Raw genomic sequence first — 57,671 nt, forward strand, 5'->3', positions numbered from 1 at the left:
TCCGCGAATTGACGGTCGCAGCCAGAGAAGGTGGTTCAGATCCTGATTCAAATCCTAGACTTCGCGCCGCAATAGATAAAGCGCTGTCCAATAACATGACTCGCGATACCGTGGAGCGTGCGATTAAACGCGGGGCGGGAGAGCTCGACGGTCAAGTACTCGAAACTATCATGTATGAAGGGTATGGGCCTGGCGGAACTGCTGTTATGGTTGAAACCATGACTGATAATCGTAATCGTACGGTATCGGGTGTGCGTAATGCTTTTAGTAAATCAGGCGGCAATTTAGGGACTGATGGTTCGGTCGCTTATTTGTTTGATAAACGCGGCGTGATCTCCTTCGACGAAGGTGCAGATGAAGATGTGATTATGGATGCAGCGCTTGAAGCGGGGGCTGACGATGTTGTCGTTAACGATGACACATCAATTGATGTCTACACCACGCCGGAAGATTTTGGCGCCGTAAAAGATGCGTTAGATGCGGCAGGTATTGAAGCGATTAACGCTGAAGTGACCATGGTACCATCGACTAAAGCAGACTTGGATGCAGACACTGCTCCTAAATTTTTACGTTTGATTGATAACCTTGAAGATCACGATGATGTCCAAGAGGTTTATCATAACGCCGAGATCTCAGATGAGATCATGCAGGAGCTAGAGTAACTTGTTGGATATTACATGCCAATTATATTAGGTGTTGACCCTGGTTCTCGGATCACTGGATATGGGGTGATCAAGTGTCAAGGTCGGCACCAAATCTACCTTGGAAGTGGCTGTATACGCACCCAAGCCGATGATTTACCTTCTCGTTTGAAGATTATCTTCGATGGAATAAGCGAGATAATCCGCCAATACCAACCCGACGAATTTGCTATTGAGCGTGTTTTTATGGCAAAGAATGCCGATTCTGCGCTCAAATTGGGTCAAGCTCGGGGGGCGGCGATTGTTGCCGCGACTAATGCCGATTTGCCTGTGGCAGAATATTCAGCAACCCAGATTAAGAGCGCAGTGGTAGGGACTGGCCGAGCACAGAAATCCCAAGTGCAGCATATGATCCAGCAGATATTAAAGTTGCCTGCGGCGCCTCAAGCTGATGCTGCCGATGCATTAGGGGTTGCAGTATGTCATTTCCATACTTATCAAAGTCTGATAGCACTAGGTGGTAAAGCAAGTTCAAGAACATATGGAAGGTACAGATGATCGGTCGTCTACGTGGATTATTGGTTGAGAAACAAGCGCCTGAGATACTCATTGAAGTAAGTGGTGTCGGCTATGAGTTACAGATGCCATTAACTAGCTTTTATGAATTGCCAGATTTGAACCATGAAGCGGTGATTTATACTCATTTTGTGGTTCGCGAAGATGCCCAGTTACTCTATGGGTTCGTGACGAAACAAGAGCGAGCGCTATTTCGTTTATTGATTAAAGCCAACGGCGTAGGGCCCAAACTCGCGTTGACTATACTCTCGGGGATGACTGCCGCCGAATTTGTTAAGTGCGTTGAGCATGATGATATCGCGACTTTGGTGAAACTGCCTGGCGTTGGAAAGAAAACCGCAGAACGTTTGCTTGTCGAAATGCGCGACAAACTGAAAAGTTTAATGGAAGCCTCTCATGGTTCAGAGCGAGAATTTGTCTTGCAATCCAATTACACGCCAGCCGTTCAAGTTAACAGTGCAGAAGAAGATGCGATAGCGGCACTGTTGACCTTAGGGTACAAACCTGCACAAGCAAGCAAAGCGGTATCTGGGGTTTACCAAGATGGCATGGACTCAGAAACCTTGATTAAAGCAGCACTAAAGTCGATGTTATAGCGCAAAAAATGAGGATCAGATGATAGAAGCCGATCGGTTAATTCACGCGCAGCCTCAAGGCATTGAGGAGCGTGATGAACAGGTAGACAGAGCAATGAGACCTAAGTTACTCGACGAGTATACTGGTCAAGATGATACTCGCGCCCAACTTAAGGTATTTATCGAAGCTGCGCAGAAGCGCGGTGAAGCATTAGATCATATGTTGATTTATGGTCCGCCAGGTTTAGGTAAAACCACCCTTGCGATGATTGTTGCAAATGAAATGGGCGTTAATATTAAGTCGACTTCGGGGCCTGTGCTGGAAAAGGCGGGGGATTTAGCGGCATTGCTGACTAACCTTGAAGAGGGTGATGTACTGTTTATCGATGAGATACACAGACTTAGCCCTGTGGTAGAGGAAATTCTTTACCCAGCGATGGAAGATTATCAACTCGATATCATGATTGGTGAAGGTCCTGCAGCCCGCTCTATTAAATTAGAACTACCGCCATTTACGCTAATTGGCGCGACGACCAGAGCTGGCGCTTTAACCTCGCCATTAAGGGCTCGATTTGGCATCCCGCTGCGCCTCGAGTTTTATAACGTGACCGATCTCAGCACCATTGTGACACGTTCGGCAAACGTCTTAGGATTGCCTATCGACGATGTTGGCGCTATAGAAGTTGCACGGCGCTCAAGAGGCACTCCACGTATCGCTAATCGGTTACTGCGCCGAGTTCGAGATTACGCAGAAGTCAAACATGATGGTGAGATCACTAAGGCGGTAGCTGAAAGTGCACTCGATCTACTTGACGTTGATGTTGAAGGTTTCGATTACATGGATCGTAAGCTCTTACTAGCGATTATCGATAAGTTTATGGGTGGCCCTGTAGGACTCGATAACTTAGCGGCGGCGATAGGTGAAGAGCGCGAAACCATTGAAGATGTATTGGAGCCATTTTTGATCCAGCAGGGCTTTATACAGCGTACGCCCAGAGGACGAATAGCAACGCCAAGAGCCTATCAACATTTTAACTTAATCAAACCTGAGCTGTAGTAGCCCAGACTTGATAGGACACTTTCACCATAGCTCAAGCTGATAGCCTCAGTTTGAGCTATAAAATTCTGCGATGAGACGTTGATGCTTTTTTTCTCTTCTATTATCCATCCCATTTTATCTTTCATTAGTTAATACAGTTCAATATTATCCCAATCTGTATAAAGGTTTGATCGCTCAGCAAGAATTTAGCGCTTATGAGATGCCGCCCTTAATTGCGCCTAGGCTCTAGTATCTTCGGTAACCGCTCCATGCGTTAGCCTATCTCTTATATCCATATAGTCGTGCATTAAGGATCTGACCTCCAGGGATGGAGTGAATGTCTTAAGTATGTCGGGAACATACAAGCCCTTGTTGATTGTAACGAATAAAGCCCATAATTGAACTAGGGGCAAACTCGTTAAACAGCATCGAAAGCGCTAAAACTGGCCTGTTAGGCGTGTTTTGGCTTCACAAGGGTAACCATTATATTGTCCATTTGCCTTGAATGAGTTGCCAAAAACACGCGGAGCAGATCACTTTCTTATACTGACAGGTATTACACCTGATAGCGCCTAGTGCTTTAGTTATGGTTGCGGGTGAATTGTCTGTGTCAAATTACTCTAAAAGCGTCACTATCTATCACCTATTTTCCATAATACCTTAATGTTAATTATGTGGTGCTTAGAGTAGGGATGAATCGATTTATTTCAGTAATAATTATGATTACTAATCGGTCTTCAGAGTTGAATTCTACGACACTGATTGGGTCACTTCTTTATTAATGTTATTGGAAATATATAAACAGATTCATTTATGACATTTGATAAGATTAATAATAGTATTTTTAGTAGAGTAATTGTTTAGTCGTGAATGCAAAATGTTTTTATATCATTTATTTAAATAGCATTATTAGTTAGCTTAAATATGAGTTAAGCAGTTAAAACCGGTAAGTGATGAGTTGTTTTTACTTGCATAACCAATAGTCATAGCATGATACATATGTTGGTTTTATGTATTTTAACGGTTACTAACCTAACGGTTCGTGCATAATTAAATCATTGTTAATAAGATATTTTAAGTTCCACTGTTGGCTGGGCGTGTTGTTTTTATCTAAATAAATATGCATTTTAATTGTTTTGCTATGCTTAATATTTTTAAGTGTTATGTGATCCGTGTCACATAAATTGACATTGTGCGTGTTGCGCCTATGTTTAAATTGATGCCGTCATAATCACTGAAAAAATCATATTTTGTTAGCGAAATAATCTGAATTTAAATATACAACGTTTCTTATTCGCTCCGGTTATTAATCTGTAATACATGAATTAAACATTAAATTTACACTGTAAAGCTATTCGTTAAATATTTGGTGGATTGACGAGGTGCAGGTGAAACTACAGTATCGAATGTAACGCATAAAATCAGGCGTGTAATAATAATTAGATAACTAGGGAGTTTCACTAGAATGATAAGAACAACTAAATTGGCCTCTGCGATTAAACTGGGATTAATTGCTTCAGTGTCTACAAGTAGCTTTGTTATGGTAAACAGTGCCGTTGCTGCAGAAGATAACAATGCCGCTGTAGAACGTATCGCGGTAACGGGTTCTCGCATCCAGCGTCAAGATATGGAAACCGCTTCTCCAGTAACAGTGATCGATGCTGCAACGATTAAAGCTGAAGGTTTTACTTCGGTTGATCAAATGTTGCAAGTACAAACCTCTATGGCTGGTGCCGCTGTAGGTTCGAGCACTAACAATGGTGCCGATGGTGTTGCCCAGGTTGATCTACGTGGTATGGGATCGCAACGTACATTGGTACTGCTTAACGGCCGCCGTATGGTTAACTCTGGTTCTGGTGCCGATAGTGCTGTCGATTTGAACTCTATTCCTGTGGCTATGATTGCGCGGGTAGAGATTTTAAAAGATGGTGCATCGGCTGTTTATGGGTCAGATGCCATTGCTGGCGTAGTTAACATCATCACTAAGAAAGATTTTGAAGGCTTTCAAATTGATGTCACTGGTGGCATGACTGATAAGAGTGACGGTGAGAATGGTGAAATAAGCGCACTATATGGCTTTAACACTGAAAAAGGTAACTATACTATCGGCGCGGCATATTCTGAGCGTAGAGGTGTTATTCAATCGGACCGTGATTTTACCGATCCAGGTAATAGCTCATTTATTCCTAAAGGTTCACTAGGTGGATTAATTAAGGATGAAAACGGTAATTGGATTGCGCGTGATTCTGGCTACGATTACACCCAAGACAGCTACTATCAAACGCCAAGTAAGCGTTATAGCTTATTTGCCAATATGACCCAGGAATTAAGCTCTGCTCTCGTTTTTACTGGCGACATTTTATATACCAAGCGTAAATCAAATCAGCAGATGGCGGCGCAGCCAGCCGATATCATGTTAGATGTTTGCCAAGCGGGTGATGATCCTGTTACCTGTATGGAACTTGATCAAGATATGATTGATGCAGGTATTAAGGCTGATGACAAGGGCCAAGTTAATTACAGAAAACGGATGAATGACGTTGGCCCACGTATCAATAAGCAAGATACCGATACGCTTCGTGTTTCTGCTGCTCTCGAAGGTTCGTTAGATATCAATAACGGTATGAATTGGGATCTGTCATATGCCTATGGCAAGAACAAGGCTGACACATCAGTCGAAAACTCAATTAATGCTAAGCTAATGACTAACGCAATATATGCCGATCAAGATGCTTGGTTCACGGGCAAACCGATGACAGATCAAGCCTTGCTCGACAGTGTCGCTTACACTGAGCAAGCTGATGGTGGTAACGAGCAGCATGTGTTATCAGCAGGTATAAATGGTGAGCTTTTTGACCTTGATGCTGGCGCTGTAGCCTTTGCGGTCGGAGCAGAATACCGTTATGAGAGCGGTTATTATAATCCAGATCCTATCGTCGTTGCCGGTGACAGTACTGCAGCTCAGCAAGATCCGACTGATGGTAACTACAATGTTATCTCGGTATTCCAGGAGGTGAGTGTACCGTTCAGTGATAAACTGACGGGTGAATTTGCACTACGTTTTGATGACTATTCAACATTTGGTAATGCATCAACTTGGAAAATAGGCTTAACCTATGAAGCCACTGATGACCTAATGCTTCGTGCCGTTGCTGCAACTGGTTTCCGTGCACCAAGTGTTAGTGAACTATATGGCGGTAATTCAGGTTCATTCGATTACCTAACGGATCCGTGGAAGAATGAGCAAGATCCACAGATCTTAGTGATCCGCACATCAGATGAAGATCTTAAGCCTGAAGAGTCTGAGTCGTACACTGCTGGTTTAGTGTACTCACCAAGTTATGTTGATGGAATGTCTCTAACGCTCGATTATTGGCGCTTTAAAGTGAAAAATGCCATTGCTCGTATGGATACGCAGGCTGGTTTAGATAACTGTTTTGCTGGCGATGTGAGTGCGTGTGAAGCATTTAATATTGGTCCAAATGGTGACTTGTCTAAGCTTACTAATTCGCTGACTAACGTTGGTTATCAAGATACCAGTGGTATCGATTTCAACCTAGCATACAGATTTGAAGCCTTAAGCCTAGATTGGACCGTGAGTAACGACACCACTTATTTGCTTAACTTCGAACAAGATGGCCTTGATTATACCAATACCATCGATGGAAATTTTGGTGCTTACGCTAAAGTACGTAACAACTTCAGTATCAAAGCGGGCCAAGGTGATTGGAACGTGATGTACTTTAACCGTTACATCGGTGAGATGGACGACCTAGGTGAAGGTACAAAAGTCGATGCGGTTCTGTATCATAATATCTCAGCAAGCTACTTTTTCAACGACAGTTGGATGATGAGTGCTGGTGTTAAGAACTTAACCGATGAGTTACCATCACGTGTATCTAACGGTAGTGACGGTGGTACAGTACCAGAAGTATACGATACGGTTGGCCGTCAATACTTTGCAGGTGTTACCTTCAAGTTTTAAGCTAGGAGTTGGCACTTAAGTTTACGCTTTTAAATCTAAGTTTTAAGTGTAGGCTCTTAGGCAAAGCGAGATAACCCGAGTTCAGGTTAGATAATAAAAAAGCGCCAATTTGGCGCTTTTTTTAAATCGAAAGTACCCTGTTAGCCTAATCCGTGTTGTGCTGATTTAAGTTGAATAAACTCAATCTTATAGCCATCAGGATCTTCAACGAAAGCTATTTCTGTCGTTCCGCCAGCAACGGGACCGGGTTGACGGGTCACTTTGCCTCCTGCCGCTTCAATGGCCGCGCAACGGCTGTAGATATCGGCTTCTCCGATAGCGAGATGACCAAAGCCTGTGCCTAAGTCATAGTTTTCAGTATCCCAGTTATAGGTCAGTTCAACGACGGCAGCGCCACTGGCTTCTTCGTCAAATCCAACAAAGGCTAAGGTATAACGATATTCAGGGTTTTCTGATTTCCTGAGCAGCTTCATACCAAGAATTTCAGTATAAAAATGGATACTACGCTCTAGGTTGCCGACTCTGAGCATGGTATGTAGAAGTTGTGCCATGAAGACCTCTAGTTTAGTGTTAGGAGATTGACTATTATAACAATAATCTAAGCGTAATGAGCATACATGCTTTACAGCAATAAATCAGGACTCGCCTTGTCCTCTGCCTCCTAAATATGCAGAGTTAAAGATAACGATTAGGGTTAAAGCTTGGCGATTGAGCTCCCATTGTTTCATTGGTTAACGGGAATTTACCTTGGATCTCCAGCTCCTCTCATATTGGTTAGCAATAGCCTATGACTGGCGTCACATATTTAGGCTAAATCCTTGGTATAAAGAGTGAGGGTCAGGATAATGGGATTAAATAATTAAGGAGTATAACTATGGCTAGTGAATTAAAAATGGCACTTGGGATCACTGTGATTGTTGCTTTAGCTCTATCAGTATTCTTTGTTTGTATGTTCTAAATGTAAAATAAACAAAAAGCCGCAATTGCGGCTTTTTGTTTATTGTTTCTGAGCAATGGCTACTCGTCGGGATAAACCTTTTCTTTGTATTCACATAGCTCTTCGATTAAACAGCTACCACATCTAGGTTTACGGGCTAAGCAGGTGTAGCGTCCGTGTAAAATAAACCAATGATGCACATCAACTTTAAATTCTGCAGGCACCACTTTTAACATCTTTTGTTCTACTTGATCTACATTTTTACCCATGGCGAATTTTGTGCGGTTAGCTACGCGAAAGATATGGGTATCTACTGCGATTGTCGGCCAACCAAACGCGGTATTGAGTACAACATTGGCGGTCTTTCTGCCCACTCCAGGCAGGGCTTCTAGCGCCTCTCTGTTTTCAGGGACTTCACCGTTATACTTTTCAATTAAGATCTCACATGCCTTGATGACATTAATCGCTTTATTGTTATATAACCCAATGGTTTTGATGTATTGCTTTAAGCCTTCGACACCTAAGTCAAAGATAGCTTGCGCCGTGTTAGCCACAGGAAAAAGCTTGTCAGTGGCCTTATTCACACTGACATCGGTGGCCTGCGCCGACAGGGTCACAGCGACGAGTAATTCGAACGGTGAGGAGAAATTAAGCTCTGTTTCCGGTTTAGGGTTGTTGTCTCGTAAGATATTAAGGATCTGATGGCGCTTATCTGAATTCATCCGTTAACTCACCTTGGTTATTCTGACACGGGTAACAGCTTGCTCAGTCTCTGGAGCTGGTCGCTGCTCGGCAACCTTTTTATCTATTACATTTTTTGCAGCGATCAAAAAGCCCATCGCGATAAAGGCACCAGGAGGCAACATAGCCAATAGAAAGTTGGTATCTACTTGCCACAGGTGGATCGTTAATCCTTTGGCCCAATCGCCGAGCAGCAGATCGGCACCATCAAATAGAGTGCCTTGGCCCAAAATCTCTCTGCACGCGCCGAGTACCATTAACACAAGGGTAAACCCACATCCCATCATTAATCCGTCGAAAGCAGCCTTAGCAACGGTATTACGTGAGGCAAAAGCTTCCGCTCGGCCGATAATTACGCAGTTGGTGACGATAAGTGGTAAAAAGATCCCTAAAGACAGATATAAACCATAGGCATAAGCGTTGATCAGCAGTTGAACGCAGGTCACGAGCGCTGCAATGATCATTACAAATACGGGAATACGGATCTCTTTAGGAACATAGTCTCTTACCAGAGAGACCAAAATATTTGAGCCGATGAGTACCAGCATTGTGGCTAGGCCTAAGCCTATGGCATTAGTGAGTGTGGCGGTGACGGCAAGTAAGGGACATAATCCTAAAAGCTGCACTAAACCAGGATTATTTTTCCATAACCCTTGCCATGCGATTTCGTGATAATTACTCATATGAAACCTCACAATTTGCTGGGCGAGTAAGGAGTTCTGCTTTATTAGCATTGAAATAGAGCAGGGTACGTTTTACCGCGCCGACATAAGCCCTTGGGGTGATTGTCGCACCAGTAAATTGGTCAAACTGGCCACCATCTTTCTTTACTGCCCAGTCAGAATCATTGTTATCGTTTATCTCTTGACCGCTAAATGCAGTAACCCAAGTGGATTTGCGTAAATCAATTTTATCGCCAAGACCCGGGGTTTCATTATGGTTTAAGGTGCGAACGCCCAGTATTTCACCGTTAATATCTATGGCGACAATAAGCTCAATTTGACCATTATAGCCATTAGGCGCGATTGTCTCGATAGCAATTGCAACAGGCTCCTGCTGGCGTGTGGCGATATAAGCGGGCAGAGGTTCATCAATCCCTAAGGCCGCTTCATTATGGATCAATATGCAGTGTTCAATTAGCGCATTATCATGCAGCTCATCGGGAATGATTTGATGTAAAGTGCGCATCAACTCCAGATCTTGCTGCTCCTTTATCTGCTCAAAGGTCAAATGATTCACCATGGCAACTAGGGCTGTGCAACCAAGTGCAAAGAGCCCGAGTAAACTGCCATTTTTTGCTATAGATCGTTTCACTTATTACTCCTGCCTGCGACTTAGCGGCTAGTTCGGTGGCCGTAGGCTCGAGGTTTGACATAATAATCGATAAAGGGCGCGCATAAGTTAGCCAGTAGCACCGCAAATGCGAATGCATCTGGATAGCCGCCGAATGTGCGGATCACATAAACTAACAAGCCAATTAGGGTACCGAAGACCAGCCTGCCTCTGGTACTTGTTGCCGCAGTAACGGGATCGGTAGCAATAAAAAACGCCGCCAACATGGTTGCACCAGAAAATAGGTGTAGCAACGGACCTGTATGGGTGTCGGGGCTGAGTAAATATCCGATACTGGCGAAGGTAAATAGACTTGCGATAATTGCAATGCTAATCTGCCAGCGGATCAGTTTGAGTCTGAGCATACAGAGACCGCCGAACAGATATGCAATATTTATCCATAGCCAACCTATCCCAAACCCACTTTCAAAGGTTGGTTTGGCAAGTGCTTCATTAATGGTTAATCCCGTCGATAAGCTGGTCTTTATCGCATCGAGTGGCGTTGCCATGGTTACACCATCGACTCCGGCTCGATAAGCGAGTATCTCAGCTGGGCTAGCACCTTGAAAAACAGTTTGTAGGCTCGATAAAATGCCTATTTCATTTAGGGCTCCGCCAGTGGGAGCGACCCATGTGGTCATCTGCAGCGGGAACGAAATAAGCAGCATGACGTACGCCGCCATAGCAGGGTTGAAAATATTATTGCCCAGCCCACCATAGAGCTGCTTTACCACTAAAACGGCGAATACCGTACCGATAACGGCTATCCACCATGGCGCAAGGGCAGGAATCGCAAGGCCAATAAGTAGGCCTGTTAATGCGGCGCTGTTGTCTTTTAAGGTGATGGCAACGGCGCGGTTACGTAACCTTAATACCAAAGCTTCTGTTAATACCGCGGTCAGTATTGCTAATCCCACTTGGATTAACGCGCCAGCACCAAAAAAGTAACATTGGGCGATAAGGCCGGGTAGGGTGCACAACATTACCTTGAGCATCAAAGTATTAGTTTGTGAACTGGTGTTTAAATGCGGCGATGACGCCAACTTAAAAGCCATTATGAATCCTTTTGCTCGAGTTGCTGCGCTGCTTCAATTGCTTTTGCTTGCTTTTTAGCTTTGGCTTTCGCGACCGCTGCGGCAATGCGTTGTTGCTTGATCGCTTCAGGCGATAATGAAGGGTCACTATCCGATGGTGTATCTGTGGTTAACCTTGCATTGTCATCTGTTTTATCTTGGCTCTTAACTTGATTTGCCGCCTTCTTGGCTTTTGCCTTGGCGACAGCCGCAGCAATTTTCGCTTTCTTTAACTCGGTATCGCTTGTTGATGCTTGCGCCACTGGCGAGCCAACAGCTGTCGATAGTTCCGCAGTCGGTGGTATCTCTGCCGACGCAGATATCGCAGGAGTTGAATCTTGAGTAGCCACTTTCTTTGCTTTGGCTCTAGCGACTGCCGCCGCTATCTTAGCTTTTTTGGCATCAGCTTCACTCAAAGTTTGTGTCGCCTCTGTTTGTGGTAAAGTCTCATCGAAAGATTGTTTATCCGTCTCAGTAACCTTACTACTCGATACTTCACTATTTTTAGCTGCTTTCTTGGCTTTGGCTCGGGCAATCGCTGCAGCCACTTTCTCTTGTTGAGTAAGTGGTTGGCTCGCAGCAGCTTTAACATCCGCCGTACTATTCACAGCATTATTTACTGCTCGACTCACAGAACTATCAGCTTGACTATCAGTTTGATTATCAAGTTGATCATCCGTGGCGGCTTGCTGTGCGGCTTTTTTGGCTTTCGCCCTTGCTATTGCGGCTGCAACTTTGTCTTTGGTTGCCGACTCAGCGGCTTTATCCGTTGGTATCTCTCCTGCTGCCATTTCAGCTTGTTGCGCGGCCTTTTTGGCTTTTGCTCTTGCAATAGCGGCTGCAACCTTATCTTGCTGTGGCTCGGATACCGACGTCGCATCTAGTGATTCGGCCGCTTTCTTCGCTTTAATACGTGCCATTGCCGCAGCAATGGCATCTTTATCATTGCCTGACATTGCTGCCTTACGTTTTTGCGCCGCTTGCTTTGCTTTCTCTTCACGGGCACGTTTTTCCTCTTCGAGGCGCAACATTCTGGAGTCAAATCGCTGTTTAGCTAGCTCTGCTTGTTTCTTGTCTTCGGCTTCAACGCGCAGTGCCGATTTAGCAATTCGATAGTATTCGACTAACGGAATATCGCTTGGGCAAACGTAACTGCAGCAACCACACTCGATACAATCTCGTAGATTGTAACTTGCGGCTTTATCGTACTCTTCAGCTTTTGCATGCCAAAAAAGCTGTTGCGGTAGCAGTTGTGCTGGGCAGGCTATTGCACACTCTCCGCAACGAATACAAGGCTTCTCTGTTGACGGGGGAGCTATCTCTTCGCTACTAGGCGCGAGTACACAGTTGCTGCCCTTGAGTAGCGGAGCATCTCTATTTGGCAGCATATAACCCATCATTGGGCCGCCAATGATGACAGGAGAGTGGCTATCGCCCTTAAATTGTGTGCAGCTGAGAAGATGCTCAATGGGCGTACCGATGGGAACCCAGTAGTTACCTGGTTTAGCAATATTGTTACCCGTTAAGGTAACAACTCGCTCAATAAGCGGGATATTGCTATAGACGGCTTGTTCTACACTGAAGACGGTTCCGACATTTTGCACCAAGATCCCAAGATGTGCAGGTATTGAGCCTGATGGCACTTCTTGTCCGGTCAATATTTGGATCAGTTGCTTTTCGCCGCCCGACGGATAAAGGGTCGGGATCGCAGTAACACGAGCACATTTGTTCGGTAATGCACTGCGATTGAGTGCATGTTTCATCTGCTCTATGGCTTGAGGTTTATTGTCCTCAATCGCAATAATGATGCGTTTGGGGCTGAGCAACTGATGAATGATCTCGATACCAGCAATAATTTCATCACTGTGTTGCTGCATCAAAAGATCATCTGAGGTGATATAGGGTTCACACTCAACGCCATTGATGATTAACAGTTCAATGTCACTCGCCGGTTTTAGCTTGATATGGGTCGGGAAAGCGGCGCCGCCAAGCCCTGCAATACCCGCGCTTTGCACTCTTGCGAGTATCGCTTGTGAAGACATTTGCCGAACATCATCGCGGCTAAGGCGATTATGTACTGTGCTGGCTAATCGCTGCTGGTGATCATTTTGTATCACGCAGCACATGACTGGTAATCCTGAGGCATGATTGCTCGGACGCTCTTCTATCGCAACAAGAGTACCTGAAACTGGTGCGTGCACGGGTAAGTGTCTAAAGCTATCTCCAACCGTCAGTGGCTGGCCTTTATCGACAGTGTCACCGACATTAAGGTTTAACGTACAGTGTTCACCTACGTCTGGAATCGGGACGATAAAACGATCGGCAAGTGGTAACCGAGCGATCGGAGACTGGCTCGATAAGGTCTTAAATTCGGGGGGATGTATACCGCCAGGGACCTGCCAAAGTGTTCCTTTATCAATTTGTTCAAATAAAGCTAACACTTTGATTCCTCACTAATGTTCATAACTGGTATTGCATTAAGCTTCCAGTTCCACGTTTGTACGGTTTGTTCTACTGGCAGCATGTCGATGCAATCTACCGGGCAGGGCTCGACGCATAGATCACATCCAGTACAGTAGTCGGTGATAACGGTATGCATCTGCTTGCCAGTACCCAAGATCGCATCGACTGGACATGCCTGAATACACTTAGTACAGCCTATGCATTCTGCTTCTCGAATGTAGGCCACTTTTTTTACTTGTGCTTCTTCTGTCGCGGATAGTGGCTCAGGGTCAACTCCCATGAGTTCGGCTAACTTTTCCATAGTGGCGGTACCACCAGGAGGGCATTTGTTGATTTTCTCGCCATTGGCGATGGCTTCAGCATAGGGGCGGCAGCCAGGGTAACCACATTGTCCACATTGAGTTTGAGGCAACAGCGCTTCAGCTTGGTCGATAACAGGGTTGCCTTCAACCTTAAACTTTTCGGCGGCGTATCCAAGCAGTGCACCAAAAACGAGGGCCAATAAACCCAAAAGTGCGATGGCGATAACAATTTCAAACATGTTTAATTTACCAAGCCTGTAAAGCCCATGAATGCAAGTGACATAAGCCCGGCGGTGATCATGGCTATTGCGCCACCTTTGAACGGCGTAGGGACATCCGCGGCGGCCAGTCTCTCACGCATAGCAGAGAACAAGATCAATACAATAGAGAATCCCACCGCAGCGCCAAAGCCATAGATCGCAGACTCGATGAAATCATGCTTCTCATTTATGTTGAGTAGGGCAACTCCTAACACAGCGCAGTTTGTTGTGATAAGTGGCAGATAAATACCGAGAGCGCGATGGAGTGAAGCGCTGGTCTTCTGGACTAACATTTCTGTAAATTGCACTACGACGGCAATTACAAGAATAAAAGCCATGGTTCTGAGGTAACCAAGTTCGAACGGATGTAAAAGGTAGCTATCGACGAGGTAACTCAATATTGAGGCGAGCGTGAGCACAAAGGTTGTCGCCATGGACATACCTATCGCTGATTCTAATTTACTCGAAACCCCCATAAAGGGACATAAGCCGAGAAATTTGACTAATACAAAATTGTTGACCAGCACAGTGCCGATCAAAAGTAGGAGATATTCGCTCATCTCAAATGGTTATCTATATCTAATTTAACGGCTATTATCGACCTTTCGGCATGGATAAACAACACATAGAATGCAGGGATTATTTCAAATAGGGTTTAACTGGTTGCAGAGTGTTCATCTGTTACGGCAATTGGTTTCGGTTTTGCGATGTAATAGCCTTGCAGCCCATCAACGAGAAGATGTTCAAGCGCAAACTTCTCTTCTTGGCGCTCTACACTCGATGCAATCACTTTAATTGATTGTTTTTGTGCTACATTGACAATCATTTTGACGAAAAAACGATTGTTATCATTGATATCAATTCCCTCAGTGTAACTACCATCGAGCTTAACAAAGTCAGGTCTTATCTCCTTAAAGAACTTAAAGGAGGTAAATCCTAGGCCAAAATGCTCGACCGAGACTCTAGCGCCAACACCGTGCATATCTCTGACAAATTGGTGGGCGACGCCTATATTACTTTGCATTCCCGATTCGTTAACTTCTATCACTAATCTGGCAGCAATATGACGATGCCGAGTCAATAGATCTTTGACCCATGCCGAAAAATGAGCTTGATGCATCGAGGCTGTACTTACATTTATACCAAATGAACCACTTAAACTTGGGTTATCAATCAATAATTTCAGGGTGCTTTGAATAATGATTTTATCTAGCTCTACATTGAGTCCATGGCGCTCGGCCATGGCTATCACAGTGGCTGTGGGTAAAAACTTTCCTTCGCGACTATAAAAACGGGAGAATAGTTCTCGATACACTTTATCGGCGCCGCGGCAGGGTTGAATATCCTGAGTATGAAATTTTAATGCTTGGCGCTGGATAATATCTTCGATTGCGGTTTTCCAATGAGAGTCGCCGATTAACTCATCTCCATTGAGCTTTTCTTGAATGTGACAACTGTTAGGCCCCATAGTTTGCGCTATGCTAACAGCGGCATCGCCTAAGTAAACGAGAGAAAGGGCATCACTTCCCTGCCTGTATGGTACTAATCCCGTATAGGCAACAGATTCGGCATCGATAGTTTGTTGGAAAGCGTCGAAATTACTTTTTAGATTTTTTAATAATCCGTGTGCGTCGCTAATGAGCAAGTTTGGAACAAAGATGGCAAAATCACTAGCAGAAATTCTAAAGTATTCAGCTTGTTGGTCATTGCCAATACTTTTTCGTATACAATTGGCTATGCTTGCCAGATAGTTATCACCCGCAACCCGCCCTTGAGATTGGTTTATATTGGCGAGCTCAGTGGCTTTAATCATCGCCATTATGCCGTAGTTATCTTTTCCAGCCTTGGCAAGACTGTCTAGTTTTTCAGTAAATTTGGGACGTGTGTTAAATAGGGTTACAGGATCTTGATAAGCTTCTTTATTAAGTTGAATGTTGTGGTTCTGTATTTCATCAAATTTGTCGTGCAGCGTGCCTCTTACTTTATCCAAGGCGACGCCGATTGGCTTAAGCTCCCCACGAAAACGTGAGTGCGCCAGTGCTTCAAATTTTAGTTCCGATAGGGCATCAATATAGCGACTCGCATAACCAATACTGCGCCTTAACCTCATCATCAACAAGCTAAATACAGTTGCAATTACTAGATAGAGCAACCAAATAATTGTTAACTTGCTAACGAAAGCCTGTTTGGCTTTGTCAGCTATTTTTGAGTCATCAATTTTTACCTGCAGACGTCCTTCAGATAAGTTGCGAGTATTACCTAAGCTTTGAGTAAATAATGAGGCAATAGCATCGTCATTGCCTGACAATAACTGCCCCTTTGTATAGTTCAGCGTGCCGTCTTGACCGTGAATATATTGAAAAAAATAGAAAGGGAACTGACTATTTAAGGTTGTAAAAAGCGACTTACCATCAATAGGTAGTGTCGTTTGCCAGATAGGGCTATTGAGATATTGTTGCAATGCTTCATCGGCTGATTTTGATGCCTTATCATACTCATAGTTAAAATTTACGAGCGATAAACTGCCAAATATGACGAGGAGAATTAAATGAAAGGTTTTCGCAATGCTCATAAAACGTGTACCCACTGCATTCTGCAAACTAATTATAGTTAATTATGTTGCTAATAGTGTAACTGATTATGTAATAAAGCGAAATTTTATTCTGGAGTGGGGTTTTGTGAAATCTTGCTTCTGACGTGGTGCTTGTTAGAGTGGCTCCCCAGACTGGACTTGAACCAGTGACATACGGATTAACAGTCCGCCGTTCTACCGACTGAACTACTGGGGAATACTCAAAATGACATGGTACGACTTACGTTTTGCTCGAAGTGGCTCCCCAGACTGGACTTGAACCAGTGACATACGGATTAACAGTCCGCCGTTCTACCGACTGAACTACTGGGGAATTGAATACTTCAAACAATAATATTTTATAAGTGGCTCCCCAGACTGGACTTGAACCAGTGACATACGGATTAACAGTCCGCCGTTCTACCGACTGAACTACTGGGGAATCGAGCGTTACTTATAAAGTATCTATCTAAAATTGGCTCCCCAGACTGGACTTGAACCAGTGACATACGGATTAACAGTCCGCCGTTCTACCGACTGAACTACTGGGGAATCGAATTTTAGTTTTAAATGCTAACCTACATTAACATTTTTGTCTTTCGCTTTGTTGCTTTGGCTCCCCAGACTGGACTTGAACCAGTGACATACGGATTAACAGTCCGCCGTTCTACCGACTGAACTACTGGGGAATCGTTAAAGCAACTCGTCGTTGAAGACGGAGCGCATATTAAAGCGCTCTTACACATGAGTCAACTCAGGTTAGAAAAAAAAGTGTAATTATGCGGTTAAGTGCTCACCTAATGCTCACTGTGATCGCTTCTTGTGCATTTTGATTATCTTATCAGCGTATTTCGTTTGGGAGGCGATAAGAGTCTGTTGAATATAAGAATAAAGTGTATTTGTTTCTGCTTAATATTTGCTCAGCTGTCAAATGTAGTAAAATTACATCCTTTACATCAGAATGCACTAATAAACAAATATCGCGTAAAGCTACGGAATCTCTAGGGTTGCATGACTTATCCACTAAATCTGTGGATAAACCTGTGGGTTAGCGTAAATATCGCCCTTCAAAGCCTTATGGATTGGGGATTGTACTTAAAATGACTATATTTTTTGGTTTGAGATATAGGTTAGTATTTTCAATGGGTTATAAAAAGCAATAGCCAGTTTTAATTTGTATCTTAACCGTTACAATTATGTAATGGATTTATTCGCTTATCTTGTGTATTAAAGTGCCTAATTAGCTGGGTTTTAGCTCTATTATTGATCTGTGAACACAGATTTTGTCTCTGTACTAAAGTTTCATGACAAACCTATTAAAGAATGTAAAAAGCGCTCAAATAATTTAAGGCAAGTTTGCCCCGATTTACCTATTTCATACTATCTGGGTTTGTTGAAACCCTTTAGGTCGATTAAGATAGACAGCTACATTATTGGGAGTGCTTCATTGAGTGATTCGACATTTCAGCTAGTTTCGCGATATCAGCCTGCGGGAGATCAACCTACCGCTATCCAAAAGTTGGTCGATGGCATAGAGTCTGGTCTCGCTTGTCAGACATTGCTTGGGGTAACTGGATCGGGTAAGACGTTTACGGTCGCCAATGTAATTAAACAATTACAGCGGCCGACGATTATCATGGCGCCAAATAAGACCTTAGCGGCACAGTTATATGGTGAGATGAAAGAGTTTTTTCCTCACAATGCTGTTGAGTATTTCGTTTCCTATTATGACTACTACCAGCCCGAAGCCTATGTCCCTTCAACGAACACCTTTATTGAAAAGGATGCGTCGGTTAATGCACACATAGAGCAGATGCGTTTATCTGCGACCAAAGCGCTTTTAGAGCGTAAAGATGTGGTGTTGATTGCTTCTGTCTCGGCGATTTATGGTTTAGGTGATCCTGATTCATACCTCAAGATGTTGTTACATCTTCGTCAGGGTGACTTTATGGGGCAGCGTGAAATATTGCAGCGCCTGAGTGAGCTTCAATATACCCGTAATGATATCGAACTGCAGCGCGGTACTTTTCGGGTGCGCGGCGAGGTGATCGATATTTTCCCTGCAGATTCAGATAAAGATGCAATACGTATCGAGCTATTCGATGATGAGATCGATCGCTTAAGTTTATTCGATCCATTAACCGGGCATATTCTACAGCGTATTGCTCGCACCACGGTTTATCCCAAGACGCATTATGTTACGCCGCGAGAGAAGATCCTGGCCGCAACCGAAGATATTAAACAGGAACTTCGGGATCGGAAAAAGTATCTGTTAGATAATAATAAGCTCATTGAGGCTCAACGCATCTCTGAACGAGTGCAGTATGATATTGAGATGATGACCGAGCTAGGTTATTGCTCCGGGATAGAAAACTATTCACGCTATCTGTCAGGGAGACGACCAGGAGAGGGGCCACCGACCTTACTCGATTATCTCCCGGCAGACGGATTACTTATTATCGATGAATCCCATGTTACCGTGCCGCAAATTGGTGCCATGTATAAAGGTGACCGCTCTCGTAAAACAAACTTGGTCGAGTATGGTTTTCGCTTACCGTCAGCGTTGGATAATCGTCCGTTGAAGTTTGAAGAGTTTGAATCCTTAATGCCGCAGACGGTATTCGTATCGGCGACACCGGCGCAATATGAGATAGATAAAAGCGATGGGGAAATTGCGGAACAAGTTGTGAGACCTACTGGGCTGCTCGATCCCGAAATTGAAGTGCGACCCGTTTCTATACAGGTAGATGACTTACTGTCAGAGGTGGGTAAACGAGTTGCCGTTAATGAACGGGTGTTGGTGACGACATTAACCAAACGTATGGCTGAAGATCTGTCGGAATACCTTGATGAACATGGCGTTAAAGTGAGATATCTGCATTCTGATATTGATACAGTAGAGCGAGTTGAGATTATTCGTGATCTTCGCCTAGGTGTGTTTGATGTCTTGATCGGTATTAACTTGCTCAGGGAAGGCTTGGATATGCCTGAAGTCTCGTTAGTGTGTATCTTAGATGCAGATAAAGAGGGATTCTTGCGTTCAGAGCGGTCCCTTATTCAAACGATTGGCCGCGCCGCCCGTAATGTTAATGGTAAGGTGATTCTCTATGGCGATAAGATCACTAAGTCCATGGCTAAGGCGATCGATGAAACTGATAGACGAAGGGAAAAACAGCGTCAATATAATCTTGATAATGGTATTACGCCTCAAGGATTGTTGAACAAAATCACCGATGTTATGGATATTGGCGGTCATAATGAACATACGGCGAAGGTGTTACCTCGTTATCAAAAAGTCGCTGAGGCTAAGGCTAACTATCAGCTTGGCGACGCCGCTAGCTTGAGTCATCAGATTGATGAATTAGAAAAACGTATGCATCAACACGCGAGAGACCTTGAGTTCGAACAGGCGGCAGCATTACGTGATCAGGTGCTGAATTTAAGAGAGGCGTTAATTAAGGCATGATCTGGTGGGCATCAGCTAAGCTAATTAACTAAAGAAGCCACCTGCGGAAGTAGGTGGCTTTGGGCTAAAAACAAAAGCTCTGGCGCTCAAGTTAAGTCTTTGAATTAGGCCTTACTCTGCCAATGTATTTCAATGAAGAACATGTTTGAAATGCAATGAACTAGCGCGATATAGGAAACAACCTGACTTATCTTGCTCGTTACTCGTTATTTAATAAATTTTCTAATCACTTTATAAGTAACAAAAACCAAAATGCCCGTCACTACCCCTACAAGGTGAGCTTCAGTTGCAACTCGTGCGCCTATCAATTGGGTGATCTGATCTGTAGCGCCATAGATTTGCTCATAAGCCACTTTTGCGCAAACCCCGGCAAACAATAAGTAGCCAGAGCGCATTCCGGCTTGAATATCTTTAAGTGCACCATAGGTAAATAGACCATGTAACATACCACTTAGCCCAACATAGCCTCCCAATGCAGGAAAACAAAGATAGAGGCCAATGCCCTGCAATACACACAGTATGACAAATAGCAGGGTAAAATTAGTTGCCCTGTAGTGGCATTCGTGTAAGAAGCTGATCACCCAAAGCCCTGCAAGATTCATTAACAGATGCCATTGATTGGTATGAAGCAAATTTCCGGAAAGCAATCGCCACCATTCGCCGCCAGAGATCGATGAACGTCGATAGGCAAGCTGAGGGTCAAAGTCCATAAAATAAAACAGGGCACAGACTATGGTAATGCCTAATACAACGCCGTAGGGCTTTGACGTTGATTTTAAGTGATTTAGCATTTTTGGTTCAACTCAGCCATGATGCTTGTCTTGTTATCGAGATACTCTTGTAATCCCTTGCTTCTGAGAATACACGCAGGGCAGGTGCCACATCCTGCGCCTACAATCCCGTTGTAGCAGGTCAGCGTTTGGTCTCGAACTAGGGTTAAACTATGGTATTTGTCAGCAAGGGCCCAAGTTTCAGCTTTATTGAGCCACATTAACGGGGTCTTAATCGTTAATTGTCGATCCATTCCTTGTTCAAGCGCCGACTGCATCGCTTTAATAAATTGATCGCGGCAATCTGGGTAACCAGAAAAGTCAGTCTCACAGACTCCTGTTATTACTGTATCGGCACCGATCTGATAGGCGTAAATTCCCGCCAATGTCAGAAAGAGGATGTTGCGTCCAGGGACAAAGGTGTTGGGTAATCCATTTTCCATTAACTCATTTGAAACGGCAATGGCATCGCGAGTTAATGCCGAAATTGCCAGTTCATTCAGTACCGTCACATCGAGTACCTTATGACTCGCCACCCCAAGCTGCTTGCCTAAGCTCTGTGCTATCGCGATCTCTTCTCTATGGCGTTGACCATAATCGAACGTGATTGCGTGTACTTCATCATATTGACTCAGGGCCTGGATGAGACAGGTTGTGGAGTCCTGGCCTCCACTAAAAACAACGACTGCTTTAGACATAGTGATTTACTAAGTATGAAATTTGGCGTTAGTTTAACTGACCATCGCAAGGTTGCAAATTATCTTACTCGCTCACATTCATATCCTAAAGTTTCGATTAGCAATAAAGTGGCTGCAAATAATGGAGTTATACTTGCTTGTAGAGTCAAAATCTTCTATAAAAGCCGACCCACAGCGATGAGGTTAACCATGAAGTATCCCGTGAATGAAGTGTTTGAAACAATACAAGGTGAGGGCGTCTACACTGGTGTGCCCGCTATTTTCGTGCGTTTACAGGGATGTCCGGTTGGTTGCTCTTGGTGCGATACTAAGCATACATGGGAAACCTTAACCGAAAATCGCGTCGATCCCGACCTTGTTATCCAGGTCGATGGTAAAATAGGTCGATGGGCGGAGCTTGACGCCAAGGCACTGATCCTGCAATTAGTGGCTAAAGGATTTACCGCAAAACATATTGTGATCACGGGCGGCGAGCCGTGCATTTATGATCTGCGCCCACTCACTCAAGCACTGTCTGAAGAGGGCTATCAATGTCAAATAGAGACTAGTGGTACATTTGAGGTGTTATGTGATCCGCGAACTTGGGTAACCGTGTCTCCTAAAGTGAATATGAAAGGTGGCTATAAGGTGCTTGAGCAGGCTCTTCATCGAGCCGATGAGATCAAGCATCCCGTTGCGAAACAAATGCATATTGATGAATTAGATCAATTGCTAGCGGGAATTGATACCCTTGGCAAGACCATCTGTTTACAACCAATAAGCCAAAAGCCACGAGCGACAGAGTTAGCGATGAAAGTGTGTATTGCGCGCAATTGGCGTTTATCTATTCAAACCCATAAATACCTCAATATCGACTAGATTTTGAGGAGGATGTAAGCATAAGGGCTCTGTGGTTGTAGCCCTTATAGCCATCGATAGTCACTATTTTCAATAGATTTGTTTGCTAATCTAAAAGACCCGTCTGATTAAAGCGCTCAAGTCTTGTTTGGTATTTAGCTATATCACCGATATTGTTGTTAACCCACACCTCATCATAATAGGTATCGAGGTAACGTTCACCGCCATCACAGAGTAAGGTCACTATTGAGCCTTGTTGGTTCTCTTGTTGCATTTGGGTTGCCAATTGCAAGGTCCCATAGAGATTGGTGCCGGTTGAGGGACCAGCTTTACGCCCAATAAGCTGCTCCAGCCAATAGATAGTCGCGATCGAGGCTGCATCTTCAATTTTTACCATATGGTCGACAACGCCTGGGATAAATGAGGGTTCGGCTCGTGGACGCCCAATACCTTCAATTTTACTTCCATTACAGCAGGTGACGCTTGGATCTAGGCTGTGATAATAATCGAAGAAAACCGAGTTCTCAGGGTCGACGACGCATAATTTGGTTTCTTCTCGCTGATAACGGATATATCTGCCTATGGTGGCCGAGGTACCGCCAGTACCAGGACTCATCACAATCCAGCTTGGCACGGGGTACGGTTCCCGTTTCATCTGATCAAATATCGAATTGGCAATATTATTATTGCCTCGCCAATCTGTCGCACGTTCGGCGTAGGTGAATTGATCCATATAGTGACCAGACAGTTCGTCTGCCAGTCGCTGGGATTCGGCATAGATCTGGCTAGAATGATCGACAAAGTGGCATTCACCGCCGTAAAACTCAATTTGTTGGATCTTTTTCTTAGCGGTCGTTTTTGGCATTACGGCAATAAAAGGCAGACCTAAGAGGCGAGCGAAGTAGGCTTCTGAAACCGCTGTGCTGCCTGAAGATGATTCAATTATGGGAGTTCCCTGTTTGACCCAGCCGTTACAGAGTGCATATAGGAACAGCGAGCGTGCTAAACGATGTTTGAGACTGCCAGTAGGGTGAGTGCTCTCATCTTTGAGATAGATATCAATGTCTTTTAAACAAGGTATATCGAGTTTAATTAAATGAGTGTCGGCACTGCGTTGATAATCCGCTTCGATTTTTTCGATGGCTTGATTAACCCATAAACGTTCCATGCGCTCTCCTGTTATTGATGTACGACAAGCCATTAAGCATGGGACGCCTGCCTTCTGTAATGATATGCACTTTACACCAATTAATATAAGAAAGTGATCTACTCAGCGTATTTTTTGGCAACTAATTCAAGGCCAATGGACGATGAAATGGTTGCTCCCTAGTGAGGCCGTTCAACACGGAAGTAGGAAGCCAAAAACACACCTAACGGGCGAGTTTTAGTGCTTTCGACGCTGTGTTAACGAGTTTGATCCTAGTTCAACTATGCTCTTCACTTGTTGCAATCAACAAGGGCTTGTATGTCCCTGACATACTTAATACATTCCCTCCATCTCTGGAGGTCAGATGTTGTGAATGCCCTTAATGCACGACTAAAGGGATTTAGGAGATAGGGTAAAGTATGGAGCGGTTACCGAGGATGCTAGAGCCGAGGAGCAATTAAAGGCCTTGCCTCATAAGCGCTAAATTCTCGCTGAGCGATCACATCTTTATACTGATTGGTATTAGCAATGAATTATAACTAGAAATGCTATAGGAAGTCGTACTAAATATGGATTGATAAAATAGAAGATTTAATCAAATGAACTAAGTAGTGTCGTTATCGATGAAAAATGGAGAGATGAGGCAGAAAATATTACGATCAACAATGGATGGCGAATGGATGAGATTAACGCAGGAGAATAATGTGTTAGATGGCTGGCTATATGAAACAGTTTTAGCGAGAACATTGCTATACCAAACTATCTGGTGTGAAATGGTGGAGGGAGAAGGATTCGAACCTTCGAAGGCTGAGCCGTCAGATTTACAGTCTGATCCCTTTGGCCACTCGGGAACCCCTCCACATATGTCACTTTTTACCTTTTAATGTATCTCACAAGCTTGATTAGGAAATAAAGATGGTGGAGGGAGAAGGATTCGAACCTTCGAAGGCTGAGCCGTCAGATTTACAGTCTGATCCCTTTGGCCACTCGGGAACCCCTCCACGAATATCTCTTTATCAAATTGTGTGCAAATGGTGGAGGGAGAAGGATTCGAACCTTCGAAGGCTGAGCCGTCAGATTTACAGTCTGATCCCTTTGGCCACTCGGGAACCCCTCCTCAATTGCGGCGGCAATAGTAGTCACAAACTCGGCCGCTGTAAAGAGCATTATTGAACTTTTTACTAAAGTTATGCTTCCAGCGGTCGATTATATTACAACGAGTTGTTTTATTGTTGTTTTTTTATGCGAACCAATCAGTTATTAATCAATGAAGCCAATCTAGGCACGCGATTAAACCAAGCTGTCACATCCGACAGACGGGGAGAGTTTGGCTTGCTGTTGGCGATGTTATCGACTGATGCGCGTGATATGGCACAGTTTCATCTTCAATCGCAGACAGAAGACCTTAATACACAGTTACGAGATAGATTTGAACTTGCGGCGGAGCAGCCCTTAGTTGTAAATATGGCGGAAGTCGACGTTGTTGATAATAGCCCTCAGTTTCACTCGGCGGGCCTAGTCAATTTTCATCTACAAGAGTACCTCACACCGGAAGCCTTGGTCATAAGGGGGAGTGATTCGCTTGAAATGAGTAGAGTGCTTGCCAATTGCGATCAGGTGACCCGCTCTCGTTATCGTGGTCAGATTGAGCCTCAATCGATGATCGGTGATTATTTACACTTTGGTGACCAATTGGTTGCTCAGCGGGCAATGGCAGAGATTTTGGCATAGTTTAGAGCTACATCTCGAACTAAAAAATTAAAGCCACTATAATTAAGCTCTTTGAATACAAGACAGTTGTGAATTATGAAAAATATTGAGAAAGGGCAATCAGCACTGGTTAATGATACGTGTACAGACTGCGGCAGCTACGCCGATATTGGTGCTGTAATAGATGAACACGATACTGTACTCGTGATAGAAAAACTTGGCGCAGAGGCACTTGAACAGCTAGAGACCTTAGTCAAGCTAGCCAAGGTCAGATTTGATGCGGTCCAAGCCGATATAGTCGAGATAGAGGGTGGTCAGCAACTCTCGTTAACATTTGCATTTAGTGCGGAAAAGATGATTTTTCAGTTACAAAATAATCTGTGATTTTATAGTGTTTAACTTGTTGCTAATCAGTTAATTATTCCTATAAAATGGTCTATAGCCACTTATTAAAACAAAAATGTGTGGATAAATGTCTTAAACCCTCTGTTTTAGAGTGTTTTTACCTCGACAGCGACTTTTAGGCTGCCGGTTGTAGGGATGTATGGCGAAACGCAAATATCAACACTTGCTCGAATCGATCGTTAATTCGGTAGAGAAGCAGGAAGGACAATTTAATGAGACTGCAACGCTAGCAACAAGTTTGCTTAGTGAGCAGCTTGTTGTCGACTATGTTGGTGTGTGTATTTTGTCTATCGAAGCCAATACTATCGAACAGGTTGCCCATATGGGAAACGCCATCGATGTTATTCGCCCTAAGCCACTACTTTCCTCCCAATACTTAACCGATCTAAAACAACATCGAGTAATTGATGTAGTAGAGGTCAGTGAAGATATTCGCGTTAAAGAGCTTTTTGATCGTTATTTCTGTCCAAAGCAGATAAAAAGTTCTCTTGATGTCGCTATTCGTATAAATGGACATCTTGAGGGCGTACTGTTCTTAGAGTCGACCACGCCAAGGTATTGGTCTGAGAGTGAACTTGATATCGTCGCTCAAGTTGCAGATCAGCTAGCATTGACATTAGCGACTCGACGCGCTTATGAAACCGATGAGCGTTTAACACTTTTTTTAAAAGCGATTGAACATTCAGAGCAGGTGAGCATGGTTGTCAATTTACATACTGATATCATCGAGTATGTAAACAGTGCTTATCATTCAATATCAGGTATCCCGAAACAGAAAATATTGGGATGTCCAATTTATTGCCTTGATTTTTTCAAACAGTTTCCCGATCAGGCTCATTCCGCACTAACCGATGTTAAGCGAGGCAGAATCGCAAAAGGCGATACCAAGATCACTCGTTCCGATGGTAGTAGCTATTGGATCCGTTATTCTGTAAAGCCTTTTACCACCCAAAGAGGGAATTATTACGCATTAATTACCGCTGAGGATAGCTCTGATGAGCGAGAACATAAAAATGAGCTCGAGCGCTTGGCATGGCGATGTTCGCTTACTGGTTTGTATAATCGCAGTTTCTTCAATAAGGCCTTAGAGCGTCGAACGACGGGCCATTTAATGTTAATCGATCTGATGGGCTTTAAACGCTTTAATGACACCTATGGCCATGAGAAAGGGGATAGGTTATTGGTTGAGATTGCTCGGCGTTTGCGCCATTTTGCAAGTATTAACAAAGCGGAGCTTATCGCTCGTGTTGGTAGTGATGAATTTGCGGTCGTTGTCGATGGTTTAGATGACAGCCAGCATCTGGATTACCTTATTAAACGTTTATATCATCAATTGACGCTTCCCGTTACCATCGGACGCGAAGCATTTGACGCTAAGCCAGCATTATCGATTGTTGAGATCGATTCCCTGGAACAGATGTTTTCGGCATTAACTTGCGCCGATATTGCAGTGCAGTATGCTAAACGCAAGCAAGGTGATGCGATTCAGTTGTTTAACAATGCCTTACTTAATACATTTAAAGAAAGCGCGCAGATTGAGCGCGAGTTACAATCAGCATTAAAGAATCGTGAGTTTGAACTTTATTATCAACCATTAAGAGATCTTAATACACAGCAGTATATTGGGGCTGAAGCGCTAATTCGTTGGCATCATCCTAAACGTGGGGTGCTTTATCCTGGCGCGTTTATCGACATTGCCGAGCAGACGGGAATGATTGGAGCGATTGGCGAGTGGGTATTGGAGACCGCATGTAGGCAGTTAAATTTGTGGCAGCACCATAATATTAATATCTCAATGCATGTTAACGTGGCTGCGCAGCAGTTCTTTAGTACAAGTTTGTATGATCAAGTTTGGCAGTTGGTGACTCGCTATCGGATAAAACCACGCACTCTGATTATTGAGATCACCGAAACGGAATTGATGGAAGATATTATTTATGCGACCAATTTATGTAAGGAGTTGGCTGAATTGGGTGTCGGCTTAGCCATTGACGATTTTGGCACAGGTTATAGCTCGATGCGCTATCTTAAGCAGTTTCCAATTTCAAAATTAAAAATTGACCGATCATTTATTTCGGATCTGAGTGTGAGTCATGAGAGTCGAGAGATTGTCAGTGCGATCATTGCAATGGCATCGGCATTAAATATCTCTTTGACTGCTGAAGGCGTAGAAACGATCGAGCAAGAGCAGTTTCTAACTAAGTTAAGGTGTCATCACGCCCAAGGGTTTCTTTACAGTCCCGCTTTAAGAGAGGCTGAATTTGGCCAATTTTTAAAAGCAAATACCCAGCTTACAAATAGGTTACTTTCGGTTTCTTAGCTGTTGTCACGCTGCATTATGTTGATGCCCAATTGTGTTAACCTTAAATGCTATTATTTAACCGATTTTAGAACAGCATTGTTTAAATTTTTTGCCACTGTTACAGATGCAGAGGTCATTTCGCTTAGGCATCACTGCTTTTAATTGTTTGCCTGTGGTGTATAGCCATTTTTCGTCTTGCTTCACAAATTGTGAAATTTCATGAATCGCGTCAATTCCATCTTCCTTGTACCAAGCATGAAACTCGACACAACCTTTACAGCCATTACTCTCACTATCATTGATGGTTAAACCAAGCCAATTTGTGTGGTTGTCTTGATCTAATATGGCCTTAGTTAGGCCGTTTAGGTGACGAGTATCATGTGTTTCAATTAAATAGTCATGAATCTTGAGTACAAAAGCACTATATCGACTGCGCATTAATTGTTCGGGCGTTTGTGCTCTCTCTCCCTGGTGATAGGGCTGGCAACAGTCAGAATAGCTCACACGTTCTATTGTTAATTCAGTGGCTATTTGACGACCACAAGGGCAAGGTTGTTTATTACTACTCATGCTGTAGGGGATCTTCTGTTTTAGTAAACTGGCTGCCGTAATACAGGTTCGGCGATGGCTTTGCACTGTAGTAAAATGACGGCTCTGACCGATTATTGGTATCGACAGTTAAATACCATTTACCATCGGCTTTCTTTTTTGAAACGGTTACAAATTTCCCTGCAAATTCACTCATAGGCTCTTCCGTTTCTTTGGGCGGATAAAAGCGAATAAGGTAATAGCCAATATCGGTAGCACTTTGGCCTTCAATTTGGCGTTCTACCACCCGAAAGTCGACCTCAATTTGTGCATTTTTGTGCTTAATCTTACCAAAAAATGCTTTGTATAAAGTGACGATATTTTCACGGCCTATTGTGATCTCTTGGCTTTGTTGTTCAGGGATATAACAGGCATTTTCAGCATAGAGTTCTTCTATTACCGCTGCGTCAAGCTGTTCAAATGCTACAGAAAATTGGGTATAAAACTGATTTAATGCGTTATCGTCACTGTTCGAGCCTTGTGCCGTTACCGGTAAACAAAGTAAGGAGAAAAGCGTGAAGATGACAAATTTCATAAATTTCATTTAGCTATTCATTTTTGCTAATATTCTGTTCACTATAATCTATGCACTTTTGATGGGAAAGATTTAGTTCTTAACAAAGTGTGTATCATCTGCTAGATGTTTAAATTTCAGTCTTTGTTAGCGTTTTGGCTCGGTTGGATAAGACTCTACGGTTGCTTTATCAGATGGTTTAACTCACTTGTCATTGCGGGTTTTGATCATAGATAATTCATAAACAAGATCCATTAACTGTGCTTTGCTCATTAGAGAAGAGGGAAATAAGATGGCAGAAGATGAGTTAGCGCTATTTTTCGCTTCAATGGCTGATGTGGTGCCGCTAAAGGCCGATGTCAATGTCAATTTTTGCAACGACAAGGGACGCGAGGCTCAGCGCGCCAAGCAGGCTCAGACGAAAAGAAGAGAAATGCTTTCGCAATTAAGTCTCGACTTTAGTGAGATTATCCCAGTCGAGCCAGATGAGATCGTCAGTTTTAAGCATCAAGGTGTTCAGAGTCAGGTATTTAAATTGTTTCGCCAAGGGAAGTATCCCATGCAAGCAGCCCTAGATCTGAAGGGCGTTGGAGTGAGTCGTGCGCGCGAGGCGCTGTATGATTTCATCTTACAAAGTCAGAACAGTGATTTTCGAAACTTGCTAATCATTCATGGTACAGGAGTGCATAACAAGCCGTTTCCAGCATTGCTTAAGTCATGTTTAGCGCAGTGGTTGTTACAGCTTGAAGGCGTAATTGGCTATCATAGCGCAACCAAAGGGTTAGGAGGATGCGGCGCCTTGATGGTGATGCTCCAGAAATCAGATAATGCACGCCTCGATACTCGAGAGATGACCAAGAAAGGAGCGAATTCTCGTTAATCTTCTTTAAATGAGATGATGCAATTACTGTGTTAACAGCCCATATGGACTAATCAATTTAATCTCTTCCAGGTTGATTTAGTCGTATTTTTGAACAATAGCGCTAGGTTTTATGCTTATGCTTGGGTTTAGTTGTCGGGAGTTATGTAAATTAACCATGTCAACAGTCCATGTTCATAGTCGCTATGATGCTAAGTTTGTTAATCTATGGCTTTCAATGCTTACTCCTTTATTAACAGGAGTAAGCATGACACTAGTTTAAAGGCGGAGCCTTAGCTGCTTTGGCTGTGAATCGGCTTTTGGTGGCGATGATTTTATAATGTCGCCGTAAGCGTATTCCAATAGCCAAGACTATCTTAAAAAGCCATCGCCACAGTTAAAAATCAATGGCTAGGCGCTACCAACCGCATTGGCGATTTGCCGATTGGTTTTGCTCATCTAACCATACCTTGAGCGGCGCAAAATAGTCGAGTACAGCTGAAGCATCCATCTCTTTGCTACCCGTTACCACTGATAAGGCTTCTGGCCATGGCTGACTTTGCCCCATCTCTAGCATTGCGTTGAGCTTTGCGCCAGCGTCCTTGTTGCCGTATATACTGCAGCGGTGTACAGGACCTTTATCACCCGCGATTTCACAGAGTGCTTTGTGAAATTGGAACTGTAATATGTGGGCTAAGAAGTAGCGAGTATAAGGAACGTTGCCTGGAACATGGTACTTAGCGCCTGGATCGAAGTCCGCTTCGCTACGTGCTATTGGCGCTTTTACACCTTGGTACTTTTCTCTCAGCTCCCACCAAGCTTGGTTGTATTGTGCAGGCGTTATCTCGCCACTAAATACCTTCCAGCGCCATTGATCTATCATTAGGCCAAATGGCAGAAATGCAATTTTATCTAACGCTTGCTTAAGCAACAAACCGATATCTTTTGATGCATCTGGAACCTCATCTAGCAAGCCAATTTGTTTTAAATAATTAGGCGTAATAGAAAGGGCGACAGTATCGCCGATCGCTTCATGGAATCCATCATTAGCACTATTTTTGAAGATAAAAGGCTGATTTTTATAGGCTCTTTGATAGAAGTTATGCCCAAGTTCATGATGAATAACGGTAAAATCTTCAGCTGTTTTTTGAATGCACATCTTAATGCGAATATCGTCAAGGTTGTCGAGATCCCATGCAGATGCATGGCAGACGACGTCACGATCTTTGGGTTGAACGAAAAGCGAGCGACGCCAAAACGTGTCTGGCAGTGGTTCGAAACCTAGTGACGTAAAGAAGCCTTCAGCCTGCTTAACCATTTTATGTTCATCATAACCTTGCTTAGCAAGTAACTCAGTAACATCGTAACCAGGATCGGCGTCTTCAGGTGCTACCATGTCATAGACATTGCCCCACTGCTGCGCCCACATGTTTCCGAGCAAATGAGCTGGAATTGCGCCACTACTTGGTGCGACCTCGTCGCCGTACTTTTGGTTCAGTTCTCCTCGCACATAGCAATGTAGCGATTCATAAAGCGGTTGAACTTGATCCCAAAGCCTATCTAGCTCAGCAGAGAATGCGTCGGGTGCCATGTCATACTGGCTTCGCCATAGTTCTGACAAATTCGCATAACCTAAATCTTTAGCGCCTTCATTGGCAAGTTCGACTTCTCGTTCAAATAGGGGACGCATTGGTTTCGCAATTTGGCGCCAACCTTGCCAGACATCGAGCAGTGTTGCTGGATCTCTAGACTCGCCCATGATCCCTGATAACTCTGGTTGAGTAAGGCAACGACCATCGGCTAAACAGTATTTACCTTTACCATATAATCCATTTAGCTCGGCGCTAATGTTAGCCAGCTCAGCATTCTTAACCGGATCAAGCGGAGCGGGTAACACCAATGAACTGCGTAAAATATTGAGTTTACGTTGTTCATCTTTTTCTAAAGGAAGCATGGCAAACTCTGCGGCTTTAGTTGCCAATCTTACTGATGTCGCCGTTTGGCGCTCTGCGACTGAGGCTGATAGCGCGGCAGTGTCTTCGGTTATGAAATTACTGTAGATCCACTCTGCGCGATTTTGCTCTATTGAGAGCTGTGCAAGATTGGCTTCGGCATCTTGAATAAATTGTTTCGCTTCGGCTGCTGGCTCGCTTTTTACTGGCGCGGCATTAACTTGCTCGTTGCAAGCCGTCGTAGAGATGGCTAAGGTGACGATGAGTGATAAATAGGATAATCGTGGAGATATCGATGACATACTGTGTTCCTTGATTGTTCGAGTGTCGTTGTTATTCTTGTGTGATCTAGTTTACTTAATTTGGTTAAATAATGCAGGCTGTTATCAAAATGCATTTGCACTATTGGGAGTAAACTTAGTTCAGCAGTGATTTATCCGTGCTTACAACCGCATTACATCTGAATTTCATTTGACAAAAAGTGTACCAGTGTTTAATTTAAACGCATGTTTAAATCAGAGTTAAGGTCACGGAATGGCAAATCGATCCGATACTAAAACAAGAATACTGGACGCCGCAGAAAAGCTGTTTGCTGAACGTGGATTTTCAGAAACCTCTTTACGACTTATCACAAGTAAAGCTGAAGTGAATCTCGCTTCCGTTAATTATCATTTTGGCTCGAAGAAAGAGTTAATTAGAGCCGTGCTTGCTCGCTATTTAGATCGTTTTATGCCTGATGCATCGAATGAGCTAGAACTGCTAAAACAGAGCTCAGAGCCATCACTTAATGATATTTTTTCATCGTTGGTAAAACCTTTACTGGAGTTAAACAAGGTAAAGGTTGAAGGCACCCGCACTTTCTTACAACTACTTGGTCGGGGTTATATTGAGAGTCAAGGCCATTTGCGCTGGTTTATCACGACTCATTACGGTGAACATTTAACTCGATTTGTCGACGCGGTAGCAGAAAGTGCACCACATATTCCACCTGCAGAGATGTTCTGGCGGCTACACTTTACGCTGGGTACCGTTGTATTCACTATGGCATCCGCCGATGCACTAACAGAGATCGCAGAAGCCGATTTTAACGAACACAACGATATTGAAGCCGTTATTCGTAAAGTTATCCCATATATTGCTGCAGGCGTAGCAGTACCAGTAAGTACCCAGTAGGGGAGGCGTTATGACTGTTTTTATTTTAGTACTATTGATTTTGATAGTGCTGCTAGGTGTTAAAAATATTCGGATGCAATTTATCACGCGTCCAGTGTTCTCGTTTTTCAAAAAGGTATTGCCACCGCTCTCTAATACTGAAAAAGAAGCGATGGAAGCGGGTGATGTGTGGTGGGAAGGCGAACTGTTTAGAGGAAAACCTAATTGGGACACTCTCCACAGCTATGGTAAGCCGCGATTAACCGAAGAGGAGAAGTCTTTTATCGACAATCAGGTGATGACAGCGCTCACTATGATTGATGACTTTGATATTGTACAACACCGCAAAGACCTGCCGCCAGAGTTATGGGACTACTTTAAGAGAGAGGGGTTCTTCGCACTTATTATCCCCAAGGAATATGGCGGTAAAGCATTCTCGGCCTACGCCAACTCCACTATTGTCAGTAAGCTTGCTAGCCGCAGTGTTAGCGCAGCCGTTAGTGTGATGGTGCCTAACTCTTTAGGTCCTGGAGAGTTACTTACTCACTATGGGACCAAAGAGCAGCGTGATCATTGGCTGCCATTGCTCGCGACAGGTGAAGCCGTTCCTTGTTTCGCGTTAACCGGTCCAGAGGCTGGCTCTGATGCTGGTGCGATTCCAGATGTTGGTGTGGTATGCCGACAAGAGTTTAATGGTGAAGAGGTTCTTGGGATTAGCCTGACGTGGGACAAGCGTTACATTACATTAGCGCCAGTCGCTACAGTACTTGGCCTCGCGTTTCAAATGCGCGACCCTGAAGGCTTGCTTGGCACTAAACAAGATATAGGTATTACCTGCGCGTTGATCCCTACCGATCATCAAGGGGTCAATATCGGCCAACGGCATAATCCGCTAGATATGGCTTTCATGAATGGGACGACTGACGGAAAAGATGTCTTTATTCCCTTAGATTGGATCATAGGTGGCCCTCAATATGCTGGTCGTGGCTGGCGAATGCTGGTTGAATGTCTGTCTGCGGGGCGAGGGATTTCCTTACCAGCACTTGCGACGGCGACTGGACACTTGGCTACCAAAACGACTACGGCATATAGCTTTGTTCGACATCAGTTTGGTCTGTCTATTGGCCAATTTGAAGGTGTTCAAGAAGCGATGGCGCGAATTATCGCCAACACTTATCAGCTTGAAGCCGCTCGACGTTTGACCACAACCGGGATTGATTTGAAAGTTAAGCCTTCAGTGGTTACCGCGATAGCCAAGTATCATATGACAGAGATGGGACGTGATGTCATTAATGATGCGATGGACATTCAATCTGGCAAGGGGATACAACTGGGGCCTAAAAATTATCTTGGTCATGGCTATATGGCGACACCTATCTCCATTACGGTTGAGGGAGCGAACATTCTCACCCGTAGTTTGATGATCTTTGGTCAAGGTGCTACTCGCTGTCATCCTTATGTACTAGCCGAAATGGAAGCCGCCGCAATGGAAGATCAAAGCGCAGCGCTCGAACGTTTTGATAATCTCTTGATTGGTCATATGGGCTATGCGGCGCGTAATGCGTTTAGTGCTTTGTTTAGCGCACTTTCGGCGAGCAAGTTTAATTCAGCCCCTGTTAGTGGTTGTACAAAGCAGTATTATAAAGATATGACGCGTCTGTCTGCTGCGCTTGCATTTATGACCGATCTTTCCATGTTGATTATGGGCGGCGATCTTAAGCGTAAAGAGATGCTTTCAGCCCGTCTTGGCGATGTACTCAGTGAGTTGTATTTGGCTTCAGCGACGCTGAAATTGTTTGAAGATAATGGTCGTCAGCAAGATGACTTACCAGCGGTACATTATGTGATGCAAACACGGTTACATAAGGCGGCAAAAGCATTACAAGATACATTAAGAAACTTTCCAAATCGTCCTATCGCTTGGTTAATGCGAGCAATCGTTTTCCCTATTGGTAATCACTTCAATGGACCTGATGATAAATTAGCGATTAATCTTTGCCAGGGAATGTTAAAGCCCAGCCCTGCTCGCGATAGATTGACTTTCCTTTGTCCTGATTTTGATGGCGATGAAGGTGGTATTGCCGAAGTCGAAAAGGCATTCTTGGCACAATATCAGTGCCGTAAGCTTCATCGTCAGATCAAAAAGGCACAAAAAGAAGGTGAGTTACCTAGCAAGTTACCGACATTAGTTTTGTATCAACAAGCACTAGCGGTTGGTGTCATTTCCGCTGACGAACATCAGCAACTAATTGATGCTGATAAACTTCGTAAGGCGGCTATTGATGTGGACGACTTCGAGCGTTTGTAACCTATGAGGTAAATTTTAGGTATAAAAAAGGTACGCATGATGCGTACCTTTTTTGTCTCTAAGGAGATTTAAGCTACGATAAGTACCTTGCTGGTGTTAGTACCACCAATGGTCTCCATCGCATCGCCTTTAGTCATTAGCACCATGTCACCGCTATTTAAATAGCCGGCGGCTTGCAATGCTTCCAATGCTTTCTTAGCAAGTTCATCTGCAGGGTGTGCAGTCGAATCGAAGTAGAAAGGTTGAACACCGCGATAAAGCGCCATCTTAGCCAGTGTCGTATCATGACGAGATAAGGCCAAAATGGGTAACGCTGAACTGATGCGAGACATTAACTGAGGTGTCGCTCCAGATTCAGTTAGCGCGACGATCGCTTTAACGCCTTCTAAATGGTTAGCAGCGTACATAGTAGAAAGCGCGATCGTTTCTTCAACAGAAGTAAAACGCTCATCTAATCGATGCTTGGACACTTGCACGCTTGGGTGAGCTTCGGCACCTAAACATACGTTTGCCATTGCTAAAACAGTTTCTTCAGGGAAATCGCCTGCAGCAGTTTCTGCTGATAACATTACCGCATCGGTACCATCAAGTACAGCGTTGGCTACGTCCATCACTTCTGCACGAGTTGGCATTGGGCTAGTGATCATCGATTCCATCATCTGGGTCGCAGTGATCACTGGCTTATTGAGCTGACGTGAGCGGCGGATGAGTTTCTTCTGAACGGCAACTAATGCCGCATCACCAATCTCAACACCCAAATCACCACGAGCAACCATGACGGCATCAGATGCTAAGATCACATCGTCCATCGCTTCGTCAGTAGCAACGGCTTCAGCACGTTCTACTTTAGATACAATCAATGCATTGCTACCGGCTTTTTGAGCTAGCTCACGAGCATAATTCAGATCAGCACCAGAGCGAGGGAATGATACCGCGAGGTAATCCACTTTAATTGCCGCTGCAGTGATGATATCGAGCTTATCTTTTTCTGTCAGCGCTGCTGCAGAAAGACCGCCGCCTTTTTTGTTGATCCCTTTGTTATTTGAAAGAGGACCCGCAACGGTGACAGTAGTGTGAACCTTGTTACCTTCAACTTTTTCAACTTGAAGTTGAACACGACCGTCATCGAGCATCAAGATATCGCCAATGGTGACGTCTTTTGGTAACTCTTTGTAATCGATACCAACTTGATTCTCATCACCTTGACCTTTCTCTAGATCGGCATCTAAAACGAATGCTTTCCCTAGATCAAGTTGGACTTTCTTATTGTCCTTAAAGGTAGATACGCGGATCTTTGGACCCTGTAAGTCACCTAAAATAGCAACATGTACACCAAGTTCTTTGGCGATGTTTCTAACATCTGTTGCGCGTTTTTGGTGGTCTTCAGGTGAGCCGTGAGAAAAGTTGAGGCGAACAACGTTTGCACCAGCTTTGATGATACGACGTAGGTTGTCGTCACGATCGGTAGCTGGACCGAGTGTTGTTACAATTTTGGTTCTGCGGAACATGAGATACTCCGTTAAGTTTAAAAAAATCTTACTCTATATTAACAGACAAAAATGACTTTTGTAGGAAAATTACAAACAAAATGATCTATCTCAAGTTATTATTTTTGTGAAGTACTACGACTAAAAGGTAAAAAAAAGGCGGAAGGATATACCCAAGCCGCCTTTTATCCTTACAAAACCGAATTATAGTATCGATTCTTTCTCTATGCGCGACTCTTTTAAAGCTTCTTTTACACGTTTGAGACTTTCTCTAAAACGCGGTCCTCTGCGTAGGGTAAAGCCTGTCGCTAACACGTCAACGATAACCAGTTGAGCAAGACGAGATGCCATAGGAAGATACATATCGGTATCTTCTGGTACTTCCATGGTTACTGGTAATGTGCACTCGTTCGACAGTGGTGAGTTGCGAGAGGTTATTGCAATTACCGCGGCACCATTTTCACGGGCTAGACGCGCAATATCGATAAGTGATTTTGTACGGCCGGTATGTGAAATAAGGACGACAACATCACCCTCTGTACTGTTAATACAACTCATACGTTGCATAAGCACATCGTCAAAACAGATCACGGGAACGTTAAAACGGAAAAACTTATTTTGCGCGTCGTGTGCCACAGACGCTGAAGCCCCTAAGCCGAAGAAAGAGATCTTGTTGGCTTGGGTCAGTACATCTACAGCCTTGTTGATTGCCGCTGTATCTATACTCTGCCTTGCTGTATCTAGCGCTGCCATTGATGATTCAAAGATTTTCGTCGTATAGGAATCAGGACTGTCATCCTCTTCAACATGACGGCTCACATAAGGTGTACCGTTTGCTAAGCTTTGGGCCAGATGCAGTTTGAAGTCAGGGAATCCCTTCGTATCTAAGCGACGACAAAAACGGTTAACCGTGGGTTCACTGACATCTGCCATCTTTGCTAGGGTTGCGATGCTAGAGTGAATTGCTGTCTGAGGCGATGCTAAAATGACCTCAGCGACTTTGCGCTCCGATTTACTGAATTGCGTTAGGCTTTTTTGAACCTTTTCTAGGGTATTCATATGCGTACATCCACTCGATAGTAATGTAATTATATTTATTCTTTTATGTCGTTAAAGAAACAAACAAAAAGTGCTAAAGTTTGGTCTATATAACGAATTATGATCTAACTTCAAAGCAAACTTTCTACTACATATAGTAATTTAATCACGAAAAGCATATCAGATTTTGAGGCCTTGTTGCTAGTTTACTAATAGCGCAATTTTCACAAAATTATGATGCAATAATCAAATTCTGTTGTTATATTACAACAAACGTGTGTATTTCTCATTGACTCGATGGGGCACAGTGACATAGGAGATTTTTAAGCTATGGGCATGACATCACCAGAAGCCAAAGCTTGTGATTTTGTATTGTTTGGAACTAAAGGCGATTTAGCACGACGTAAGTTACTGCCTTCTTTATATCAATTAGATAAGGCGGGTCTGCTTAATGAAGAGACCAAAGTGCTCGGTGTTGCTAAAGATGCGTTTACTCAAGATGAATATCAAGCGATGGTTATCAAGGCGCTAAATAGCTTTGTTAAAGAACCGCTTTGTACCGATACGCTTGAACGTTTCTTAAAACGTTGTATCTATATTGGTACGAATTTTACCGACCCAGAAGGTTACAAAGCGTTTCATGAGGTGTTAGAACCTGAAAAGCGCGTCATGGTTAATTACTTCGCTACTCCTCCTGCTATTTTTGGTGATATCTGTCGTTGCCTCCACGAACAAAATCTGATTTATCCTGATACCCGTGTTGTTCTCGAAAAGCCAATTGGTTCCGATCTCGAATCGTCAAAAGTGATCAACGATCAGGTCAGTGCCTATTTTAATGAGAATCAAGTTTATCGTATTGATCATTATCTTGGTAAAGAGACGGTACAGAATCTCATCGCGTTACGTTTTGCTAACTCACTGTTTGCATCTAAGTGGGATAACCGCACCATAGATCATGTGCAAATTACCGTAGCCGAAGAAGTGGGTATCGAGGGGCGCTGGGGTTACTTTGATAAAGCTGGCCAGATGCGTGACATGATTCAGAATCATCTGTTACAGGTTTTGACATTGGTTGCTATGGATCCGCCAGTTAACCTGGATGCTGATAGCATTCGTGATGAAAAGGTTAAAGTCCTTAAGTCACTGAGAAAGATTGACGCCGATAACATTTACGAAAATACCGTTCGCGGACAATATTCCGCTGGTTTCTTAAAAGGCACACCTGTTCCTGGTTATTTAGAAGAGGAGGGTGCTAATACCCAATCTCATGCCGAAACATTTGTAGCGCTACGTGTCGATATCGATAACTGGCGTTGGGCTGGAGTACCTTTTTACCTGCGAAGCGGTAAGCGCATGCCGACGAAGAGCTCTGAGATTGTCGTCTACTTCAAAAATCCGCCTCACAATCTGTATCGCTCTAGCTATAGAAATCTGCCTGCAAACAAATTGACTATACGCTTGCAGCCTCACGAAGGCGTCGAGATCCAGATGATGAACAAAGTCCCTGGTCTTGAGCAGAAACAGCGTCTACAAACCACTAAATTGGATTTGAGTTTCTCTGATACGTTTAAAAATGATCGTATTGCCGATGCCTATGAACGTTTGTTGCTCGAAGCTATGCTGGGTAATCAGGCGCTGTTTGTACGTCGTGACGAAGTGGAGCAAGCCTGGAAGTGGGTTGATGGCATCATTCAAGCGTGGGAAGAAAGTAATGAAAAGCCAAAACCTTATCCTGCTGGCAGTTGGGGCCCTGTAGCATCAGTTGCTTTGATAGCAAAAGATGGCCGCTCGTGGGATGAGTAAAGGAGTTAGATTATGATTAAAGAATCAGTGTTCAAATCATTTGATAGCAAAGCTGCACTAGAGTCACAGTTAGCCGACCGCATTGCTAATCAATTGCAATCGGCGATTGATGCCCGTGGTAAGGCGAGTCTAGTCGTTTCTGGTGGCTCGACGCCGCTTGCATTATTTGAGCTACTTAGTCACAAAGCTATCGAATGGAACGATGTTTATGTCACTTTAGCCGATGAGCGTTGGGTCGATACTGAGTCTGATGATTCAAATGAATGTTTAGTCAGACAGCATCTGTTGCAAAACCGCGCGAGTGCAGCAAAGTTTCGCGGCTTAAAGAATATGTTTTCGACGGCTGAAGAGGGCGTTGAGATGGCTATTGAGCAACTCGCTAACTTTCCAAAGCCTTTTGATGTGGTTGTTCTTGGTATGGGCAATGATGGTCATACATGTTCTTGGTTTCCCTGTTCACAAGAGATAGATCAAGCATTATCAACCGATGCACTGTGTCTCGCGGTAAACCCAGGAGCGGCGCCACATGGCCGAATGACTATCTCTAAACAGGGCATTTTAGCCAGTCGCCAAATATACTTACATATTGTCGGTGAACAAAAACTGACAGTTTACCGTCAAGCGCTTGAAAATGAAGACGCCAAAACGATGCCAATACGGGCTGTATTGGGTCAACATCGCACGCCTGTTGATGTTTATTGGAGCGCTTAAGGAGCAATTATGCACGCAGTAGTACAGTCGGTTACCGACAGAATCATTGAGCGGAGCAAACATTCTCGCGCTCAGTACCTTAAAGCCCTTGATGAAGCTAAAGCCAATGGCGTTCATCGTAGTAGCTTAAGTTGCGGGAATTTAGCCCACGGGTTCGCCGCTTGTAGCCCTGCGGACAAGAGCACGATTAAGGCGCTCACTAAAGCCAACATAGGTATTGTTACCGCATTTAACGATATGTTGTCAGCACATCAGCCTTATGAAAGTTATCCGCAGTTACTAAAAGATGCTTGCCAAGAAGTCGGCAGTGTTGCTCAAGTCGCTGGCGGTGTTCCTGCTATGTGTGATGGTGTGACGCAGGGGCAACCAGGAATGGAGCTTAGTCTGCTGAGCCGTGAAGTCATTGCTATGTCGACCGCTGTTGGGTTATCTCACAACATGTTCGATGGTGCTTTGCTGTTAGGCATCTGCGACAAAATAGTTCCAGGTTTACTTATTGGCGCCCTAAGTTTTGGTCACTTGCCAATGCTATTTGTGCCAGCAGGTCCGATGAAGTCAGGGATCCCTAATAAGGAAAAAGCACGTATTCGTCAGAAATTTGCGCAAGGTCAAGTCGATAGAGCTGCGCTGCTAGAAGCTGAGTCAAAATCTTATCACAGCGCTGGAACTTGTACCTTTTACGGTACCGCAAATAGTAATCAGTTAATGCTGGAAGTGATGGGGCTGCAATTGCCTGGTTCCTCATTTGTGAATCCAGATGAGCCTTTGCGAGAAGCGCTGAACAAGATGGCGGCTAAGCAAGTGTGTCGCCTAACCGAAATGGGCACTCAATATACGCCAATTGGCGAAGTGGTTAACGAAAAGTCTGTTGTTAATGGCATTGTGGCATTACTGGCGACGGGTGGCTCAACTAACCTGACGATGCACATTGTAGCGGCCGCTCGCGCAGCGGGCATTATCGTTAACTGGGACGATTTTTCTGAGCTCTCTGATGCGGTGCCGTTACTTGCTCGTGTTTATCCTAATGGTCATGCGGATATCAATCACTTTCATGCTGCAGGCGGCATGGCGTTATTGGTTAAAGAGTTACTCGACGCGGGTCTGTTACATGAAGATGTCAACACTGTCGCTGGCTATGGTCTTCGTCGTTACACCCAAGAGCCTAAACTGATCGATAATGAATTAGTTTGGGTTGATGGGCCTACAGTATCGCTCGATAAAGAGGTGTTAACTGCTGTCTCTGAGCCATTCCAAAACAATGGTGGTTTAAAATTACTTAAGGGTAATTTGGGCCGTGCAGTGATTAAGGTATCGGCTGTAGCTGAGAAACATCGTTTAGTGGAAGCTCCTGCGATTGTTATCGATGATCAAAACAAACTCGAAGCGATTTTTAAAGCCGGTGAGCTTGATAAAGATTGTGTTGTCGTCGTCAAAGGCCAAGGTCCTAAAGCGATAGGCATGCCTGAGCTTCATAAGTTGACCCCGATCTTAGGGACGCAGCAAGATAAGGGCTTTAAAGTTGCCTTGTTGACTGATGGACGTATGTCAGGTGCGTCAGGTAAGGTGCCCGCTGCTATCCATTTGACTCCAGAGGCGTTAGATGGTGGTCTAATTGCTAAAGTACAAAATGGCGATTTGATACGGGTTAACGCGAATACTGGGGAAGTTAGTCTTTTGGTGGATGAGAGCGTTTTGGCTGCTCGTGAAGCTGGCAAAGTCGATCTTCGCCGTACCAGTTATGGTATGGGACGGGAGCTATTTTCGGCACTTCGTTCTAACTTAAGTAGTCCAGAAACGGGTGCCCGTTGCACTACGACTATCGACGAAAACTATTAATCATTAGGAAGAGTAAAGCAATGGCTGAGAATAACTGGTCAATTCAACCGCAAGATATTTATAAACGTAGCCCAATCGTTCCGGTAATGGTGATTAACAAGATAGAAGACGCCGTGCCATTAGCGCGGGCTCTGGTCGCAGGTGGGATCAGTGTATTAGAGGTGACTTTACGTACGCCTTGTGCGTTAGAAGCTATTGCCAAAATCGCAAAAGAAGTACCAGAAGCCCTTGTCGGTGCGGGAACCGTCTTAAATGAAGCTCAGCTTCAACAAGCGGTTGATGCAGGTGCCCAATTTGTTATTACGCCAGGCGCGACTACGGATCTACTTAGAGCCGCTATGGCAGGTAATGTACCGTTAATTCCTGGCGTTGCGAGTATCTCAGAGGTCATGGCAGGTATGGAACTGGGTTATACTCACTTCAAGTTCTTCCCTGCAGAAGCGTCTGGTGGCGTCAATGCGTTAAAAGCATTTTCAGGCCCGCTTGCCAATATCCGATTCTGTCCAACGGGTGGTATTACGCCAAGTAGCTATAAAGATTATTTAGCCTTGAGTAATGTTGACTGTATCGGTGGCAGTTGGATTGCTCCAACGGATGCCATGGAACAGGGCGATTGGGAACGTATCACTAAGCTATGCCAAGACGCTATTGCAGGTATTTAGTAGACTAACGTTTCATCTAAATTAAAACCTCTGCTTAGCAGAGGTTTTTTTGGCTATTTTTCAGGAGAATAGTAATATTCGCCGTCAGTATTCCACACTTTGTACCTTAGCTGTGCGCCTTGAGGCAAGTAAAATACTTTTGGTAATCGACTATCATAGTTAAGCATTAATGATTCTGGGATAGTTAGGAAAACTTCGGTTTTTGCTTTATCAAAACAGGCCATCATAGTACTTGGGCCCTCAGTTATTGCATCAACTTGATAGTATTCATATCCCCAACCATTTAGTGTTAGCCGTTGCAAGATCCCTGTTAACCCATGCTTGTTACAATCAACCCATCGCTTTTGGCCAATGCTAACCTGAAGCATATAGTGTTGCTCGTCAGCTAATTTAGGTAAGGTGATAACATGTTGCACCATACCTTCTGTTGGTATGGGGAACATTTTACTGCTTTCGTTCTCTTGATAGTTGTTACTGTCATAAACGGTGATCATCGTTGATGAATCCATACTGATATCAGTCTGTTGTAAAGTCGTAGATTGCGCTACCGCTTGTGTGGTTAACGCAAAACCACTGACTAGGATCGTCAATTTTATCGATTGGATCAGTGTTTGCTTCATGAATGCTCCTAAGGCGTAATAAGCTTATTTTACGGTATAAACGGAGGTGACTAATAAAAGGGTTATTTATTATCAGGCTTCGGCATAAAGATTATGTTTTGAGATCTTTTCTTATACCTATCAGTATGAGTAAAAGCGTTTGTCAATGTAAGTATAAACATTTAGTTTGACTATCAAAGTATCTTGATCCAATATATTTTGATTATCAAACTATATAATTTGACTTTATTCCAGGACGCTTACTCGATGACAAATTCAGCACACAGCTTAGAACACAACATAGAGCCTTGGCAGCACCAGCATCGTTTTTCAAATATCAATACCAGCGGTGAGCGTAATACTCGTTATGTTTTGTATTTAACCCTGATCACCATGATCGCTGAAATCGTTGCCGGCACTGTCTATGGTTCGATGGCGCTACTGGCAGATGGATGGCATATGGGCACCCATGCTGCGGCATTTATGATCACCTTATTTGCCTATCGCTACGCCAAGAAATACGCAGACGATCCTAAATACGCGTTCGGTACCGGTAAAGTCAGCGTCCTTGGTGGCTTTACCAGTGCAATCGCTCTTGGATTGGTTGCGTTACTAATGGCGGTAGAATCGATAAGCCGATTACTCAACCCTGAGCATATTCAATTTAACGAAGCTATTCTAGTCGCGGTGATTGGTTTGACGGTGAACGTAGTGTCGGTTTTTTTGTTAAAAGACCATCATAGTCACGAGCATCACCATGGACACCATCATAGCTACAGTCATGACTATGATGAACATCATCACAATCATGATGCCCATCATCATAGTGGCGATGATCACGACCATCATGCTCCCCACAGTGATAGCCAAACAAAGCCAACCCATGATCATAACCTTAGGGCTGCCTATTTTCATGTTTTGGCAGATGCCTTGACCTCTCTATTGGCGATTGGCGCACTATTGTTCGGTAAATATCTAGGGTTAAACTGGCTTGATCCGGTAATGGGTATTGTTGGTGCGATTATTATTACGAGCTGGGCATGGAGCTTAGTTAAACAGACTGGACCTATATTGCTCGATGCCAGTATCGATGACGAATACATTTCAAAGATGGTGGCCGCAGTTGAAGAGGAAACCGATCATCAGGTTACTGACATTCATGTGTGGCCTGTCAGCGCTGACCACCATGCTGCGATGATCTCCATTGTGAGTCACCAGCCAAAGGATACTGACTATTTTAAGGCCAAGTTAAGTGCTTTTGAGCGTATCGACCACCTGACTGTTGAAGTGTTTACTTGTCGACAGCAAGAGTGTGGTGTTTACCAAAGTAAAACGTCAGATAAATAGAAGGAACTGAGCGTTGGATAAGTTAAGTCATGAAATTGTAGAGTTTTATGAAAAACTCTCCTCTTGGGAACACGCTGTCGTAAAAAATGCGGGATATTCATTACCCCAAGTTCATGCTGTTGAGATCTTAGGGGCCAATGGGGCGATGAGAATGAAGGAGCTCGCAGAGAAGATTGGTATCACCACTGGTACCTTGACGGTGCAGATCGATAGGATGGAAAAAGCGGACTTGGTGACTCGTAAAGCTCACGCGAGTGATCGGCGTGCAATCTTGGTCGATCTAACCGACAAGGGATTGGCCATTTATAAAGAGCATGATCAGTTACATCACAGGTTAACCAATCAAATCACTGCTAAGTTTAGTGATGACGAAAGGCAACAGTTGTTAACATTCTTTGAGCGGATCAATCAAGAGTTCTAACCTTTTTAAAACCTTGTTTATGGACAAAGATTAATCTTTAACGTTAATTGAGTATTTGTAGCGCCTAACAATGATTGGTAATATTCCCCCTTTGTTGTCAGGGGTTGCAAGTAAGGTTGATTTTACTTGTCAGTAATCTAGTATCTAACAGGAGAGAATACTCTGTGCTTTCACGCGTTAAAACATTAACGACTAACCAGTTTACGTTATTTATAGCCTTGTTCTATGTGTTTGTTTTCAATATTCCTTTGTTTGGTATTGTAAAGCAGGGGATAGAAAAACAAGCTGAAGTTAATTACCTCTTTATTGCTACAATTCCACTGTTTCTTATTTTTGCGTTAAGTATTATTTTTTCGCTGTTTAGCGTTAAATTTTTGCTAAAGCCGTTTTTTATTACGGTTACCTTAATTTCATCCAGTGTGTTTTTTGCTGCACTACAGTACGGCGTCGTATTCGACTATGGCATGATAGAGAACACGATGCAGACCAATAAAGGGGAAGCATTAACCTATCTTAACTTCTCTTCGGTACTCAATTTTGTTGCTACAGGTTTACTGCCTGCACTTTTGATTTATAAAGTAAATATTGCCTACAAACCCTTTTTTAAAGAGCTCCTTCATAAGCTTGCTTTCATCATGGCTATGGCAGTGGGTATTGCAATAATAGGTTTCTTTTTCTATCAAAACTTTGTCGCCTTTGGCCGTAATAACGATCAAATGAAACGTTATATCATCCCGACTTACGCTATAGGTTCGATGATCAAATACGTAAAAATAAATTATTTCCAAGAACCTTTGGTCTATAAGCAACAAGGGCTTGATGCTAAAAATCTAACTCTAGATACCAACGATAAGCCGAACCTAGTTGTACTTGTGGTTGGGGAGACGGCGCGGTCGATGAACTATGAATATTATGGTTATGATAAGCCAACAAACGCCCACACGAAAGGGTTTGATTTGGTCGCTTTCAATGATACTTATTCTTGTGGCACGGCTACGGCGGTTTCGCTTCCCTGTATGTTTTCTAGTATGGATCGTGACGATTACGATGCCCGTCAAGCACAGGCACAAGACACCGCTATAGATGTTCTTGACCATGCTGGTATTAAGGTCAATTGGTTAGATAATGACAGCGGTTGCAAAGGAGTATGTGATCGAGTTGAACATATCAATATTGATTTAAATAGTGATCCAGAGTTATGTGATGGGCATTACTGTTATGACCAAGTATTACTTAATCAATTGGATAAAGTACTCGAATCGCCTATCACCGAAGACACCTTATTAGTGCTACATATTATTGGGTCACACGGCCCGACCTATTATCTACGCTATCCTGATGAACATAGAAAGTTTGTGCCAGATTGTCAGCGCAGTGATATTCAGAACTGCAGCGATGAAGAGTTAATCAATACTTATGATAATACGATCTTATACTCTGATTATATTATTGCCCAAGTTATCGAACGTCTTCAGGCACAAGAGACGATTGCCGATACTGCTATGATGTACCTGTCGGACCATGGTGAGTCCCTTGGCGAAAGTGGCATGTATTTACATGGTGCGCCATATGCTATAGCGCCAAAAGAGCAAATTTCGGTCCCTATGCTGACGTGGTTATCTCCTGCGTTTGTGTCAGAAAATAAGATAGATACAACTTGTTTAAAGGCACATGCCGATAAAGGTGGATTCTCTCATGACAACCTGTTCTCGACGCTTTTGGGGTTAATGAATGTTAAGGCCAACATTTATCGTCCTGAGATGGACCTATTTTCCAGTTGCAGAGTTCAGTAACTTGCATGCAATCAACAAATAAGTAACAAAAAAGCTGTATTAAGGTGGATTTTTGTTTATTGTAGATTATGCCGTTAACGATATTTAAGTTGTAGGGTTAACGGCATATTTGCGCTAATGAATATCCATGATAAAAATAACGGCGACTATCTATGAATTTAGCCCAACGCTTAAGTGAAACCGAGCTCTCGGCTCGAATTTTGCGTCATGCTGTACCACGCATGTCTGAACTCAATATCCCCGTGACGCCTGATAATTACGCCGTATGGTATGAGTATTTTCGTGGGGTAAACCTTGACTTGAAACGAGCCATTGACGGTTTGCTATCTAACAAGGTGAGTTTTACGCCAGAGGTTAATGCGGGTTTACACAGTAACTTTATTCAGGAAAAGTCACCTGAGATCATCGAGAGCGTGCAGGTTGAAACCCAAATACTGATCAATAGTTTGATGTCTAAGTTGACCGCCGTAACAAAGGGAACTGCAAAGTTTAGCCTGAGCCTAGATGTGTTTCATCAGGACCTGTCCAAATCGCCCGATAGACAGACGTTAGATCGCTTGATTGATTCCTTGGCCGTAGAAGTGGTTGATGTAGTCAAAAGCAACAAAGAGATGGAGCAAAGCCTTAATGTAATGAGTCAAGAAGTTAGCTCGCTTAAGTCTGAGATGGAAAATCTCAGTCTAGTTGCGATGACAGATCAGTTAACTTCTCTGCATAATCGTCGAGCCTTCGACGAAGAGATCCTCAGTCATATTCAATCTTTTAGGCAGAAGCAGACTAATAGTAGCTTGCTATTGATTGATATCGATAATTTTAAAACCTTTAACGATCTTCATGGTCATCTGGTTGGCGATAAAGTCCTTGCTTATATTGCTATCGCATTGCGGCAGGGAGTTAGAGGAGAGGATTTTGTTGCCCGTTATGGCGGTGAAGAGTTTGTTGTTTTGTTGCCCGATACGGATCATTCTGGTGCCCTGGTAGTGGCGGAGCAGCTGCGTTGCAGAATCGCGGAGCGAAAGTTAACTGTAGGTAAAGATAAAAAGCTTTCTCTCGGGGCGATAACCGTTTCAATTGGTGTCGCAACCCTTTGCAGTGATGATGACAAAGAAAGCTATTTTGTTCGTGCAGACGAGGCGCTCTATCGCGCCAAGTCTTCTGGTCGAAACTGTATTAAAGGCTAGGGCACATGCCTAATGTCAGAGGTTAGCTTTGAGCTGGCTTTAACTGCATATCCATTTTGATAAGATGTTCTTCCATATCAAAGGTTACCGTGAATCCTAAACTCTTGGCTAAGCTTGCCATATTACGATTTTCAAACATGGTAAACCCCGTTAACACTTCGGTATCGTTGGCTTTGTAGTAGGTAATTAGCTTCTCGAGTAGTAATTTACCTAAGCCTATACCTTGATGATCACTTCTTACTGCCATGGCGAACTCTGCTTCGGTGTTGTCGGGATCGATTGACGCTCTAATCGCGCCAAGGGTAATATCATCGCCGTCTTGCCCCTTAGTCGTTGCGATAAACGCCATCTCTCTGGCGTAGTCAATCTGAGTTAATACGGCCATCTCTTCGTGAGTCATTTTGGATCTGACACCAAAGTATCGCTTATACCTATCTTCATCAGAGAGAGAATTATCAAACGCTAAATGCTTAGGTTCATCTTCAGGTAAAATTGGCCGCAACATGATTTCAAGACCATTTTTTAATGTGGCGTGTTGCTCCAGCTCTTTAGGATAAGGGCAGATAGCCAATCGGTTAGGATTATCGGCAGCCGATTTTTGCAGTTGAATATTGACATCTAGCAGGGTGATCTGTTCTCCAGCGCAAAGTACGGGATTCAGATCTAGCGCAGCGATTTCCGGGCAGTCGATAATAAGGTGAGAGATCTGAGTTAACATGACGCAAAGCGCGTTCATGTTTAGCCCCAGGGGTAGATGTCTATCTTTTAACTTATGGGTTTTGAGCGCTTGAATCACCATATATCGCGCCAGAGTCATGTTGAGCGGCGGCAGAGCGACCGACGCGTCGGTCGCTGGTTGCCATTCTGAGCCACCTTCTCCAAGCAAGATAGCGGGGCCAAACACAGGATCGTTAATCACGGCTACACGGATCTCTTGAGCGCCAGCCGTTAACGCCATTTTTTGCACGATAAGTCCTTCTATGGTGGCATGCTCATTTAGGCTATGTACCCGACGGACAATGGCTTCGGCGGCTTGCAGCACATCGGCACGAGTTGTGAGGTTTAGCATTACACCGTGAACATCGGACTTATGATGAATATCAGGGGATTGCACTTTTAACGCAACGGGATAACCGATACGCTCTGCAATATCCGCAGCCTGCGGCGCCGTTGTTGCAAAATGGGTTTCTATGGTGTTGAGTCCATATGCTTCTAATATTGCACTGGATTCATGGGTTTCTAATACTTTTTTATTCTTGCCAAGAGCTTCACAAAGCAGAAAGCGAGCAAGCTGTGCATCGGTAGGGATGTTGTCGGGGATTGATTGCGGCACTTCCTGCAACAATTTTTGATTTCGACGATATTCAACCATGTGCATAAAGGCCCCTACGGCACCTTCTGGCGTTCTATAGGTAGGCACTCCAGCCTGATTAAAATGTTTACGGGATAGATAAGCGGAATCTTCGCCGCTCCAATTGGTTAATATATTAACGCGATTGCGACGCGGATGATTTGCAATAACGTTAGTTATACTCTTTGCTATTTCGACGCTGTCCCCAAGGGCGGAAGGGGAGTGAAGTACTAAAATAGCATCGGCAACATCGGCGTCCATTAAAATCTTAAGACATTGCTGATAACGTTTTGCATCTGAATCACCACCAAGATCAATGGGATTTTGTCCAGACCATGTACTGGGTAAAACCTTATCCAGTGCCTGTAAGGTGTCTTCATCCAGTATGGCGGCTTTACCACCACGTAACATCAGTTGATCCAGTGCCAATACCGCAGGGCCACCTCCATTAGTCAGTATCGCTAGGCGCTCACCGAGGAGCGGGGTTGAGTGTGCTAAGGTTTCAACCGCGGCAAAAAGTTCAACTAGATCGTTAACTCTCAGCATACCGGCACGTCTAAATGCGGCCTCATAGACAGCGTCATTTCCGCCTATGCCACCTGTGTGCAATTTTGCCGCGGTGGTGCCCTCAAGGCTTCTGCCTGATTTAATTACCAATATAGGTTTATTACGCGAAGCGGCTCTTGCCGCCGATAAGAAATGACGTTTTTCATTGATGGAATCAACGTATAGCAATATGGCATTAGTTCTTGAATCACGCCCCAAGAAATCAAGTAGTTCGTCAAAATCGATATCGGTCGCATCGCCTAGGGAAATAAATGATGAAAACCCAATTCCTTTGTTATTTGCCCAGTCTAATACGGTGGTACAGATAGCGGCAGATTGTGATACAAATGCAATCTTACCTGGCAGCGCCGTTATATGTGCCAGACTGGCATTGAGGCCGAGATTTGGCAGCATCATGCCGAGACTATTCGGACCTAAAATCCGCATTCCATATCTTTTGGCATATTGGCGAGTGAGCTCAAGCAGATTGTTGCTTTCATTATCAGCTTGCATCGACATTCCAGAGGCATTGATGATCGCCACTTTACAACCAAATTGTGCCAGACGTTCGACAATTGCCGGCACTTTGGATGCTGCAGTACATATGATGGCGAGATCGGGCTTTAATGGTAACGCTTCGATATTAGGGTAGGCCAACACACCGAGCACGGCTTCATATTTCGGAGTCACCGGCATTATCGGACCCGAAAATCCGCCCGACAATAGGTTTCGCATCACCACATTCCCCGCGCGATTCTTACCGTTCGAGGCTCCAATAATAGCGACCGATTTGGGTTGAAATAAAGAGTGTAACGTGCGTTGACTCATGCTTAGCTCCGAAGGCGATTGCTTTGATTGCAGTGTAACGCAGTTTATAAATTTTTCTCTAGGATTTTAGTAGGATGACACTTATATATTGGGCCAAATGCATTGAGAGAGATGCATTAAATTGACCGTGTATATTCTCAATATTGGCATTGCATAGACACATCTGGTTACTCACAGACACATAAAGATACTCTAATGGATGACTGGTACATCTACTCATACTTTGCTTACAGTTATTTAGTCGACATTGCCTATGATCATAGAGACTGGAATATAGGATTAGACCAATTTAGCCGTAATAGGTTATAGGGTCCTAAGGAATAGAGATGAAAACATTATTAGCATTTACAGCTGGGACGTTACTGATGTTGTCGCCAAGTTTGGCTGCAGTAACCTACCAATTTGTGGCAGTCGATAAAAGCGTAGAGACACAAATTTGCGTCGCTGCGGGTAATGATGAACGCGCCTTACTCCGCAGTAAAATCGGAAATTATAGCCATAATGTCAGATTGTCGACAAATCTAATCAATTGTAATGGCATGAGCATCACCCAGTTTTCATATAAGTATGGAGCGCTCCAATCATATGATTATCTTAATCGCTTTACCGCATTGAAAAATCGTGTTCAGCACAAGCCAAGTGTAACCATTAAAGAGCTCTCTTTACGAGATACTGGTGGGTTAGCCGATGTGGTGACCATTCGTGTATCTGCGAAATAGTTTACGCAGCATCAGGACGACTGAAATGATTTTATTGCGGTGCAATCGGTTGTAGAAGTGGAGCGGCGCTTAGCTGCTAAGGGGCTCTCGCAGTTGAGCGTTCAGTAATTTATCATGCACAACCTTGTGGTTAGCCCTGTAAATTTTGCGAGAGTTTACTCTGATTAGTATTACTGATTGATGTGTAGCGTAGAATATCTCGGAGGGGTATGGTATAAATCTCAGGTACAAAAAAACCAGCTTTCGCTGGCTTACGACTTAAAACATACATCCTAAACTAGAAATTGGTTGCGGGAGCCGGATTTGAACCGACGACCTTCGGGTTATGAGCCCGACGAGCTACCATACTGCTCCATCCCGCGTCCGTATTTAAGTCTCTATAGCTGTTTTACTTCGACTATAAAAGAAGTGGTACAACCGAGTGGATTCGAACCACCGACCCCTACCATGTCAAGGTAGTGCTCTAACCAACTGAGCTACGGTTGTATATCTGGTTATTCAAAATTGGTTGCGGGAGCCGGATTTGAACCGACGACCTTCGGGTTATGAGCCCGACGAGCTACCATACTGCTCCATCCCGCGTCCGTATTTGAACTTAGCTGTTTTAATTCTACTATTAAGAATTGGTACAACCGAGTGGATTCGAACCACCGACCCCTACCATGTCAAGGTAGTGCTCTAACCAACTGAGCTACGGTTGTACAACTTGTTGTTTGGCTGTTGCCATCGAACGAGCGCTATATTAAGGGGGATCTTACTGTTGTTGCAAGTAAAAAAGTTAACTTTTTATTTAAGCGGTGATTTGCTGTGCAACTTGTTGTTTTATCCTCCAAGATGGTGGATTAACTGCCACCATCTTGAGATTACCTGAGTTACTACTCGAATTGGCGAATGGCAGAACTATGGGTCTGGATGTATTTAAGACGTAATGCAAATAACATCGCAGCCGACGTTAGGCCTGCAATTAGCCCAATCCAAAAACCATGAGCGCCCATCGCAGGTACAATAAGGTTCGTTTGTGCCAGTAAGTAGCCCAGCACCATGCCAATAGCCCAATAGGACACTAGCGTAATATAAAACGCACTGCGAGTGTCTTTATATCCCCTTAAGGCACCTGCTGCGACAACTTGCACTGAATCAGACAATTGATATAACGCAGCTAAGAACATTAAACTTCCCGCAAGGGTGACCACTTCAGGGTTATTGTTATAAAGCAGCGCTATCTGAGTTCTGAAGGCTACTGTGATTATTGCGGTCATCATCGCTAGGGAAAACGCTATGGTTAACCCGACTTTAGTGACAAGTTTGGCGATAAGCTCTTTTTCCTGACCTAAGTAGTAACCAACTCGTATCGATACTGCGATACCGATAGAGAGGGGGAGCATAAATACGATCGATGAAAAGTTAAGGGCTATTTGATGGCCTGCAACTACGTTTGCCCCCATCGGAGCAAGCAGCAACGCAATAATAGCAAACAGACTGACCTCGAAGAACAGTGCCATGGCAATAGGCATTCCGTGCTTGGTCATTGTCCAGATGGTCGACCAATGGGGACGGTGAAATGCGCTGAAAGGCGCGAGTTGTTTAAAGCGAGAATGCAACTGCATATAGATAGTCATGGCAATCAGCATAGCCCAGAATACCAATGCAGTAGCTATACCACAACCAGCGCCACCCATAGCTGGAACGCCCAAATGGCCATAAATAAAGATATAGTTGGCGGGAATATTAACCGCCAGCCCCACAAAACCAATGATCATGGTTGGCAGGGTGTAAGAGATCCCTTCGCTGCATCCACGTAATACTTGATAAAGCACAAAAGCGGGAACGCCCCAAGCGAAGCCATACAGATACTCAACACTCAGTGCGGCTAAATTAGGCTCAAGCGCCATCATTTTGAAGATCTCGGGCGCAAAAAACAGAAAGGAGATCACTATTACACTGCCAATTATGGCAATATAACCAGCTTGAAATGCGATAGGTTGTATCGCCTTTTGATCATCTGCGCCATGATGATGGGCGAAAACGGGTGTGAAGGCCATTAGCAATCCTTGCACAAATAGCAAAGCGGGTAGCCATAAGCTTCCACCTATGGCGACGGCAGCCATATCGACGGCACTGACTCTGCCAGCCATCACGGTATCGATAAAGCCCATCATGGTTTGAGTTACTTGGGCAATGAGTACGGGCAATGCTAGTTGGACGAGCTTTTTGGCTTGAAAGCCGAATTGATTCATGAAGAAAGCCTTAATACAGCGAGTAAAATATGTTTACAGGTATTGTTCAAGCCACATGTAATGTTGTGGCAATTACTAAAAATGTTGGCCTTAACACGATTGAAATTGCCTTACCGCCACATCTAAAAGACGGATTAGTTACTGGAGCGAGTGTCGCAAATAATGGAGTTTGCTTAACCGTAACTAAGATTGCCGATGATAGGGTGTTTTTCGACGTAATGGAAGAGACCTTAAGCGTGACTAATCTCGGTCAGATAAAGGTCGGATCGTCAATAAATATTGAACGCTCGTTGACGTTTGGTAGTGAAATTGGCGGTCATATTCTTTCCGGCCATATTCATGCCCAAGCTACAGTCGCCAGTGTTAGTGATACCGACTCCCATTTCGACCTAAGTTTAACGGTCGAACCTAAGTGGATGAGCTACATCTTATACAAAGGCTTTGTTGGGGTTAATGGCTGTAGCCTAACCGTAGGTGAAGTAAGTGATATCGGCTTTAAGCTGCATTTGATTCCGGAAACCCTGTCGCTGACAAACTTGAGTGAATGTAAAATCGGAGACACATTAAATATTGAAATTGACAGTCAAACCCAAGCAATAGTCGATACCGTTGAGCGAGTGTTGGCGAAACGTTTTGCGTGATCGCTGTTAGTAAACCTGTTCATCGTCAGCATCAATATAGAGCTCGATCTTTTGATGCTGTGGGTCGATATGGGTGCGCATATGGATAGGGTTGCAACATATTCTACAGTCATCGTAATAATCTTGATCGCCACAAGAAACGTCGATATTAATGTGCTGATGATGCCCGCAGTGAGGGCAGTGGATCACCTTGTCAATAATGTTCATCCGTCGGCTCCTTGGTATGGTGTTCTACTCGTGACCTCATTATTTTGCTGCTATTTGTTTATGGGATAGCACCTACATATAAACTAGCTGATGGCACGAGTCATATCATCAATCGGGCTATAAGGTTCAAAGGGAGCAACTTGAGCTCTATTTGCTTTCCTTGACCAAGATATCATCTTAATAAAATGTTTATTTATTTGATACCGCGGCCAACTTTGAGCGATAAGCAATCGTTGCCATCTCTAATGCTGCCTTTGATATAGAGTATAGTCTATGTCGATATAGTGACCTGTTTAGATGCATAGCCGTTAGCTAGCACTAGCGTCAATTAATTTTTTATGTCAGCTGTTTCTCGGTAATAAATATTGCTCTGTAAGCGGGGGGAGACTATTTATTGACCCACATATTATTGTCACCAATTTCATCATTTAGATTTTGATGCAGCTTAAGTATCTCTTGAATCAACTGCTGTTCAATTTCAGACTCTAAACCCTGTTGATCAAATGTCTGAGGTATTAAGGCTGCCTGCAATGTTGAAGGTGCGGGAGTTTCCACTTGCTGAAATTCCCTTGTTACGTCAATTAATGAAGATTCAAAGGATAGGGTCGCCGTAAGCAGTATGAGATTTAACATGTTTTTACCTCCTTGACTTGAGTGCCGCCAGCTTAAAATGAATTGATGACTTATCGATGACACCTAAATTGAAAAATGATGACAAAGTGGATTATTAATAAGTGTGTAATTCTGTCGTGTTGAGCCCTTATCCCTTGCGATTTGGTGCCTAGGCACCTAGAATGGCAGCCTGCATTGAGGAATACCAAAACTTCAGTAATGTTTTGCTCTTCATATGCTTATTTTTCTTTTTACTAGATAACCAAGTGGCCCTACGTGGGGGTCACCACTGGATAAGGAATATTCATGCCTGTAATTACACTTCCTGATGGCAGTAAACGTGAGTTTGCTGAGTCTGTTTCAACTCTCGATGTCGCTGCTGATATTGGTCCTGGTCTTGCTAAAGCTTGTATCGCGGGTCGAGTTAACGGCGAGCTAAAAGATGCTTGCGATCTTATTGAAACCGATGCAGAGCTATCAATTATCACAGCCAAGGATGACGAGGGCGTTGAGATATTGCGTCACTCATGTGCCCATTTATTAGGTCATGCGATTAAGCAGATGTGGCCAGAAACGAAAATGGCGATTGGCCCGGTGATCGATAATGGCTTCTATTATGATATCGACCTCGACCATAAATTGACCGAAGAAGATATCGCTGAACTTGAAAAGCGCATGCTGGCATTGGCTAAAACCGATTATGCAGTAGTTAAAAAGGTCGTTAGCTGGCAAGAAGCCCGTGATACATTCGAGTCTCGTGGCGAAGTGTACAAAATGGCGATTCTGGACGAAAACATCAGTAAAGATGATTCTCCAGCACTTTATCACCATGAAGAATATATCGATATGTGCCGTGGACCTCATGTACCTAACATGAAGTTTTGTCATCATTTTAAGTTAATGAGTGTCGCAGGTGCATATTGGCGTGGTAATTCAGACAATAAGATGCTGCAACGTGTCTATGGTACTGCTTGGGCTGATAAGAAAGCACTGAAAACACATTTAACACGCCTAGAAGAAGCCGCTAAACGTGACCATCGTAAAATTGGTAAGCAACTTGATCTATACCATATGCAAGAGGAAGCGCCTGGAATGGTGTTTTGGCATAACGATGGCTGGAGCCTTTTCTTAGAACTTGAGAAGTTTATTCGTCAAAAGCTTGGTCAATACACTTATCAAGAGGTTAAAGGTCCATTGATGATGGATCGTGTGTTGTGGGAGCGTAGTGGTCACTGGGATAAGTATTCAGAAGCCATGTTCACGACGCATTCGGAAAACCGCGAATATGCTGTTAAGCCGATGAACTGTCCTGGTCATGTACAAATTTTTAATCAGGGTCTTAAATCTTATCGCGATCTTCCATTGCGCATGGCGGAATTTGGTTGTTGTCATCGTAACGAGCCTTCAGGTTCACTGCACGGTTTGATGCGAGTCCGCGGCTTTACCCAAGATGATGCGCACGTTTTCTGTACAGAAGAGCAGGTCCAACAGGAAGTTAGTGGCTGCATCAAGATGGTTTACGATACTTATGAAACTTTCGGCTTCAAAGATATCGTGGTTAAGCTCTCAACTCGTCCAGAGAAACGTATTGGCGATGATGAGATGTGGGATCGTGCTGAACAAGCATTGATGGATGCATTAAAGTCAAATGAGATCGAATATGAGATCTTACCAGGCGAAGGGGCGTTCTACGGACCTAAAATTGAATTTACGCTTCATGATTGTTTAGACAGAGCATGGCAATGTGGAACTGTTCAATTGGACTACGCATTACCTGGTCGTCTTGGCGCAACATATGTCGCTGAAGATAATAGCCGTCAAACACCGGTAATGATCCACCGTGCAATTTTGGGGTCGCTTGAACGATTCCTTGGTATTTTGATTGAAGAGTATGCAGGTAAATTCCCGACATGGTTGGCACCTGTGCAAGCGGTAGTGATGAATATTACCGACAAACAGTCAGAATATGTTGACGAAGTGGTCAATTTGTTTAAAGATCTTGGAATTCGTGCCTCTAAAGACTTGAGGAATGAGAAGATAGGCTTTAAAATACGCGAACACACCCTAAGGCGTGTTCCCTATTTGTTGGTCGTTGGTGATCAAGAAATGGAAAATAGGGAAGTAGCGGTGCGAACCAGAGATGGTGTTGACCTTGGCAAAATGCGAATCGAAGATTTCGCCGCTAAAGTTAAAGAACAGATTTCGCTCCGTAGTCTAAATATGTTGGAGGAATAGGTCATAAAGATCAAAAAAACAGATGCGCGCAAAGCAGCGGCAAACAGAATTAACGAACTCATTGTAGGTGTATCAGAAGTACGTTTGAGTGGGTTAGATGGTGAAGTAATTGGTATTGTTAGCCTCAGCGAAGCGCAAGAAATCGCTGACGAGGCTGGTGTTGATCTCGTAGAGATCAGCCCAAATGCCGAGCCTCCTGTATGTCGCATCATG

Annotated in this window: 47 protein-coding genes and 12 tRNA genes (2 of these 59 cut by a window edge); 25 read left to right on the forward strand and 34 right to left on the reverse strand. The window is 43.9% G+C overall.

The genetic code is table 11. The features are described from left to right. The 5 genes from K0I73_RS08780 to K0I73_RS08800 all read left to right on the forward strand — a co-directional run. Positions 1–662, forward strand: partial view of a YebC/PmpR family DNA-binding transcriptional regulator gene (locus tag K0I73_RS08780; protein ID WP_220064083.1) — the 3' portion only. Its footprint begins 85 nt before the window's first position; only the last 662 of its 747 coding nucleotides appear in the window; its start codon lies beyond the left edge, outside the window; the stop codon is at positions 660–662. Between the two features lie 15 nt (positions 663–677). Then, positions 678–1,199, forward strand: a complete 522-nt coding sequence (ruvC, locus tag K0I73_RS08785) for a crossover junction endodeoxyribonuclease RuvC (RefSeq protein WP_220064084.1) — start codon at positions 678–680, stop codon at positions 1,197–1,199. Then, positions 1,196–1,813: a Holliday junction branch migration protein RuvA gene (gene ruvA / locus K0I73_RS08790; protein WP_220064085.1), complete on the forward strand. Its 618-nt coding sequence runs from the start codon at positions 1,196–1,198 to the stop codon at positions 1,811–1,813. Before ruvC ends, ruvA begins: the two co-directional genes overlap by 4 nt. A gap of 19 nt (positions 1,814–1,832) precedes the next feature. After that, positions 1,833–2,849, forward strand: a complete 1,017-nt coding sequence (ruvB, locus tag K0I73_RS08795) for a Holliday junction branch migration DNA helicase RuvB (protein WP_220064086.1) — start codon at positions 1,833–1,835, stop codon at positions 2,847–2,849. 1,447 nt (positions 2,850–4,296) lie between these two features. Further along, a complete protein-coding gene (locus tag K0I73_RS08800; RefSeq protein ID WP_220064087.1) occupies positions 4,297–6,816 on the forward strand; it encodes a TonB-dependent receptor plug domain-containing protein in 2,520 nt (839 codons plus the stop codon). Positions 6,817–6,956: 140 nt separating this feature from the next. On the opposite strand, the gene gloA is transcribed toward K0I73_RS08800, so the two are convergent. The 14 genes from gloA to K0I73_RS08870 form a co-directional block, all read right to left on the reverse strand. Beyond that, positions 6,957–7,367 carry a lactoylglutathione lyase gene (gloA, locus tag K0I73_RS08805; protein WP_220064088.1) on the reverse strand — a complete coding sequence of 137 codons (411 nt, stop codon included), beginning with the start codon at positions 7,365–7,367 and terminating at the stop codon, positions 6,957–6,959. A gap of 466 nt (positions 7,368–7,833) precedes the next feature. Then, positions 7,834–8,475, reverse strand: coding sequence for an endonuclease III (gene nth, locus K0I73_RS08810; protein WP_220064089.1), 642 nt, complete (start codon positions 8,473–8,475; stop codon positions 7,834–7,836). A gap of 3 nt (positions 8,476–8,478) precedes the next feature. Continuing rightward, positions 8,479–9,177 carry an electron transport complex subunit E gene (locus K0I73_RS08815; protein ID WP_220064090.1) on the reverse strand — a complete coding sequence of 233 codons (699 nt, stop codon included), beginning with the start codon at positions 9,175–9,177 and terminating at the stop codon, positions 8,479–8,481. Further along, the gene (rsxG, locus tag K0I73_RS08820) at positions 9,170–9,808 is read right to left on the reverse strand and encodes an electron transport complex subunit RsxG (RefSeq protein WP_220064091.1); all 639 of its coding nucleotides are present in this window, start codon (positions 9,806–9,808) and stop codon (positions 9,170–9,172) included. Before rsxG ends, K0I73_RS08815 begins: the two co-directional genes overlap by 8 nt. A 20-nt stretch (positions 9,809–9,828) precedes the next feature. Then, positions 9,829–10,881 carry an electron transport complex subunit RsxD gene (gene rsxD, locus K0I73_RS08825; RefSeq protein ID WP_220064092.1) on the reverse strand — a complete coding sequence of 351 codons (1,053 nt, stop codon included), beginning with the start codon at positions 10,879–10,881 and terminating at the stop codon, positions 9,829–9,831. After that, a complete protein-coding gene (rsxC, locus tag K0I73_RS08830) occupies positions 10,881–13,340 on the reverse strand; it encodes an electron transport complex subunit RsxC (protein WP_220064093.1) in 2,460 nt (819 codons plus the stop codon). The genes rsxD and rsxC overlap by 1 nt, the downstream gene beginning before the upstream one ends. Then, entirely contained in the window at positions 13,334–13,903 is a 570-nt protein-coding gene (gene rsxB / locus K0I73_RS08835; protein ID WP_220064094.1) for an electron transport complex subunit RsxB, read from the reverse strand. The genes rsxC and rsxB overlap by 7 nt, the downstream gene beginning before the upstream one ends. Before the next feature lie 2 nt (positions 13,904–13,905). Next, a complete protein-coding gene (gene rsxA, locus K0I73_RS08840; protein WP_220064095.1) occupies positions 13,906–14,484 on the reverse strand; it encodes an electron transport complex subunit RsxA in 579 nt (192 codons plus the stop codon). A gap of 95 nt (positions 14,485–14,579) precedes the next feature. Continuing rightward, complete coding sequence (locus K0I73_RS08845) at positions 14,580–16,496, reverse strand: EAL domain-containing protein (RefSeq protein WP_220064096.1); 1,917 nt, start codon at positions 16,494–16,496, stop codon at positions 14,580–14,582. A 141-nt stretch (positions 16,497–16,637) separates the two neighbouring features. Continuing rightward, positions 16,638–16,713 (reverse strand) — tRNA-Asn (locus K0I73_RS08850). A 41-nt stretch (positions 16,714–16,754) separates the two neighbouring features. Beyond that, positions 16,755–16,830, reverse strand: a tRNA-Asn gene (locus tag K0I73_RS08855). A 32-nt stretch (positions 16,831–16,862) separates the two neighbouring features. Continuing rightward, a tRNA-Asn gene (locus tag K0I73_RS08860) sits at positions 16,863–16,938 on the reverse strand. Between the two features lie 34 nt (positions 16,939–16,972). Next, a tRNA-Asn gene (locus tag K0I73_RS08865) sits at positions 16,973–17,048 on the reverse strand. A gap of 61 nt (positions 17,049–17,109) precedes the next feature. Beyond that, positions 17,110–17,185 (reverse strand) — tRNA-Asn (locus K0I73_RS08870). Positions 17,186–17,943: 758 nt separating this feature from the next. On the opposite strand from K0I73_RS08870, the gene uvrB reads away from it, so the two are divergent. After that, positions 17,944–19,962, forward strand: a complete 2,019-nt coding sequence (gene uvrB, locus K0I73_RS08875; protein WP_220064097.1) for an excinuclease ABC subunit UvrB — start codon at positions 17,944–17,946, stop codon at positions 19,960–19,962. 206 nt (positions 19,963–20,168) lie between these two features. On the opposite strand, the gene rrtA is transcribed toward uvrB, so the two are convergent. Both rrtA and queC read right to left on the reverse strand, forming a co-directional pair. After that, positions 20,169–20,753 (reverse strand): rhombosortase, encoded by a 585-nt coding sequence (gene rrtA / locus K0I73_RS08880; protein WP_220064098.1) that lies wholly within the window; start codon positions 20,751–20,753, stop codon positions 20,169–20,171. Continuing rightward, positions 20,747–21,430, reverse strand: coding sequence for a 7-cyano-7-deazaguanine synthase QueC (queC, locus tag K0I73_RS08885; RefSeq protein WP_220064099.1), 684 nt, complete (start codon positions 21,428–21,430; stop codon positions 20,747–20,749). The genes rrtA and queC overlap by 7 nt, the downstream gene beginning before the upstream one ends. Before the next feature lie 189 nt (positions 21,431–21,619). Between queC and queE the strand changes: the two genes are divergently transcribed. Then, positions 21,620–22,288, forward strand: a complete 669-nt coding sequence (gene queE, locus K0I73_RS08890) for a 7-carboxy-7-deazaguanine synthase QueE (RefSeq protein ID WP_220064100.1) — start codon at positions 21,620–21,622, stop codon at positions 22,286–22,288. An 85-nt stretch (positions 22,289–22,373) separates the two neighbouring features. Here queE and K0I73_RS08895 read toward each other — a convergent pair whose 3' ends face one another. From K0I73_RS08895 to K0I73_RS08910, 4 genes are all read right to left on the reverse strand, one after another. Then, positions 22,374–23,435, reverse strand: coding sequence for a PLP-dependent cysteine synthase family protein (locus K0I73_RS08895; RefSeq protein WP_220064101.1), 1,062 nt, complete (start codon positions 23,433–23,435; stop codon positions 22,374–22,376). A 753-nt stretch (positions 23,436–24,188) separates the two neighbouring features. Next, positions 24,189–24,273, reverse strand: a tRNA-Tyr gene (locus K0I73_RS08900). 57 nt (positions 24,274–24,330) lie between these two features. Further along, a tRNA-Tyr gene (locus K0I73_RS08905) sits at positions 24,331–24,415 on the reverse strand. 31 nt (positions 24,416–24,446) lie between these two features. Then, positions 24,447–24,531 (reverse strand) — tRNA-Tyr (locus K0I73_RS08910). Between the two features lie 125 nt (positions 24,532–24,656). Between K0I73_RS08910 and K0I73_RS08915 the strand changes: the two genes are divergently transcribed. The 3 genes from K0I73_RS08915 to K0I73_RS08925 all read left to right on the forward strand — a co-directional run bounded on the left by K0I73_RS08915 (position 24,657) and on the right by K0I73_RS08925 (position 27,849). After that, on the forward strand, positions 24,657–25,145 hold the full coding sequence (locus tag K0I73_RS08915) for a VC2046/SO_2500 family protein (RefSeq protein WP_220064102.1): 489 nt from the start codon (positions 24,657–24,659) through the stop codon (positions 25,143–25,145). A 75-nt stretch (positions 25,146–25,220) separates the two neighbouring features. Next, entirely contained in the window at positions 25,221–25,508 is a 288-nt protein-coding gene (locus K0I73_RS08920; protein WP_220064103.1) for a DUF406 family protein, read from the forward strand. Positions 25,509–25,668: 160 nt separating this feature from the next. Then, complete coding sequence (locus K0I73_RS08925) at positions 25,669–27,849, forward strand: sensor domain-containing phosphodiesterase (RefSeq protein ID WP_220064104.1); 2,181 nt, start codon at positions 25,669–25,671, stop codon at positions 27,847–27,849. Positions 27,850–27,906: 57 nt separating this feature from the next. On the opposite strand, the gene K0I73_RS08930 is transcribed toward K0I73_RS08925, so the two are convergent. Continuing rightward, positions 27,907–28,401 carry a YchJ family protein gene (locus K0I73_RS08930; RefSeq protein WP_220064105.1) on the reverse strand — a complete coding sequence of 165 codons (495 nt, stop codon included), beginning with the start codon at positions 28,399–28,401 and terminating at the stop codon, positions 27,907–27,909. Then, entirely contained in the window at positions 28,394–28,963 is a 570-nt protein-coding gene (locus tag K0I73_RS08935) for a YybH family protein (RefSeq protein ID WP_220064106.1), read from the reverse strand. The genes K0I73_RS08930 and K0I73_RS08935 overlap by 8 nt, the downstream gene beginning before the upstream one ends. Positions 28,964–29,225: 262 nt before the next feature. On the opposite strand from K0I73_RS08935, the gene smrA reads away from it, so the two are divergent. Beyond that, on the forward strand, positions 29,226–29,813 hold the full coding sequence (gene smrA, locus K0I73_RS08940) for a DNA endonuclease SmrA (RefSeq protein WP_220064107.1): 588 nt from the start codon (positions 29,226–29,228) through the stop codon (positions 29,811–29,813). A 397-nt stretch (positions 29,814–30,210) separates the two neighbouring features. Here the strand turns inward: smrA and K0I73_RS08945 are convergent, their stop codons facing one another. Continuing rightward, a complete protein-coding gene (locus K0I73_RS08945) occupies positions 30,211–32,046 on the reverse strand; it encodes a M2 family metallopeptidase (protein ID WP_220064108.1) in 1,836 nt (611 codons plus the stop codon). A 232-nt stretch (positions 32,047–32,278) separates the two neighbouring features. On the opposite strand from K0I73_RS08945, the gene psrA reads away from it, so the two are divergent. Together psrA and K0I73_RS08955 are read left to right on the forward strand one after the other, a co-directional pair. Beyond that, complete coding sequence (gene psrA / locus K0I73_RS08950) at positions 32,279–32,917, forward strand: TetR family transcriptional repressor PsrA (RefSeq protein ID WP_220064109.1); 639 nt, start codon at positions 32,279–32,281, stop codon at positions 32,915–32,917. 10 nt (positions 32,918–32,927) lie between these two features. Continuing rightward, positions 32,928–35,204, forward strand: a complete 2,277-nt coding sequence (locus K0I73_RS08955) for an acyl-CoA dehydrogenase (RefSeq protein ID WP_220064110.1) — start codon at positions 32,928–32,930, stop codon at positions 35,202–35,204. Between the two features lie 68 nt (positions 35,205–35,272). Here K0I73_RS08955 and pyk read toward each other — a convergent pair whose 3' ends face one another. Beyond that, on the reverse strand, positions 35,273–36,712 hold the full coding sequence (gene pyk / locus K0I73_RS08960; protein ID WP_220064111.1) for a pyruvate kinase: 1,440 nt from the start codon (positions 36,710–36,712) through the stop codon (positions 35,273–35,275). A 183-nt stretch (positions 36,713–36,895) separates the two neighbouring features. Continuing rightward, positions 36,896–37,750 (reverse strand): MurR/RpiR family transcriptional regulator, encoded by an 855-nt coding sequence (locus K0I73_RS08965; RefSeq protein WP_220064112.1) that lies wholly within the window; start codon positions 37,748–37,750, stop codon positions 36,896–36,898. Positions 37,751–38,059: 309 nt separating this feature from the next. Between K0I73_RS08965 and zwf the strand changes: the two genes are divergently transcribed. Genes zwf through K0I73_RS08985 form a run of 4 tightly spaced genes read left to right on the forward strand, consistent with a single transcriptional unit; the run spans position 38,060 to position 42,741 of the window. After that, positions 38,060–39,532, forward strand: a complete 1,473-nt coding sequence (zwf, locus tag K0I73_RS08970) for a glucose-6-phosphate dehydrogenase (protein WP_220064113.1) — start codon at positions 38,060–38,062, stop codon at positions 39,530–39,532. Positions 39,533–39,544: 12 nt separating this feature from the next. Then, on the forward strand, positions 39,545–40,243 hold the full coding sequence (gene pgl, locus K0I73_RS08975) for a 6-phosphogluconolactonase (protein WP_220064114.1): 699 nt from the start codon (positions 39,545–39,547) through the stop codon (positions 40,241–40,243). A gap of 9 nt (positions 40,244–40,252) precedes the next feature. Beyond that, complete coding sequence (gene edd / locus K0I73_RS08980; RefSeq protein ID WP_220064115.1) at positions 40,253–42,079, forward strand: phosphogluconate dehydratase; 1,827 nt, start codon at positions 40,253–40,255, stop codon at positions 42,077–42,079. A 20-nt stretch (positions 42,080–42,099) separates the two neighbouring features. Then, positions 42,100–42,741, forward strand: a complete 642-nt coding sequence (locus K0I73_RS08985) for a bifunctional 4-hydroxy-2-oxoglutarate aldolase/2-dehydro-3-deoxy-phosphogluconate aldolase (RefSeq protein WP_220064116.1) — start codon at positions 42,100–42,102, stop codon at positions 42,739–42,741. A 53-nt stretch (positions 42,742–42,794) separates the two neighbouring features. Here K0I73_RS08985 and eco read toward each other — a convergent pair whose 3' ends face one another. Next, positions 42,795–43,361 carry a serine protease inhibitor ecotin gene (eco, locus tag K0I73_RS08990; protein ID WP_220064117.1) on the reverse strand — a complete coding sequence of 189 codons (567 nt, stop codon included), beginning with the start codon at positions 43,359–43,361 and terminating at the stop codon, positions 42,795–42,797. A 246-nt stretch (positions 43,362–43,607) separates the two neighbouring features. On the opposite strand from eco, the gene dmeF reads away from it, so the two are divergent. The 4 genes from dmeF (at position 43,608) to K0I73_RS09010 (ending at position 48,082) form a co-directional block, all read left to right on the forward strand. Further along, positions 43,608–44,687, forward strand: coding sequence for a CDF family Co(II)/Ni(II) efflux transporter DmeF (gene dmeF / locus K0I73_RS08995; RefSeq protein ID WP_220064118.1), 1,080 nt, complete (start codon positions 43,608–43,610; stop codon positions 44,685–44,687). A gap of 13 nt (positions 44,688–44,700) precedes the next feature. Further along, positions 44,701–45,108, forward strand: a complete 408-nt coding sequence (locus K0I73_RS09000; protein ID WP_220064119.1) for a MarR family winged helix-turn-helix transcriptional regulator — start codon at positions 44,701–44,703, stop codon at positions 45,106–45,108. A gap of 164 nt (positions 45,109–45,272) precedes the next feature. Then, on the forward strand, positions 45,273–46,901 hold the full coding sequence (locus K0I73_RS09005) for a phosphoethanolamine transferase (RefSeq protein ID WP_220064120.1): 1,629 nt from the start codon (positions 45,273–45,275) through the stop codon (positions 46,899–46,901). 152 nt (positions 46,902–47,053) lie between these two features. Continuing rightward, entirely contained in the window at positions 47,054–48,082 is a 1,029-nt protein-coding gene (locus K0I73_RS09010) for a GGDEF domain-containing protein (RefSeq protein WP_220064121.1), read from the forward strand. A 22-nt stretch (positions 48,083–48,104) separates the two neighbouring features. Here K0I73_RS09010 and K0I73_RS09015 read toward each other — a convergent pair whose 3' ends face one another. After that, on the reverse strand, positions 48,105–50,807 hold the full coding sequence (locus tag K0I73_RS09015; protein ID WP_220064122.1) for a bifunctional acetate--CoA ligase family protein/GNAT family N-acetyltransferase: 2,703 nt from the start codon (positions 50,805–50,807) through the stop codon (positions 48,105–48,107). 326 nt (positions 50,808–51,133) lie between these two features. Here K0I73_RS09015 and K0I73_RS09020 point away from each other — a divergent pair, with 326 nt between their 5' ends. Beyond that, a complete protein-coding gene (locus tag K0I73_RS09020) occupies positions 51,134–51,526 on the forward strand; it encodes a DUF3718 domain-containing protein (RefSeq protein ID WP_220064123.1) in 393 nt (130 codons plus the stop codon). 285 nt (positions 51,527–51,811) lie between these two features. Here K0I73_RS09020 and K0I73_RS09025 read toward each other — a convergent pair. From K0I73_RS09025 to K0I73_RS09045, 5 genes are all read right to left on the reverse strand, one after another. Beyond that, positions 51,812–51,888, reverse strand: a tRNA-Met gene (locus K0I73_RS09025). A gap of 47 nt (positions 51,889–51,935) precedes the next feature. Then, a tRNA-Val gene (locus K0I73_RS09030) sits at positions 51,936–52,012 on the reverse strand. 19 nt (positions 52,013–52,031) lie between these two features. Beyond that, a tRNA-Met gene (locus tag K0I73_RS09035) sits at positions 52,032–52,108 on the reverse strand. A gap of 42 nt (positions 52,109–52,150) precedes the next feature. Beyond that, positions 52,151–52,227: transfer RNA gene (locus tag K0I73_RS09040), tRNA-Val, on the reverse strand. A gap of 174 nt (positions 52,228–52,401) precedes the next feature. Further along, positions 52,402–53,763, reverse strand: coding sequence for an MATE family efflux transporter (locus tag K0I73_RS09045; protein WP_220064124.1), 1,362 nt, complete (start codon positions 53,761–53,763; stop codon positions 52,402–52,404). Between the two features lie 29 nt (positions 53,764–53,792). Here K0I73_RS09045 and K0I73_RS09050 point away from each other — a divergent pair, with 29 nt between their 5' ends. After that, a complete protein-coding gene (locus tag K0I73_RS09050; protein WP_220064125.1) occupies positions 53,793–54,404 on the forward strand; it encodes a riboflavin synthase subunit alpha in 612 nt (203 codons plus the stop codon). Positions 54,405–54,410: 6 nt separating this feature from the next. On the opposite strand, the gene K0I73_RS09055 is transcribed toward K0I73_RS09050, so the two are convergent. Next, the gene (locus K0I73_RS09055; RefSeq protein ID WP_220064126.1) at positions 54,411–54,611 is read right to left on the reverse strand and encodes a CPXCG motif-containing cysteine-rich protein; all 201 of its coding nucleotides are present in this window, start codon (positions 54,609–54,611) and stop codon (positions 54,411–54,413) included. Between the two features lie 387 nt (positions 54,612–54,998). Further along, complete coding sequence (locus K0I73_RS09060) at positions 54,999–55,244, reverse strand: hypothetical protein (protein WP_220064127.1); 246 nt, start codon at positions 55,242–55,244, stop codon at positions 54,999–55,001. Positions 55,245–55,529: 285 nt separating this feature from the next. Here K0I73_RS09060 and thrS point away from each other — a divergent pair, with 285 nt between their 5' ends. Beyond that, positions 55,530–57,458 carry a threonine--tRNA ligase gene (thrS, locus tag K0I73_RS09065; protein ID WP_220064128.1) on the forward strand — a complete coding sequence of 643 codons (1,929 nt, stop codon included), beginning with the start codon at positions 55,530–55,532 and terminating at the stop codon, positions 57,456–57,458. A 3-nt stretch (positions 57,459–57,461) separates the two neighbouring features. Continuing rightward, a protein-coding gene (gene infC, locus K0I73_RS09070) for a translation initiation factor IF-3 (protein ID WP_258405346.1) crosses the window boundary here: on the forward strand, positions 57,462–57,671 show its 5' end (the start). It continues 333 nt past the right edge of the window; only the first 210 of its 543 coding nucleotides appear in the window; the start codon lies at positions 57,462–57,464; its stop codon lies beyond the right edge, outside the window.

It is taken from the genome of Shewanella mesophila, from assembly GCF_019457515.1.
GTDB classification, from domain to species: Bacteria; Pseudomonadota; Gammaproteobacteria; order Enterobacterales; family Shewanellaceae; genus Shewanella; species Shewanella mesophila.

Coding starts and splice junctions, on each gene's coding strand:
- queC (WP_220064099.1), bottom strand. CDS start 21,430: ATGTCTAAAGCAGTCGTTGTTTTTAGTGGAGGCCAGGACTCCACAACC.
- ruvC (WP_220064084.1), top strand. CDS start 678: ATGCCAATTATATTAGGTGTTGACCCTGGTTCTCGGATCACTGGATAT.
- K0I73_RS09045 (WP_220064124.1), bottom strand. CDS start 53,763: ATGAATCAATTCGGCTTTCAAGCCAAAAAGCTCGTCCAACTAGCATTG.
- edd (WP_220064115.1), top strand. CDS start 40,253: ATGCACGCAGTAGTACAGTCGGTTACCGACAGAATCATTGAGCGGAGC.
- nth (WP_220064089.1), bottom strand. CDS start 8,475: ATGAATTCAGATAAGCGCCATCAGATCCTTAATATCTTACGAGACAAC.
- K0I73_RS08845 (WP_220064096.1), bottom strand. CDS start 16,496: ATGAGCATTGCGAAAACCTTTCATTTAATTCTCCTCGTCATATTTGGC.
- thrS (WP_220064128.1), top strand. CDS start 55,530: ATGCCTGTAATTACACTTCCTGATGGCAGTAAACGTGAGTTTGCTGAG.
- K0I73_RS09060 (WP_220064127.1), bottom strand. CDS start 55,244: ATGTTAAATCTCATACTGCTTACGGCGACCCTATCCTTTGAATCTTCA.
- pgl (WP_220064114.1), top strand. CDS start 39,545: ATGATTAAAGAATCAGTGTTCAAATCATTTGATAGCAAAGCTGCACTA.
- K0I73_RS09010 (WP_220064121.1), top strand. CDS start 47,054: ATGAATTTAGCCCAACGCTTAAGTGAAACCGAGCTCTCGGCTCGAATT.
- dmeF (WP_220064118.1), top strand. CDS start 43,608: ATGACAAATTCAGCACACAGCTTAGAACACAACATAGAGCCTTGGCAG.
- K0I73_RS09055 (WP_220064126.1), bottom strand. CDS start 54,611: ATGAACATTATTGACAAGGTGATCCACTGCCCTCACTGCGGGCATCAT.
- K0I73_RS08895 (WP_220064101.1), bottom strand. CDS start 23,435: ATGGAACGTTTATGGGTTAATCAAGCCATCGAAAAAATCGAAGCGGAT.
- K0I73_RS08935 (WP_220064106.1), bottom strand. CDS start 28,963: ATGAAATTTATGAAATTTGTCATCTTCACGCTTTTCTCCTTACTTTGT.
- K0I73_RS08945 (WP_220064108.1), bottom strand. CDS start 32,046: ATGTCATCGATATCTCCACGATTATCCTATTTATCACTCATCGTCACC.
- K0I73_RS09050 (WP_220064125.1), top strand. CDS start 53,793: ATGTTTACAGGTATTGTTCAAGCCACATGTAATGTTGTGGCAATTACT.
- K0I73_RS08985 (WP_220064116.1), top strand. CDS start 42,100: ATGGCTGAGAATAACTGGTCAATTCAACCGCAAGATATTTATAAACGT.
- K0I73_RS08955 (WP_220064110.1), top strand. CDS start 32,928: ATGACTGTTTTTATTTTAGTACTATTGATTTTGATAGTGCTGCTAGGT.
- K0I73_RS09015 (WP_220064122.1), bottom strand. CDS start 50,807: ATGAGTCAACGCACGTTACACTCTTTATTTCAACCCAAATCGGTCGCT.
- rrtA (WP_220064098.1), bottom strand. CDS start 20,753: ATGCTAAATCACTTAAAATCAACGTCAAAGCCCTACGGCGTTGTATTA.
- rsxB (WP_220064094.1), bottom strand. CDS start 13,903: ATGTTTGAAATTGTTATCGCCATCGCACTTTTGGGTTTATTGGCCCTC.
- K0I73_RS08965 (WP_220064112.1), bottom strand. CDS start 37,750: ATGAATACCCTAGAAAAGGTTCAAAAAAGCCTAACGCAATTCAGTAAA.
- K0I73_RS09020 (WP_220064123.1), top strand. CDS start 51,134: ATGAAAACATTATTAGCATTTACAGCTGGGACGTTACTGATGTTGTCG.
- K0I73_RS08815 (WP_220064090.1), bottom strand. CDS start 9,177: ATGAGTAATTATCACGAAATCGCATGGCAAGGGTTATGGAAAAATAAT.
- rsxD (WP_220064092.1), bottom strand. CDS start 10,881: ATGGCTTTTAAGTTGGCGTCATCGCCGCATTTAAACACCAGTTCACAA.
- K0I73_RS08800 (WP_220064087.1), top strand. CDS start 4,297: ATGATAAGAACAACTAAATTGGCCTCTGCGATTAAACTGGGATTAATT.
- K0I73_RS08925 (WP_220064104.1), top strand. CDS start 25,669: ATGGCGAAACGCAAATATCAACACTTGCTCGAATCGATCGTTAATTCG.
- zwf (WP_220064113.1), top strand. CDS start 38,060: ATGGGCATGACATCACCAGAAGCCAAAGCTTGTGATTTTGTATTGTTT.
- gloA (WP_220064088.1), bottom strand. CDS start 7,367: ATGGCACAACTTCTACATACCATGCTCAGAGTCGGCAACCTAGAGCGT.
- smrA (WP_220064107.1), top strand. CDS start 29,226: ATGGCAGAAGATGAGTTAGCGCTATTTTTCGCTTCAATGGCTGATGTG.
- K0I73_RS08915 (WP_220064102.1), top strand. CDS start 24,657: ATGCGAACCAATCAGTTATTAATCAATGAAGCCAATCTAGGCACGCGA.
- eco (WP_220064117.1), bottom strand. CDS start 43,361: ATGAAGCAAACACTGATCCAATCGATAAAATTGACGATCCTAGTCAGT.
- queE (WP_220064100.1), top strand. CDS start 21,620: ATGAAGTATCCCGTGAATGAAGTGTTTGAAACAATACAAGGTGAGGGC.
- pyk (WP_220064111.1), bottom strand. CDS start 36,712: ATGTTCCGCAGAACCAAAATTGTAACAACACTCGGTCCAGCTACCGAT.
- K0I73_RS08930 (WP_220064105.1), bottom strand. CDS start 28,401: ATGAGTAGTAATAAACAACCTTGCCCTTGTGGTCGTCAAATAGCCACT.
- psrA (WP_220064109.1), top strand. CDS start 32,279: ATGGCAAATCGATCCGATACTAAAACAAGAATACTGGACGCCGCAGAA.
- rsxA (WP_220064095.1), bottom strand. CDS start 14,484: ATGAGCGAATATCTCCTACTTTTGATCGGCACTGTGCTGGTCAACAAT.
- ruvA (WP_220064085.1), top strand. CDS start 1,196: ATGATCGGTCGTCTACGTGGATTATTGGTTGAGAAACAAGCGCCTGAG.
- K0I73_RS08920 (WP_220064103.1), top strand. CDS start 25,221: ATGAAAAATATTGAGAAAGGGCAATCAGCACTGGTTAATGATACGTGT.
- ruvB (WP_220064086.1), top strand. CDS start 1,833: ATGATAGAAGCCGATCGGTTAATTCACGCGCAGCCTCAAGGCATTGAG.